Below are 57,671 nucleotides of genomic sequence, written 5' to 3' on the forward strand. Positions count from 1 at the left end.
TAAACTAAGCAGCGATGCCGGATGCGCTTTAATAAATTTAACCACTATTGCTTTTACGGCCTCATCATGCGCCTGATCAGATAAACCGGTTACCTTATCTTTTTCGAGGGCTAATGCATTGCTTTCATCATTAAGCGGAGTGCCCGAAAATACGCCATTCCCTTTTTGTAAGGAATCTAAGCTGTTAAGTTTAATCTGCCCCGGCTCCAACCATAAATGTACAATTGTTGCCATAGCCTCTTTTTCTGAAGGCGTAACCAGCAAGCTGGCCTGCAGGGGGGTATCAATTGTTCCGGTTAGCATTATTTCGCCATTTTGCACTTCGGCTTTATTCTGCACTGTTTTACCGTTTTGCGTATATTGCAGGGTAACGGTTGCCGGTTTGCCGGCCTTGCCCTGCAATGTGTAGGTGTTATTAACCTGCGCCAGGGATATGAGAGGGGCCAAGGCTAAAATAAAGCCCTTTAAAAATTTAAATGTGTTCATCTTTTATCTTTTGCTATCCGGTTACAGCGGGTGTAACCGGTGATCATGTTAATAAGTGTTTTGAGTGATGGCCCCGTTACTGTTGGTGATATCGCTTTGCGGCAACGGCGAAGCATATCGCCTGGAATTTGCCGGCAGGGTGTACGTTTTTACCGGTTCGGTATCAGATACGCCGTTTGCCGTGTAAGGATAAAATGTGCGGGTAAGCAAAGGCACATCATCACCGGTGTAGGTATTGCTGTTGTACCTGCGGATATCAAACCATCGTTCGCTAAAGGGCATTTCCCTGCGGCGCTCCTGCAATATTGCTGCTATAGCCTCATCCTGCGAGGCGGCGGCAAGCCCCGGTGTACCGGTAATCGTGCGCTTACTGTATAACTGGTTAACTGTAGCCATGGCACTGCCAACATCGCCTGTGCGGGCCTGGCACTCGGCCTTTATCAAAACCATTTCGGCAACTGTTGGCCCTTCGGGCATGTTATCCTCATAAAAAAACACATAACCGGGGTAGCTTACCGCAGGGTTATTCAGGCCTTTTTTGTATGAATAATTTTGCACAAAATGATACTTATAGCGCAAGTCGTTATTCTTATCATACAGGTTAATTAACGCCTGGCTGGGTATATACCACCTGTCGCTGTTGTTTAACACACGGTAATACAAAAACTCTTTCCAGCCCAGTTCGTCGGTCGGGTCAAATGAGGAGTTGCGATCATGTGTATAAGGGAAATTAAGTACTACATCTGTGCCTCCGTTTATGGTAACGGTGGCAGGTATGCCATAACGCATCTGGCTATTATAATCAACCAGTACATTGTATAATGCCAGCGCAGCGCCGGCGTATTTAAGGGCATTTACATAATCGTTGCGGTTAAGGTAGTACCGGGCTGCAAAACCATTTACAGCTGCGGTATTAGCACGCCAATGCCTGGCTATGCCATTTTGCACCAACGGAACCGTAGTTTTTAATGCCTCGGTTAAGTCTGCCTCAATTTGCTGATAGGTGGCGGCAAGCGTTTGGCGCGATACAGCGTTATAATCCGGTAATGTTTTTATGGGTAAGCCGGGCTCGTTCTTATTGGCATCAGTATAAGGCAGGCAATATGTATTGGCCAGCTCCCAATAGCTATATGCACGGATAAAGTGCGCATCGGCCCTTAATGCGGCCTTATCTGCTGCCGTACCGCTTACCTTATCCAAATTGGCTAATACAACATTGGCGTTAAAGATCTTTACGTATTCGTTGCTCCAGAAGTTGGGCCCCGCAAAGTTAGACTGATCTGTCTGCGACAGGAAATTGGTATCCCACACCGAAAACTGAACAGCCGACTGCGAAAAGATAAATGGCTGTGCATCATATAAGGTGGTTGACAGGCCGTTATCATCTGTGCCGTAAATCACTACGTTATCACTCTCCTTGCTATAGGTTTGGTAGTTATTGAGCAGGGCGTTCAGATCATCAGTTGTGCTGGCTACAATTGTGGTGCCTTTGGATGGTTTGGCGTCAAGAAATTTATTGCATGACGTAGCTGAAACAAGCAGCATGGTTAAAACAAGCCATACAGCCGTTAACCTTGTATTTTTTATTTTCATCAGGATTATGATTTATAATTCTACTTTAATACCAAAAGTGTATTGCGCGCGCGGCTTAATGGTGCCGATGGGGTACTCCGGGTCCTCGCCCGTTTTGTTGGCCACAACCGTATATAAATTATTACCCTGCAAAGTAAGCTGCGCACCGTGCACCCCTAATTTTGATAGTAATTGCCTGGATATATTGTAGCTTAAGTTCACCTCCTGCAGCCTGGCCAGGTTAGCATTCACATAATTATAACTGAGGTAAGGGTAGTAGCCTATCCAGTTACCGTAACTGTAGGTGTTGGGGTCTGTGGGCAGTGTCAGCATTTTTGACGGGTCGGCATTAAGCACTGCGGATATTTTGCTGTTGGGTAAATTAACCGACCCTGATTGCGGGTAGTTAAAATACTGCGCCTTAAACACGCCGCCAAATTTGGCTATCAGGATGAACGACAGGTTAAAATCATAGATCTTGAAGGAGTTGGTCATCCCCAGGATATACGGCGGATTAAGCGTGCCTGCATTTTTAAGAAAACCCAGCCCATCCATCGACGGGAAGTTTGAAAGCTGGAGCCTGGTGCCATTGGGGCCAACTACCGTAGGGTTGCCCGCATTGTCGAGCCCGGCATATTCAAAAGCAAAAACAGTGTTGGGGTCATAACCCTCCCTGTATGATCCCTGCCCGGTATTTACCAGCGCGTATGCCGGGCTGCTTGGGTTAAACAGTTTAGTGATACGGGTTTTATTGTAAGAAGCATTAAAGCTGCCGTTCCAAACAATATCATTTCCTTTCAATGGGATAACGGTCCCTAATGTGATTTCAATGCCCTTATTATCCAGGCCGGCATTATTAAAACGTTGTACCGATACGCCATTTACGGATGGAATGGCAATCTGGGCAAGCAAGTCCTTACCTTTTTTATTGTACACATCAATTTTACCATACAATTTATTGCCGAACATTGCAAAATCAAGCCCCAAATTAAATGTGCCTGTTTTTTCCCAGGTAAGGGTAGGGTTGCCATTATCTGCAATGGTGGCAGTATAATCTTTGGTGTAATTATCGGCCCGGGTGTTGTAGCTTAGTAAAGTATATGGACTGGTAAGGTTATCTACATTGCCTGTGTAGCCATAGGTTGCGCGCAGGTTTAAACGGCTTAACCAGCTTACATTTTTCAGGAATTCCTCTTTGGTGATATCATAGCCCAACCCCATAGAATAAAAGGGCGAGTAGCGATACTTAGGCTCTTTGGCGATCAGGTTAGAGGCATCGGTACGGTAACTGCCGGATAGCGTATATTTATTTAAATAAGTGTACGATGCATTGGCAAACATGGAGAAAAAGCGGCGGGTAGCATACCCAAAACTGTTGGTGTAGTTAAAGTAATTGCCATAGCCATACCAGCCGGTTGTGCCCGTTGGGCCGTTTGGAAAACTACCTACGTTAAGCGTGTTTTCGTTATAACCATACGTAGTGGGGTTGGTGTAGCTCTGCGTTACAGCGTTGTTAACCTCGGCACCTGCTACTATGTTAATTTCGTGCTTATCGGCAAACATGCGCGTAAAGTTTGCCTGGTTACGAATGTTATAGGTTTCTACAGTGGTGCGGCTTTGATCTAACATACCGCCCAATGGCAGGTTTGGCGTTACATTGCCGGTAAGCGTTTGATCCCAGGAAGAAGTAGTATTAACGGCATTACGCACATAAAAGGTTTGGTCGTTACGATAATTCTTATTAACCATGCTTAAATTTTCGTACTGTACTTTAGTGTCGAAAGTTAAACCGGGCAATATTTTAAAGGTAAGGCCGGCCTGCAACCGCGCCGTAATATTGTTTTCGGTAATGCTTTGGTTCTCTCTTTCCTGTATGGGGTTGTAAGAAAACGAATACGGGAACATGGAAAGCGGTACGGTTCGGTCAAGTATCGGCTGATAATACTGATGGATATCTGTTAAAGAACCGTCGGGGTTTTTCAGCATTTCATACGGCGAGAGGGATTGCAGGTAATATAAACCTACCCCGTTATTATTATTTTTTTGGTAATTTAAGGTAGTTGAGGCATAAACATCCAGCCATTTATATACGTTGGCGGTTGTGCGGTAGTTAACAGCATATTTACGGCTGTCGCTCCCCGTAAAATTCGTTTGGCTTTGCTCGGCAAGTACAGAAACCAGATTATTCATCCGGTTAGTACCGCCTGATAAGGTAAGGTTGTATTGCGTGGTAACAGGTGCCGACAGCAGGTAGTCGGCAATCTGGCTGCGGTTATCCTGCGTTTTAAGCTGTGCAAGGCGGGCGCTTAACTGGTTGTTAGTTAAAAATCCCAGCCTGTTCTCGTTCAAGGCAACGGTTGCTTCGGATGTTCTGTAATTTTCATAAAAAGAACCCGAATTTGGGAACGCGCCCCATTTGTTAAAAGACAGCTGCTCATAATCTACCGTTTGGGCAGACGACGCCAGGCCGGTGGCATAACCTACATTAAACTTGGGCGAAAACCTGGTAAAAGCAGAAAATTCTACCTTAAGCGGTGCATTACGGCCGCCTTTTTTAGTGGTAACCACAATAACGCCATTGGCTGCACGGGCCCCCCAGATAGATGCGGCAGCGGCATCTTTTAAAACAGTTACGGTTTCAATATCATTGGGGTTAACTGAATTAAAATAGTTTAAGCTGGTATTCCTTATAGCAAATCCGTCAACCACAAGCAGCGGTTCGTTATTTTGATTATTAGCATACAGGGTTGTTTGGCCGCGTATCTGTATCTTAGGGATGCCATCCACATCATACCTAACCTGCATACCGGCAACTGTACCCACTAAGCGTTCGGCCAGGCTTTGGTTTGGCTTTTCTATCTGGCTTTTCTTTAGCAGATCGAACGAGCCGGTTGCCCTTTCTGCAGATATTTGCTGGTAGCCGTTATTTACCACGTTTACCGTACTCAGCTGCATTTGCCCGGTTGACAGGGTGATCCGTTGCCTTACATCTTTGCCTGTTAAGGTAACATAGCTTTGCTGCGCTAAATAGCCTATATAGGTTACGGTAAGCTTATATTCGGCCGGCGGCAGGTTACCGAACCCAAATTCACCAAACTCGTTTGTTTGGGTAACATAGCTATTCGGCACATTTGCCAGCGGCTGCCTGGTTTCCAGTGCAACCGTAGCGCCTACCAGCGGTGCTCCCGCCGTATCCACCACGCTTCCGGAAATACTTGCCTTGTCAAAAAAAGATCCTATCCTGTTAAAGATCGTCTTCTCCTTTATCACCACCATTTTATCCTCTATCGAATACTCCAGCGATTGGCCTTCCAGGCATTTTTGAAGAACCAATTCCAGGGCCTCATCTTTTACAGCAATGCTAATGGGTTTCTTTTTGCTTAAAAGTTCGCGGTTGTACAAAAAATCATAACCTGTTTGGTTATGGATCTGCCGGAAAAGCTTTTCGAGCGACACTTTATTTTGGTTAAGCGTTACCCGTTGGGCCAAACCTGCCGCACTTACCTGCATCAACGTAACGATGAGTATAATGGTAGTTAAACGCATTATCAGCCATATTTTATGGATATAGCCTTTCGGCATACCCGGTTTCCTGGTATAAAATTTATACATTTGTTAAGTTTGGTTTAGCAGTAAGCCTTATGGTTCGAAGCTTGGGGCCACTGCGATTATTGTTGATATTTTTTATTAACTGATGCCAAACAACTGCCAGGGGTGTTTGCGCACTTCTGGCTTGTTTGTTTAATGCCTTAGCTTTGCTGCTGTAAAAATTTGCCCATTTGCTTTGGTTAAAAGGTTAATCAATCTGGTTAATTAGGATGTATGTTATAGTTATTTGCTTACGTAAACCTTTCGCCCCTCCACTCTGAAATGCACCTCGCCCGTTTTCGCCATCATTTTAAGTATCGTTGAAATGTTTCTCTCTCTGGATGAAAAACCACCCAGCTGTAAATTAACCGGTGCCGACGGCTCATAGATCACTTCAATATTATACCAGCGGGCAACCTTGCGCATCGTGGTGCGGAAATCATCCCTGCCAAACATAAATTCGTTATTCTTCCAGGCCACCGCCTCTTCGGTATCGGCATCATTAACTGCTATGTTATTACCCATTAACACGGCTTGCTCGCCCGGTTTTAACATCTTGTCTTCGTGGCGCAGGCCGGTCACCCTAACGCTCCCCTCAAGCAGCGTGGTTTTGGTTGCAGACTCATCGGGGTAAGCGTTGATGTTAAAGTGTGTACCCAAAACCTGCACCTCCTGTTGGGCGGTTTTTACAATAAACGGATGTAACTTATCTTTGGCAACCTGAAAATACGCCTCGCCCGTTAACGTTACCCGGCGCTGTGATGCCGCGGCGAAAGATGCCGGATATTTAAGTGCTGATGCCGAATTCAGCCAAACCTCGGTACCATCAGGCAAGCGCACCTGGTAGGTTTCACCTTTTGCCGTGGTCAGCGTATTAAACTTGTTATAATCTTTCTTATAATCTTTTACCTCGTAAATAAGCTGCCCGTTAGCGGCTTTAGTAATCTTTACGCCAACCTCCTCGGCTACTGTGCCTTTAGTGGTATCCGTTAGTACAATCTTGCGGCCGTTCGCCAATGTCAGCGTTGCCGTGTTCCTGCCGGGGGCTAAATCATTTTGGGCTGTTTGATCTTTTGCAGCCGGTTTAACACTATACTGATAAAAGTATAAGCCGATACCCAGGCAGGCTGCAATTGACGCAGCTATACCAATTCTTTTAATAAAATTACTTTTATGGGGCTCATCCTTAATTTCCCAAATGGCATTTTCTGTTTTAACCTGATTTAAAACCCTGTCCCAGCGTTTAGTGTCATAATCATCTTTCAGCTCTGTAGCCTGCAATTCATCAAGCAAAACATCTTTTATCTCTTTATCGTGCTGCCCCGTTGCAATTAATTTAAATAATTGCGTTACCTCTTCGGGCGAAGCGGTACCGGCCGTATATTTTTCAAATAATGTTTTAACCAGGGCAGTATCGTTACTCATAACTTTGTGGGTTATTTTCTTGTATAATTTGCATTTATACAGATAAGACGATCACCAGGCCATAGTGGACTATCCGAAAAAAAGATTTTTTATAAAAAATTGAATGAAGCTTTTATTTGCCTGTTAACAGCACAAACACGGCTACAGAAAAAACACTGGCGCGTTTTTCTGCAAACATGCGGATAGATTTTAATGCCGTTACCAATTGGTTTTTTACCGTGTTGCGAGAGATATTCAATCTTTCGGCAATTTGTTCGTGCGTAAGGCCTTCGTTCCTGCTCAGATGATAGATGAGCCTGCGTTGTTCTGGTAAAGCAGAAACTGCCAGATCTATAATGGCTGCGCTTTCCCTAAAAATAACCCGCTCCTCCGTATCATTGGTTATTTCTGTAGAACGATAGGCGATCTTGTCCATCAGCTTTACGTTATTCGCTATCTTTTTTAGATAATCCAAAGTTTTGTTGGTAGCGATATTGAACAGATACGAGGTAGGGTGTTTAATGTCATTTAACAAGTGCCTGTTGATCCAGAGCTGAACAAAAATATCCTGTATAATTTCCTCGGCTAATTCCGGCGTGCGCACCATTTTTTCTACAAAGGGAGAGAGCCTTTTGTTATAATGATGATAAATTGTTTCAAAGGCGGTTTCATTACCCTTTGCAAGTTCTGCAAAGAGTGCCGTTTCATTAATCAGTTTGTGAATGGTGTTTGCCATTAATAACTTTTGCCTTGTTGCTATTACTATCCTAAATTTAATAATAAATAGCTACCAATATTACTTAATTATTTGGTAATTATTAAATTAAGGCAAGTAAAAGGCTTGGCTGCCGGCTAAAATGCTAAACATGGCGCTAAAAAGTAGTCGCCACTTTATCTGCCTTGTCAATAATCTACATGGTAAAAAAGAGAACGGGAAAACTCTTCCTATCGAAAGTGCTTTCCCGTGAAAGTGGTCCTGACGAGAATCGAACTCATATCTAAAGTTTAGGAAACTTCTATTCTATCCGTTGAACTACAGGACCAGTTCTTTTTAAGAGTTGCAAAAATGCAAATTTTACCTGACCCGAGCAATTAACGTTACAATTTTATTCTGTATCGTTATTTGTAGTGTTGGTTAAAGCAGCAGCAGCCCCTATGGCACCTACTACAACAGCGCCGGTAACCACTTTTTAATAACCGGTTGCCTTTGATAAGATAAAGTAGTCGCCCCTGGTATGGTCAAATCCATCCAACTGCTGTAGGTCTGTTAAAGATGTTAATGACCTGGATACGAAAAACTCATGCTGATAAGCAAATGGTTTCGGCTGATTATCTTGTATGGTGTAAAGTGTAAGATACGTTTTAAATAAAAGAGGGGAATTTGCTTTTTCGAAATTGGCATTCTTTACCTTAGTTAGGCTTTGTGTGTATTTATCCGGTATCTGCTGGTTTTTGAAAGCGCTGTCTGGTATCGGCAAAAATTCATTAGTAAGAAAAAGTGTAGTATTGTTACTTTGCGAGCGTGGTGGTAAAAATGTGGTAGTTTTAGGCAGGCCTGCAACTGCATTTATATTGCCTGTTGTAAAACTTGTGCTATTAACGGCAGGGATAAGGTTACGGTAGGTGCTTGTTGTAGCATCGATTGAACCATTAATATGCATGTTTTCGGGCACAAAACTAATCGCCTTATCGCCAATGATTAAAGCTGATCTTTGCCAGTCGATATATAACGGCTGTTCTAATTTATTATAAACGTTGATGGAAACGGGTGCATTGGTACCGTAAAAAGAGTAGGAGATCCGAACGGAGTCGTTCTGAAATTCAAAATTGCCCGATTGTTCGTTTTTAGATGTGTTAGTACTGCTAAGAACATTTAGCTGATACCTGCTACATGATGTTAAAGCGAAAAAGCAAATTATTAATATAGTAAAAGTTAGGGTTTTCATAAAATGATCCGGTTATAAGGGTTGTTATAAAACCATGACTTAGAAACTAAGCCATGGTTTAATCTGCAACAAACTTATTACCGTATCACCGATCCGTTGGGCATTTCATCCGCCGGGGCCACAAAGCTTAGTTTGCCTTCGGCATTTTCGGCCATCAGGATCATCCCCTGCGACATGATGCCCTTTATCTCCCTTGGCTGCAGGTTTACCAGTATGCTTACCTGCTTACCAACAATGGTATCCGGCTCGTAATGCTCGGCAATGCCCGATACTACCGTACGCTGATCGATCCCGGTATCAATAGTTAATTTTAACAGCTTTTTGGTTTTAGCAACCTTTTCGGCAGTTAAGATGGTACCCGTACGGATATCCATCCCCACAAAATCATCAAAGGTGATATTTGCTTTAGCCGGGGCAACAACCGGTTTTGCGGCAACCGCCGATGCTGCTTTTTTATCCGCTAATTTTTGGATCTGCTTTTCAATGGCTTCGTCCTCTACCTTTTCAAAAAGCAGGGCGGCCGGGTTAAGCTGATGCCCGTTGGCAAACTCCAGTTCCTGGTCAAATTTAACGGCATCCAAATTTAGCATGCCGAATATTTTAGTGGCCGTGGCAGGCAAAAACGGTTGTAAACAGGTGGCCAAATGGCCTATTAATATCAGGCTGTTGTGCAGGGCGTTCCTGGCCGTTTCAGGGTCGTTTTTTATGCGTTTCCAGGGCTCTTGTTCCGTTAAATAACGGTTGCCCAGGCGGGCTATATCCATCACATTTTGCAAGGCCGCACGGAAACGGTAGCTCTCCAGATTTTTGCCCAACTCGTCATAATGGCTGCCCAATTCGGCATCTACTTTGGCATCTGTTAATTTTATGGCAGCGCCAGCGCCCTCTACTTTGCCATCGTAATATTTGTGCATCAGTATCATTACCCGGTTAACGTAGTTGCCTAAAATGGCTACCAATTCGTTATTTACGCGTGCCTGGTAATCTTTCCAGGTAAATTCGCTGTCGCTGGTTTCGGGCAGAATGGATGTTAGCACATAGCGCAGCTCATCCTGCTTGCCGGAGAATTCTTCCAGGTACTCGTGCAGCCAAACTGCATGATTGCGCGATGTGGATAGCTTATCCCCTTCCAGGTTCAAAAACTCATTGGCAGGTACGTTTTGCGGCAGTATATAATCGCCGTGCGCCTTTAGTATGGCCGGGAATATAATGCAGTGAAACACAATATTATCCTTACCAATAAAGTGCATCAGGCAGGCATCATCTTCCTTGTTGGCTTGCTTTTTCCAGTACTGCTGCCAATCCTTGCCGTTATCTATGGCCCACTGCTTAGTGGCCGATATATAGCCTATCGGCGCATCCATCCACACATATAGTTTTTTGCCTTTGGCCTCTTCTAATGGTACGTCAATACCCCAATCCAGGTCGCGGGTCATCGAGCGCGGCTGCAGGCCTGATTTTAACCACGAGCGGCATTGCCCAAATACGTTCACCTTCCATTCACCTTCTTTTTCGTCTATCCATTTCTCTAACCAGGGCTGGTACTTATCCAAAGGCAAATACCAATGCTTGGTGGGTTTTAAAACCGGCTTTTTACTGCTCAGGGTTGAGATCGGGTCAATCAGGTCTGTTGGGTTTAATGATGTACCGCAGTTTTCGCACTGGTCGCCGTAGGCTTTATCGTAGCTGCAAACCGGGCAGGTGCCGGTAATATAACGGTCGGCCAAAAACTGGTCGAAATCTTCGTCGTAATATTGCTCAGAATATTTTTCAATAAACTCACCTTTCTCATACAGGTTCAGGAAAAATTCCTGCGACAGATCATGATGTATAGCAGATGAGGTGCGATGATAGATATCAAACGAGATCCCAAACTCTTCAAAACTATCCTTGATCTGGTTATGATACTTATCGATAATAGCCTGCGGGGTGGTACCCTCTTTTTTGGCTTTTATAGTGATAGCTGCGCCATGCTCGTCAGATCCGCAGATGTACACTACATCCTTTTTCATCAGCCGCAGGTAACGTACAAAAATATCTGCCGGCAGGTATGCGCCTGCCAGGTGGCCAATGTGCAGCGGCCCGTTAGCGTATGGCAACGCCGATGTTATGGTGTATCTTTTATATTTATTAAGTTGCGACATTAAACAGGGATGTTTATTAATTTGCAAAGATAACTTTTTAGTCGGTAAGACGGAAAGTCCGGATGACCGTAAGACGGAAAGTTGATCAGCATAAAATATAATTTAAACTTTTCGGACCTATGCCGACAATCGAACTCGCGGACACACCCATCCCCTACCTTAAAAAAGGTGATAAAGTAGCCATAACCTGCCCTGCAAAAAAGCTCCCGATCGCTATGACGGATGCGGTGGATCTTTTAACTAACTGGGGCCTTGAAGTTGTATTGGGCGATACTGTAAATGCCAGCTATCATCAGTTTGCGGGCGATGATGCCTTTAGGGCTAAGGATATGCAGCGTTTTATTGATGACGATAGCATTAAAGCTATTTTTGCTGCACGCGGCGGCTATGGCACTATCCGGATGGTTGATCTGGTTGATTTTGCCAAACTTGCCACGCATCCTAAATGGCTGGTTGGCTTTAGCGATATTACGCTGCTGCATGCACATATTATTAACAATTATAGTTTGCCCTGCATTCACGGGCAAATGCCTTTAAACATCCCGGATGCTACTTCATACTCTTTAGAAACTTTACGCAAAGCCCTGTTTGGCGAAGAACTTAAATACCTGATTGAACCCAACCCCGTAAACCGTATCGGTAACAGCGGCGGTGTACTGATTGGAGGCAACCTTTCTTTACTGCTGGCAATTATAAATTCTGTTAGCGATATGGACTATAGCGGAAAGATCTTGTTTATAGAAGATGTAGGCGAATACCTTTATGCTGTTGACCGGATGCTGAGAGCCCTTAAACGTGCCGGAAAGCTTAAAAACTTGGCAGGTTTAATTGTGGGTGGTTTTACCGATCTGAAAGATAACGACATCCCCTTTGGCCAAACGCTGCCACAAATTGTAATGGATGTTGTGGCAGGGTATGATTATCCCGTTTGTTTTGATTTCCCGGCAGGGCATGTAGCCAACAACTGCAGCCTGGTGCTGGGCAAACCGCTAAACCTGATGGTAAAAACAGAAGGGGTTGAACTAAATTACTTATAAACCAAATACAATATACTATGGCATACTTTAGTAAATTAAACCAGTACAAAGATGCTGGCTTGCTTATTATCCGCGTTGGCTTAGGTGCAATGTTTATTTACCACGGCTACCCAAAGCTAATGGCCGGCACCGAAGGATGGGCAGGCTTAGGCGCATCAACCAAATATGTAGGGATAAATTTCGCCCCTGTATTTTGGGGCTTTTTAGCCGCACTGGTAGAAACACTTGGCGGTTTCCTGCTTGTTATAGGCCTGGCATTTCGCCCGGTTTGCTTACTGCTTGTAATTAACCTGGTTGTTGCTGCAGCGATGCATTTAGGCAAAGGAGACGGGCTGCAAGGCGCCGCCCATGCGATAGAAGATGCTGTGATGTTTGCCGGTTTACTATTTATCGGCCCTGGCAAGTATAGTGTTGATAAACGCTGATCAAAAAAATTTAAAACACAAAAAAGCCGCTCATCAAGTGATGAGCGGCTTTTTTGTGTTTAATACTGTTTACTATTTACGTACTAATACTTCTTCGGTGGTTCTTGCACCGCCCCTGTATTGGTAATGTAAGGTAAATGTTTTGGTTGCCGGATCATATTTATTTACACCTTCTTGTGTAAAAGGACCCGGTAACGCTGCTTGTGTTGCAGCAGGCCATATAACTGTAACCGAATTATCTGCATTTATCTTAAGATACAATGGCGTAGCATCACCTAAATCGGCAACAGTTGAAGATACTGTGTTAGCATCTACTGTACCAAGCACCTTAGTTTGATTAATCGCCCTTTCGTCCAATCCAACACGAACAAACTTACCAGTTGCGGTATAGCTTGCATCATATTGATTTTTGATACCTACAGTAGCAACAATTGTATCCTGAGCTTTGCTTGTTAAACCACTTGCGTCGGTAATAGCTAATGCAATAGCATATTTTGGAGCAATTACCTTAGCGCCATTGATCTTAACTGTAAAGTTCTGAACATCAGAACCAGCAGGAAAATTAATTGTAAAGCCGGTTGATGTTTTTTTAATATTATCGTTACCAAGAGTGTAAAGATCATTAAGAGGCATATTAACATACGCTCCCTCTCCAAACTCTGCATCCAAATATGCCTGGCCTAAATCTTTAAATGTAATTGTTTGCGCTTTCTGTAATTCTGCAGATGATGCAGCATCCTTTCTTAACGTAAACAACGAAACAGTTTTGATATCTGTAAAGGCATCAAAAAACAAGTTTCTTTGCGGCGCTTCCACAACTCTAATGTAGGATTTTCCTTTCCCTGTTGCTTGTTCACCCGAGTAGCTATCCTTACGGCATGCATTGAACAGCAATACTGCAACGCAACCTATAGCCAGGTATTTAAATAAATTCGTTTTCATATTTTTTTTTCTAAAAAATGTAACAATAGTTAGTTTTGATCCCACCATACACGCGCATCCTGAGAATCGGTTCCTGCTGCAACAGCAGGTCTTGTGTTAGCAGGAATCCTTTTAACAGCCTCAGCGTTATTTACACCGTTATTAGTAGCCTCTGATACTGCATAAGTAAACCTTCTAACAATTTGCTTTGAAGTATTGGTAGCATTTGGAGCCGGCAATAAAGCTGGTACACCATAGGCTACTGTTGGCGTGGCAGGAACAAGAGCTACCGGGGTAGATTTTCTCCAGATATTCCAACCCATGTGGCCGTCCGGATAAGATGCGATCCAGCGTTGTAAAGTAATTCTATCCAATGCATCCTGGCCAGTTAAACCTGTTAAGCTACCGGCACCTGCTGTTAAATAATTAGCTGGTACAGTAACATTAAATTGTGCATGTGATAAAGTAATACCAGCATTATAAAAATCCTGTGCACTACCTGCTACCCATCCGATATTAACGGCTTCCGCTATTGCTAAATTCACCTCAGCAGCTGTAATTATATTAACTACGCCGTTTTCCAAACGGAAACTACCTCTTAAAACACGAGCCCATTTAGGATTAGCATCTGTAAAAGTAGTGGTTACTGCACGAGTATAACCATAAGGTACGCCAATATCCGAAGTTTCAGTATTTCCTGCGGCTTCTGATGCACCACCATAAGATACGATACGTGCATCATTAAGATCCTTTAACGTTTCGGTCATTATTTCGCTTTCACCATAATCCTTACGACCATCGTATAATGACCACCATCTGCTTTTGTAGATGCCGCCAGGATAAGTAACCGCAAAATTATCAGCATTTGAATTAATGTAACCGGCAGACATAGCAGCCTTAAAGTCTGTTGCAGCATAACCGCTTGAAGCAGGTACTTTTTTAGATAGCTGTATTGATACCAGCATCCTCAAAGAGTTTGCAGCCAACTTCCATTTAGCAATAGAACCGCTATATATAATATCGCCGGTAATACCACTGTTATCAAGCTCTGCAGAAGCAGATGCTAAAGTTGCTAAAATACCTTTATAGATATCTTCTTGCTTATCATACTTAGGCGTAATTACCTCTACACCTTTCAAAGCGTCTGAGTAAGGTATGTCACCCCAAGAATCTGTTAAAACCCAAAACACGTACTGCTGCAAAATTTTTGCTACAGCTTTTTGGCTTTTTGTTGCTGTAGGTGTGTTAATTATAGTTTGCAGATCAAATAATACCCCGCTGTACGCGCCTGTAAAATCATTCTGCGGGATGGCATAAAGCGATGCAGTTGTGTACTGAGTTTCACTAAAATACTGAGAATACTGCGCGCCGCTAATTGCTGTTGTACCGGTTGAAGCATAGCTGGTAACTGCATTTTCTGCATTTGTTAACAACGCATTTACAAGTGGTACGTTAACAGCAGATGGATCAAGATTGGTACCACCAAAGTCTTTGGGTTTGTTACAGCCTACTGCGCCCCATAAAAGGACTGCAGATAAAGCATATATATATTTTCTTTTCATTTCGTTGAATGTTAAATTATTTTTTTGATTCTTAGAAACTCATACGTAAGTTAAAACCAATAGCTCTTGTGCCTGGCAACTGACCGGTTTCTCCTACAACTGCATCAACCTGAGACGGATCAAAGTCCTTAGTTTTTGCATACAATAAGAATAGATCACGACCTACAAGCTGGAATGACGCACTCTTGATATATTTGTTTATACCCAATTTAGCAACTGGTATTTTATAAGCAACTCCAAGTTCGCGTAATTTAATAAAGGTAAGATCGTAAATGTATGAATCAAAAGTTTTGTTATTGTATAAACTGTGGAAGTAATCCTGGGCATCTACATAAAAGCTAACAGCATTACCATTGGCATCAACACCGGTAGTTTTAACACCACCACCGTCAGCAACAGCATCACGAATTGGGTTACCTTTATCATTCAGGCCTGCAGTACGTGCAGTTAAGCCGCTATATGAACCCCACATGTTTGATAATGAAACGAATTTACCGCCAAACTGGTAGTCGATGTTTGCATTGATCGTGAAATCTTTAAAAACGGTGAAGCTATTTTGTAAACCACCTGTGTGTTTAGGCAATACGCTGCCAAAATAAACTTTTGGATCATTTTGATAAAAGCCATTTGCATCTAAGATTGGTACGCCTGATGAGTTACGCAATATACCATTACCGAATATTTGACCCCATTGTTTGCCCTGCTCATGTACTAAGCCAGGCATTGCATTTGCACCACCCCAAACTTGCGCAACAGAAATTTGTTGAACATTGTATTTATTACTGATCTCAACAACTTTGTTATCAAGCAAGTTAGAGTAAGTTGCACTAATTGTCCATGAGAAATTAGGGATTCTTACCGGTGTGCCTTCAAGACGCAAGTCAATACCTTTTCTGGTAATTAAACCTACGTTAGTATAAATAGATGTTACACCTGCTGCACCGTTAACACTAACAGCTTGTGGGAAGTTTTTCTCATCACCATTCCAATAAGTAGCTGAAATGCCTAATCTGTCATTTAAGAACCTTAAATCCAAACCTAACTCTTTTTGAGTTACCACAGAACCTGTTAAAGCTGGGTCAGTGATCTGATCTGCTCTACCTTGCAGAAGGTTACCGTTAAATTTATTGGCACTAACATTATATTGTGTGCCCGGATAAGTGTAAGCACCAAATGTTGTACCATTACCAAACGCTTTAGGTATTTCACCCCAAGATGCCCTTAATTTACCATAGCTTAACCAATTTGATTGGCTTTTCAACAAATCGCTGAATACGAATGAACCACCGACAGATTTAGATAAGATTGAAGGCTTAGAGGCTGGTAATACAGAAATCCAATCGTTACGTAAGGTACCTTCTAAAAACAAGAAGTTTTTGTAACCAAAGTTAGCACGGCCAATTAATGCCCTGTACTGCTCTCTGATTCTTGAATTACTTATTACCGGCGGATCAACTGAGTTACCAACGGTAAATAGATCATCAATAGCCAGGCCATTAGAAGTACTATTATAAAGGTCTTTATAAGTCCAGTTGTAAATATCTGTACCAACATTGGCATTTACAGTAAAGTCACTTATTTTCTTGTCATAAGTAGCTAAAAACTCCCAGTTTTCACGATTAGAATATGTTTGGCCTGTGTAATAGTAGCCTTTATTCCTTGCCTCATTACCAGTAGTTTGCGTACCGCTTACAGCTAATTGCGTACTATACTTTTGTTCCTCCCAGGTATTAGTCTGAGATTTACGGTATGTTCCTCTTATCGAGAAATCTTTTGTTATTTTATAGGTTAAACCGATGTTACCTAATAAACGGTCGCGGTTTAAAATATTGTTATGCAGATCTTGCGCCGTAAATGGATTGTACCAGTAGTTACCAGCGTAAAATTGTCTTCTGGTTGCAGCGGTAGAGCCATCGTAAGAACTTGGGTTATTATGGTTCCAGCTTGCGTAAACACCATCAGCTGTTCTTAAGCCTCTTAATTCCTGCATGATACCCATATCCAGATCACGGTGGAACCATTGGTTAAAGTTACCGGATGAGTTATTTGAATAATCATCGTTGATCTCACCGTTAAGCTTGCTGTTGATATAGTTGATATTTGCAGTTAAAGTTAATTGCTTGCTCAAGTCTACCGAAGTATTTAACTGGAATGTATTCTTCAATAAATATGAAGTTGGGATCAAACCGCGGCTGTATTGGTTACCGTAAGATAATTTAACTGAATAATCATCACCTGCTTTGTTAAAAGCAACTGAGTTATTCAAGGTAATACCGGTTTGGTAATAATCACGTGCATTATCCGGGTTAGGAGTCCAGCTTGCGGTTTTATTTGAGTATTTAGTACCGGCATACCAGGCATACCATGGAATGTACTCCTGGCCAACCATTTTAGGGCCCCAGCTTGCATCATCCGTATAGTCAGGATAATATTTGCCGCTTAAAGCCTGCCATTCTGTTGGGTCGCCGGCTTTCCAGTTGTATTGAATAAAGTCAGCAGAACCACCACCACCATAAGTATTTTGGTAGTTTGGCAAGATGTATGCTTTATCAAACTGAGAGCCTAAGTTAAGATCGATGCCTATTCCACCGTTCTTTTTAGCCTTTTTAGTGGTAATAACGATAGCACCGTTAGCACCCTGAGGACCAAACTGAGCAGAAGATGCCGGGCCTTGCAATACAGTAACGTCTTCAACATCATCGTTGTTAAAGTCATCTGCATTTGTAAGGATGGTACCATCAACAACGTAAATTGCGCCGTTACCAGATCCAAAACCGGATGCACCACGAAGCCTAACTTCAGTGTTTCTGCCTAAAGCAGCAGCAGACTGGCTACGAACTTGTAAACCGGCTACCTTACCCGCTAATGCATTGTTAATGTTTGTTTGACGAACAGTGTTTAACTGCGTAGCACCAACAACCTGTGCAGAACCTGAGGTAGTACGAGAGTTTTGTTTGATACCAAACACACCCGTTACCACCACCTCTGAAAGCTGACTGGCGCTTGAAGCTAAAGAAGCGTTTACCACAGCACCGTTAATAGCAACATCCTGTCTGGCAAATCCAATAAAAGAGAAAGACAGTTTTGTTGCCGACGCTGGCACACTAAGACTAAATTTTCCGGAAACGTTGGTTTGAACACCAATTGTGGTTCCTGATACTGTAACACTTACTCCCGGCAATGGCAAACCATCGTCTTTGGAAGTAACTGTACCAGTAATCGTACGATTTTGTGCATGTACCTGGGTTATGCATAACACCAGAAAACACAAACTTACTAGTAGAAGTTTTTTCATGTTTGTTAATAATAAGATCAGTTAATAGTTAATTAATCATAAAAGTAGTGTTCCATTATCAATAAATCAAATTAAAAAGTGAAAAAAGATGCTTTTTAATAAAAATATTTTAAAAAAATATAAGTAATTAAAAAATACAGTACTATGTATTGCATAATACAATCCAAAACATATATCTTTGTATTATGATTGTAGAAAACACACAAACCCAAATGAGGAAAGGCATACTGGAGTATTGCATCCTTTCCATTATAGCAAAGGGCGAGATCTATGCATCGGATATTATTGCCGAGCTGAAGAAGGCCCGACTGCTTGTAGTTGAGGGTACGCTATACCCCCTGCTTACCCGCTTAAAAAATAACGGCCTGCTTGCCTACAACTGGGTGGAATCAACATCCGGCCCGCCGCGCAAATATTATGTGTTGAGCGATGATGGCCGCAAGGTACTCGAACAGCTCGACGGCACCTGGCAGGAACTTGCCTTTGCCGTACAAACCGCCATTGGCGACAGAAACAATAACTAACCACTAATTATCATCACCATCATCATGAATAAAACTATTATCATCAATATAAACGGCATCGTTTTCCATATCGAAGAGGATGCTTATGAGATCCTCAAAAACTATATGACCGATGTACAGCGTCATTTTATGAACTCGGCCGATAGCCTGGAGATCACCACCGATATCGAGAACCGTATTGCAGAGATGTTTAACGAGATCCTGCTGCGCGAAGGCAAACAGGTGATCATTATACAGGATGTTAAAACCGTTGTGGAACAAATGGGATCTGTTGAAGACTTTGAAACCATTGAAGAAGGCGATAAACCGCATGCCCAGCAGGCCTTTATCTACGGCAGCGGGCCACGCCGCCTGTTTCGGGACCCTGATGACCACCTGGTAGCCGGCGTTTGTTCGGGCATTGCCAACTATTTTGATTTTAATGCCGTTTGGGTACGCTTGCTATTTGCATTCTCGGTACTGTTTGCAGGCACGGGGTTCATTTTATATGTAATACTATGGATTGTTGTGCCTAAGGCCGTTACCCGCGCCGACCGTATGGCCATGAAAGGCCAGAAGCTGGATTTGCAGGGCTTTAAAAATAATTTTGAGGAAGAGCTAAACACCGTAAAAGGCAACTTAAACACCTTTAGGGACGAAGCCCGCCCGCTTATCTATAAAACCCGCGATTTTGCCGGCGATATTTTTAGCCACTTCGGCAACTTTTTGGGCGGCGCCGGCCGTACCATTGGTAAACTGATAGCCATAGCACTTATTGCAAGCTGCTTTGCAGGCATTATAGGCCTCATCATACTGGTAATATCTGCCTTTGTATATGGTAATCACCATATTGGTATCTACCACATGTTCCCCTTTAACATTGCCGATGAGCGTGTTAACAACATATTTATAGTATGCTCGGTACTGATGGCCATTATACCGCTATTAGCTATTATTTTAACCCTGATCCATTATGTATTTAAAGGCAATGTAATTAACCGCACGGCAGGTTCTGTCTTATTGATGACATGGGTAATTGCCCTATGTATCGTTATTTATTACACGGCTAAAACATCTGCCGATTTTAGGGACTACGCCAGCTTTAGCCAAACCATAAACATCAAGCCATCTGCCGATAGCACCTATTACCTGAAGCTGAACGATATTAAATTTTTAACAAAGGAAGACAGCATCAGGCTTAAAGTGAAAGAGGATTTTAACGGCCGCATTATTTTAGATGACGATGACGATAATAATATGGACCTGCCCGATAAGAACATAGATATATACATCGAAAAAAGCGATGTGGCACAACCCGTGCTGGTAGAATCATTCAGCGCACGCGGCAGCGATTATGAGGATGCGCTATATAATGCCCGTGGCACCAATTACCAGTTTAAGCAGGAAGGCAATGTACTGCGCTTTAACCGCCGCCTGGAAAAACAGGCCGACAGGCGCTGGAGAGCACAAAGGCTGCATCTTACGCTTAAGATCCCCCTGAACTCGAAAGTTATCATTGACCAGCAGATAGACCGCTTTGTAAGAGATATCAGCGCTTACGATTGCAACCAGGTAAACAAAAAAGAAGATGCATCTGCAGCAACATTCATCATGACGGATAATGGCCTGCAATGCAAGGTAGATACTTTGGTTATCCCGCAAACGCTAAAACAAAAAGCCGTTGCAGATAGCGCCGCAAGGGCAAATGCCGAATAACAAATGAAAGCTATTATTATAAAATATATAAGCCTGCTGCTTTTCAGCGGGCTTATATTACCCCTTTATCTGGCTGTTCCTAAAAACGACACGAAACCGGCCGGTCATAAATTTATTTCTGCCGCAAAAACCATCTGCCGGCCAACCCCGGGCCAAACCTATTATATTACTATACAGGATATTGCAGCGCTTTTAATACCGCAGTTAAAAAAGTAACACTTTTTCTGTAACCTTTCTGCCCTAAATTACATCTTAGTATAAAAAGATAATTACATGCCCCCCTGGTGGCGGCATTCATAATAACCCTGTAGCTTTATATGAAAAAAACAGTACGATCTTATACCCTTTTCGGCGCGTAACCACGCAATAACACACGCAAACTTAATGCTTATAAAAAAACAAAGGATCACCCTTTGCAGGGAATTCTGTTGCTTAAATTTTTTGAACCATGAAAACACACTTCACTAAACTACTATATATTATACTGTTTGTATTTACAGCCGGCGCCGTAAACGCGCAAAATGCCAAAACAACAACTGCTATACACGGCATACTGCAGAATGACCAGGCCAAACCGATGGATTACGCCACGGTAACGCTGCTAAGGGCTAAAGATTCGTCGGTAGTAAAAGGCACCCTAACTAATGATGCGGGCAAGTATCAGTTTGAAGGTATAACCGCTGGCCGCTACATGGTTAAAGCCACAACCGTTGGTTATCAGCCGGCCTTTACAGCTGCTTTTGAGGTTGATGCAACAACAACTGCGTTTACAGCTCCCGTTATTAAAATACTGCAGAACAGCCAAAGCCTGCAGGGTGTTACCATTATTGCCGCTAAACCGCTAATTGAGCGTAAGCTGGACCGCACCGTGATGAATGTGGAGAACAGTGTGTTAGCTGCAGGCAACAATGCCCTGGAAATACTGGAACGCGCACCGGGTGTAACCGTAGATAAAGATGATAACATCAGCGTTAAAGGCAAGCAGGGTGTTACCGTAATGATAAACGATAAGCTTACCTACATGTCGGCAGCGCAGCTGGCCACCTACCTGCGCTCTACAGACGGTTCTAACATCCAGTCGATAGAGATCATCACCAACCCTTCTGCCAAGTATGATGCGTCGGGCAATTCAGGCATCATCAACATTAAACTAAAAAAGAATAAGTTAAGCGGTACAAACGGCAGCTTAACAGTAAATGCGGCCTACGGCAAAAACTTCAGGGATAATACCAGTCTTACCCTAAACCATAAAACCGGTAATTTAAACCTGTTTGGTACCTTATCCCGCGGAGATATTAACCGCGAAAACCTGATAGATATTGACCGTTATATAGATAGCGCCTCAAAAACCACTTACTTTAAGCAAAAAACAACCATGCTTAATCATATCCATTACAACAATTATCGTTTTGGGGCCGATTACAGCACATCTGATAAAAATACGATAGGCTTTGTTGTGAACGGCGATTACACCAACGAGTATAACGACAATAAAAGCACTACTTACCTGGGCTTAACCCCCGCCGCCAATGATTCTTACCAGAATACGTTAACAGATATGAAACAAACTTACCGCAGCATATCTGCCAATATTAACGACAGGCTGCAGCTGGATACCAACGGCCAGGCATTAAGCTTTGACCTGGATTACTCGCGCTACCACAATAACTCGGATGCTAAATACGACACCTATTTTTTTAAACCGGATGGAAGCAGTATGTCTGCGCCGCTTTTTTTAACCAACCAAACCCCTTCGTTTATTACGATATGGACGCAAAAAGCCGATTATACCAAGCAATTAACCAAAACACTAAAGTTTGAAGCAGGTGCAAAGTTCAGTTCTGTAAAAACAGATAACGACCTGCAGGCACAAATAAACAATAACGGAACTTTTGTAAATGATACTACGCGCACCAACCGTTTTGTTTACGACGAAAAGATAGCGGCAGGATACCTTAATTTGGGTAAAACTTTTGCCAAAACAAGCGTACAGGCCGGGTTACGCGCCGAACGCACATCATCTACCGGCAACCTGGTAACCGGCAACCAGGTAGTTAAACGCCAATATCTGGATTTCTTCCCGAGTGTGTTTATTAACCATACACTGTCTGACAAGCATGAAATAGGCATCAGCTACAGCCGACGCATAGACCGGCCCAATTATGACAATCTAAACCCCTTTAGATATTATCTGGACCAATATACTTATGAGCAGGGCAACCCTTTCCTGAAACCGCAATACACCAACTCATTCGAGTTGAGCTATACCTATAATAAAACCATTAATGTTACGCTGGGCTACAGCCGCACTTCAGACGTAAGTACGCAGGTATTGTTAACAGATTCGGTAACCAAAGCCACTTATCAAACCAACCTTAATTTACAATCGCAGGATTCTTATAACATCAACATCAATTCGCCTTATACCATTGCCAAATGGTGGACCGGTAATATCAATGCCACCGGCTTTTACCAAAAGTTTAAGGCCGACTCTTTACTGGGCGGGCAGCTGAATGCAGGTAAAGCCGCTTACCAGATCAGGGCCACACAAAACTTCCTGTTCAGCGGGTTTAAGGCAGAAGTATCGGGCAATTACCAATCGTCATTACGTTACGGTATCTTTGATATCAGGCCGCAATATTCTGTAGATGCGGGTGTAAGCCGGTCATTTGCCAATAAAAAGCTGAATGTTAAACTATCTGTAAGCGATATTTTTGATACCCGCCGTAACAATGTAAGCAGCCATTTTCAAAGCGTTAATTTAGATATCAGGCAGAAGAACGAAACCCGCTTAGGCCGCCTTACACTTACCTACAACTTTGGTAACAGCAAAATAAAGGCAAGCCAGCGCCAAACCGGCGCCGATGATGAAAAAGGCAGGGTAAAAAGCGGAGGGTAGCCCCCGGCCCCCTGAAGGGGGAGCAGAATAAGCCAAAAAGCCTGTCTATGATTTATGGACAGGCTTTTTGCTTTTCAAGAACTCCCTCTTCAGGGGGTCGGGGGGCTACTGCACCATAAACACTGCGTTACTAAACAACAGTTTGCCATTCTCCCAGAAACTACGGAACAGGGGATCATCCACCAGATAAACTACCGAACCACGGCCGATAGATTGCACGCCCAGCAGCATGCCGTTATTTATTTTTTGTTTGGATTGCACACCGGCAAAACCGGCCACATAACTGTTTTTTTCTACCGTACCTACATTCCAATCGTCATCGCCAAGCATTTCATAAATATCGTCGCTCAGTTTTAACGAGTAATAATATTTAGGGAAACCGAAAGCCAGCGGATGGGTGTTGTCCATATTCAGCTTAAAAATGGCCCCCGGTATGCTGGAGCGGATCGCATCCCGGTTACGGTCGGCATAAACTTTAATGATCGGTTTGGTTTTCGCATCTGCCTTATCATCCTTTTTAATCTCTTTCTTTTTAATGTCGAACCCTTTTTTGTCTACCAATGCGGCTACTGCATTTTCTAACGCAATCAGTTTACCGCCATCTCGCACCCAGTTTTGCAGGTTATCTGCCGACAGATCGTTATACCTGCCATCAGGCATGATCAGCACATCAAAATCTGCCAGCTTGATCCGGTTGAGATCCTGGTACCTGATCAGGTTGATGGGGTAACCGATCTGCTGCTCAAAAAAGTGCCATACCTCGCCCATCGCTTCCGAATTGATCCCATCACCACTCATTACCGCTACCCGCGGCTGCTTAATATATTTTACATCGTACGAGCCGATATCCGATCCCTTATCCACAAAACCGGTAGATAGCGGCGTAAGCTCGTGCTCCATATCGGCCGCTGTTTGGGTAACTACGCGGTCAAAATCTGCCCGGTCGTTCCCGGCTTTGGTAACCAGTAAAGATCCCGCGGTAAACTTCTTCCCACCGGCTTCAAAAGGTGTTTCCGAATAGCGTACTTTAATCCCTTTTTTTAGCAGGGCCGATAAAAATTTAACATCGGCGATAGATTGCCATGCCGATACATAAGCATAGGCCTTTGTATTGGTTGGCAGCTGCGGCTTAACGATGTTGCGGCTGGTATTGGCCGGCTTGTATGATTCCTTAACGCCGTAAGCTTTTAACCCGTAAGCATAAGGCAAGGCCCAGGCAGTAATATCATACGTTGCCGAGTCGGGGATAAAGGTGCTCGGCTCCAGCAGCACATGCAGCAACACCGATTTTGGCTGATAAGCGTTCACCACCAAATCATTGGCATCTACGTTATACTGTTCTGTTGCATGCGTAAAGTAGTTATAGCCCGTTACGGCTTTTTGGGCAAGCCCATAGCCAAACCTAATGCCGTTACGGGTAAGCATTTTGGCCAGTTCGTTCACCTTTTCGTTATTATCGTTTTTAATTACATAGGTTTTATACACGCCCGGAGGGTTTTGGCGGCTGTTATCATAAAATTTTTTAAACTCATCAACCACCTTCTTTGCATTTGCCGATACGATCTCGACGGTGCTTAAGCTGGTGGTATGGTGGTGCGCAATACGCTGCGCCAGCGTAAGCGTATCGCCGCTGCGGGTAACCACCGCCAGGCCCGCGCTGATGCCGCCCTGCTCATAGGTCATCCCTATTGCGCCATTGTAAAGCGGGTAAGTATCCCCGTATGATGGGTACAGCAGGTCAAACTCCTGCTTGGTAAAATACATCCACCCGTTCTGATCGAAATATCTGGCGTTGTTTTTACCGATCACGATCTGAAAATCGCGCTGCCATTGGGTTATGTCCTTATGGTAAGGCTCGGCAGCAGGGGCAAAATAATAAGGATTGTTATAACCCTGCTCGTGGTAATCTACATGCACTTCGGGCAGCCACTGGTTAAACAGGGCAACACGCGCCTGGGTTTCTTTTTGTGCCTGCCATGCCCAGTCGCGGTTCAGGTCAAAATAATAATGGTTTACCCGCCCGCCCGGCCATGGCTCCATGTGCTCGCGCGAGGTTGGGCTGGCATCGGGCACCATGCCGCGTACCGAATTGTAAAAATTGGTGTACCTGTCGCGCCCGTCGGGGTTAAGGCAGGGGTCTATAACCACCACGCTGTTTGCTAACCATTCCTTTGCTTTGGCATTTGCCGGGTCAACCAGGTCAAACAAGGTCCACATGGCTGCTTCGGTTGATGACGGTTCGTTACCGTGCACGTTATAACTCAGCCAGGTAATCACCGGGGCATTTGCGGCAATGGCGCCGCTCTCTATCCCCGCCATGCGCAGGTTATTATGGCGTATCTCTTCCAGCCGTTTTATATTATCTTCTGATGCGATGAACATGGCCAGCAGCGGGCGGCCTTCGTTAGTGGTGCCAAACTGCTGCAGTTCTACATTTTTAGCAGTTTTGGCAATGTATCTAAAGTACTCGGCCACCCGGTAGTGCGGGGTAAATTTATCGCCAAGTTTATATCCTAAAAATTCTGCCGGCGATTGTATTTGCTGCGCAAAACCTGCGGCGCCGCAAAAAGCAGCTATTAACGTAAGTAGTAGTTTTTTTAACATGTATTTATGCTTATGTACCTAAAGGCTAAATCTAAAGATATTTTTTTGAGGTTTCATCATCAGGCTATTAATCAAATCTGCACTTTTGCACATAACGCCATGACACCCATACAAGCCCTTCAACAATATTTCGGATACAACCAGTTCAGGCATTCGCAGGAAGCTATTATTGACCATGTTTTAAATAAGCAGGATACCATGGTGCTGATGCCTACCGGCGGTGGTAAATCGCTTTGCTACCAGTTGCCTGCGGTTTTAATGCAGGGGCTAACTATTGTAATATCGCCGTTGATAGCTTTAATGAAAGACCAGGTGGATAGCCTTAACCTTACCGGCATCCCGGCGGCATTCTTAAACTCCAGCCAAAGCCCTGATGAGCAGAAAAATATTGCTATCCGGTTAAAAAACAATGAATTAAGGCTGCTTTATGTAGCGCCCGAGCGCTTGTTTGGCGCCGATAACCGCATGATGGTTTTTTTGAAAACATTAAACGTAGTGCAGATAGCCATTGATGAAGCGCATTGCATCTCGCAATGGGGGCATGATTTCAGGCCGGAGTACCTGATGCTGGCCGGCTTAAAAAGTGAATTCCCGGGGGTGCCGGTGATCGCCCTTACCGCCACTGCCGACAAGCTTACCCAAAAGGATATCCTGGAGAAGCTTAACCTGCATAAACCGGCCGTTTTTATATCGTCTTTTAACCGCGAAAATATCACCTATCGCGTTCATCCTAAAAAGAACAGTTTTAGCCAGCTTTTATCCTTTTTAGAGGCGAAAAAAGGTGATTCGGGGATCATTTATTGTCTTTCGCGTAAGTCGACAGAGGCTTTAGCCGACGATCTGAAGGATGCGGGTTATGCAGCGGCGGCCTATCATGCCGGTTTAACAAACGACGTAAAAGCCCGCAACCAGGAGGCATTTTTAAAAGACGAGATTAAGATCATTGTGGCAACTATTGCCTTTGGGATGGGCATCAACAAAAGCAATGTGCGTTATGTAGTGCATATGGACCTGCCCAAGAACATCGAAGGTTATTACCAGGAAACCGGCCGCGCAGGCCGGGACGGCCTGGCTTCGAATGCACTTTTGCTTTATTCGCCTGGTGATGCCATTAAGCTGCGCAGCTTTGCCACGGTAGAAAACAATAAAGAGCAAAGCGCCATTATGCTTAAAAAGCTGGATGATATGGTAAATTATTGCCAGCTGCATGCCTGCCGCCGCCAGTTTTTAATGCATTATTTTGACGAGCAGTTTCCGGACAATTGCGGTTCCTGCGACTTTTGCCTGAGCGAGTTCACTAAATTCGACGGAACTTTGATCGCCCAAAAGGCATTGTCGGCTGTTACCCGGTTAAAAGAGCGGTTTGGTGCTAATTACCTGATCGATTTTCTGCGTGGCTCCAGAAGTGAAAAGATCTGGGCAGAACACAAAAGCCTTAAAACCTATGGTGCCGGTGCCGATATCAGCAAGGCCGATTGGCAGCGCTACCTGCGCGAATTGATCTCGCAGGGGTTTTTACGTGTAAGCGAAGATGGTTATTCTGCCATGCAACTCACCCCAAAAAGTGAGGCCGTTTTAAAGGGCGATCTAAAGGTTGAACTGATAGCCTCGCAGGTTACCGACGAGCAGGAACACGAGGAATTGAACTATGAAGCTGAATTGCTGGCCGATCTGCGCCATAAACGCCAGGAAATCGCCATCGGCGAAAACCTGCCGCCCTACATCATCTTATCTGATACTACCCTGCTGGAATTGGCCACCTACTTGCCACAAAAGATGGATGAGATACGTTTGATCTCTGGTTTTGGAGATGTGAAGCTGGCCAAATACGGGCGCGATTTTTTAGCCATCATCAATAATTACAGCGCAGCTAAAGGCCTCTCATCCCGCATTAAACAAAATGCTATAAAGCGCGAGCGCAAGGCCAAGCCACGAAGCGGTAAATTATCAGACACTTTCCAGGCTACCTATTTATTGTATAAAGAAGGCAAAAACGTTACCGAGATAGCGCAGGAGCGCGGATTATCGCCAACCACAATTGAGGGGCATTTAAGCCGTTATATACAAACCGGCGAACTGGATGTGTACAACTTTGTTAATGAAAGCAAGATCCCAGCCATACAGGATGCGGTTGAAAAATATGGCAGCGCCATGCTTTCGCCCATTAAAGAGGTTTTGGGCGATGGCTACAGTTACGGCGAGATTAAGGCCGTTATTGCCTGGATGAACAAAGAAGCGTAATTTAGATTGCAGATTAACCATGAAAACAACTACCGAAGAGTTATACCAATTATTTACCCAGCATCCAATTATCAGTACCGATACGCGCAAAATTGCACCGGGCAGCCTGTTTTTTGCACTAAAAGGCGATAAATTTGATGCTAACACTTTTGCACAGCAAGCTATTAAAGCAGGTGCCGCCTACGCCGTTATCGATAACAAGGATTACGCCTTGAGCGAACAATTTTTACTGGTTGATGATGTGTTAACCGCCCTGCAAAACCTGGCCAGGTACCACCGCGGCCAATTAACCATCCCGGTTATAGGGCTTACAGGCACAAACGGTAAAACCACCACCAAAGAGCTGATCAATGCCGTGCTGTCGCAAAAGTTTAAAACGCTGGCCACGCAGGGTAATTTAAATAACCATATTGGCGTACCGTTAACTATCCTTACGATTGATCGTACGCATGAGATGGCAGTGATAGAAATGGGGGCTAATCATCAAAAAGAAATTGCACTGCTTTGCACAATTGCCCGGCCAACACACGGCCTGATAACCAATGTAGGTAAGGCACATTTAGAAGGTTTTGGCGGTGTGGAGGGCGTAAAAAAGGGCAAGGGAGAATTATATGATTATCTGGCACAGGCCGATGATGCCGTTGCCTTTGTAAACAGCGATGATAAGGTGCTGGTAGAAATGCAACAGGCACGTACCTTAAAAAATGTAATTTATTATGGCAAAAACAGCAGCCCGGATAACCTGGTTAGCGGCAAACTGCTGGATAACTCGCCGCTCCTCACCCTAAAGTGGCATGACAAAACAAGCTCGTCACACAATGTACAATCGCAGTTAACGGGTTCTTACAACCTGGATAATATTTTGGCGGCGATCTGTATCGGCCGCCTCTTCGGGCTGGATTCTGACGAGATCAATCAAGGGATAGAGGGCTATCAGCCTAAAAACAACCGTTCGCAGATCATGAAAACGGCTACTAACATCCTCATCTGTGATTTTTATAACGCCAACCCCAGCAGCATGTTTGTGGCGATAGAAAATATGGATAAACTGCAGGCGGCCCGTAAAGTGATGATATTGGGCGATATGTTTGAGATGGGGGCCGAGTCTGCCGTGGAGCATACCCTGGTTATTCAAAAAGCCCTGGGCGCCCAGGTAGATGAGCGCATTTTTATCGGTAAAGATTTTTCGAGCCAGCAAACAGAGGTGGATAACACTAATTTGATCCATACCACTTTTTACTTAACTGCCGAGGATGCCATGATCGGTTTGAAACAAAACCCTATCAGCAATGCCACCGTTTTAATAAAAGGATCAAGAGGTATGGCTTTGGAGCGATTGGTGGAGTTGTTTTAAAATTAAAAAAAATGTAAATTTGAATATGAGCACAATTGTAGTACATACAGAAACCGAAGAACAGGAAAAAGCCGTTAAAGCTGCTCTAAAATCACTTCACGTATCTTTTGAAGATGAAGTAGATGAAACAGAATACATCAACTCGTCTCCCGCAATGATTGCAAGAATTGAACAGGCAGAAAAAGATATTGCGGCAGGTAAAATTGTAAAGGTTGATATCGATAGCCTGTGGAAATAGCATTTACGCCCCAAGCTATTGAAGATTTGGAGTTTTGGAATAAATCTGGTAATAAAATTATTCAAAAAAGAATACAGGCGTTAATGGTTTCTATACAAGCAACACCATATGAAGGGATAGGTAAACCAGAAGCTTTAAAACATAATCTTTCGGGAAAGTGGAGCAGGCGAATCAATCATGAACATCGTTTGCTTTATGTTGTAAATGATACCGAAATAACTATATTGGCATTACGCTTTCATTATTAAGTGCTAACATCGCCACCTCTTCACCCACCAAAGTACCCATAGCTACCCCCATGCCGTTACAGCGCACGGCGCAAAAAATATTTGGCTCCAGCTGCTTTACTATCGGGCTTATCTCGTCACCAAAACCCATGATACCGCTCCACCAGTAATCAATTTCGGCATTCCGACCGGGCAGGATAACTTCATTCAGGTAATCAGTCAGCTTTTGTTGTATAGTATTGGTATGCCCAAATTCCGGTGTTTCTTCCGCAGCAAAATCAAGGTTACGGCCGCCCCCAAAAAGCACCCGCCCATTGATGTTCCTGAAATAATAATAGCCTTCCTGAAAATGATAGGTTCCTTTAAGTTTTAAACCCGGTATTGGTTTGGTAACCAGCACTTGCCCCCGGCCGGGTGTAACCTGCAGTTGCGGGTAAAGCTGTTTGGCAAAGGCATTGGTAGCCATAATTACTTTTTTTGCCTTAAAGTTTCCCTGCGGAGAAAGGATCCGGATCTGCTCGACTTCATTACAGATAGCAGAAACCGCGCACCCGTTTAACACCATTACATCCTGCTGATAACATTTATGCAGCAAGGCCCGCATCATTTTGCCGGTATGTATCTGCCCTTCAAACGGGTTATAAATCATTCGGCTTACACCCGCAAAGCCAAAACCTGCAATTTTAGCATCAGCAACTGCATAAATGTCAGGCCCATCAATAACCGGGTTTAATAATTTATTTAACCGGGCTATATTATCAACCGCTTCCGCAGCCTTTAATTCTTCACCCTGCATAAAAAGCTCATAGCCGCCATGCTGGCAATAGTCGATATTTTCATCGCCCAGCTTTTGGCGAAGGCGTTGCAAACCGCGCCATTTATAATTGGCCAACCGGGCAACGTCATCCTCTGCCGTATGTTTTAAGGCCTCCAACAATTCCGAAACCGTACCAAAACAGGCAAAACCGGCATTTTTAGTGCTTGCACCACTTGGTAAAAAGCCGCGTTCTAAAACCAGCACCTTCAAAGCCGGCTCGCAGGTTTTTAAATGCAAGGCAGCACTTAGGCCAACAATACCGCTGCCAATGATGATTATATCGGCGTTATCAATAAATGTGGTACGCTCCCAGTAAGAGAAATTATCGTTGTCCATCTATTCAAAAGTAAAAATTCCAAATTCAAAAGCATGCCTGGCGCAATGTATTTGCAACTGCTTTTTAATTAACTGGAATACTTTTTGAAATATGCTGTTACAAAAACTATTGAAGATGATGAACCTACTATTTATATCCTATAATTCGGCCCTGCTGCTCATGATCGTTATTGCTTTGGTGAGTTTTATTGTGCAGGCCCGTTTCAGAAGTAAATTTAAGCAGTATTCAGAAATGCCCCTGCTCTCGGGCTTATCGGGCAAGGATGTAGCCGAGCGGATGCTGAAGGATAACGGCATCTATGATGTTAAAGTTATATCTGTAGATGGCCAGTTAACAGACCATTACAACCCCGGAGATAAGACTGTAAACCTGAGCCCCGATGTTTACCATAGCCGCAGTATTGCCGCAGCCGCTGTTGCCGCGCACGAGTGCGGGCATGCCGTACAGCATGCCAGGGCCTACAGCTGGTTAAGTTTTCGCTCATCTATGGTACCTGTAGTTAACGTGGCATCAACCCTAACCCAATGGACGCTGATGATTGGTATTATGCTGTTATTTTTTACACACAGCCCCTTTGTTTTGGCTATTGGTGTTGGCGCGCTGGCACTGGTAACACTTTTTAGCTTTATTACTTTACCTGTAGAATTTGACGCCAGCAATCGCGCGCTGGCCTGGCTGAATAATAACTACACTATTATGCAAACACGCGAGGAGCACGACCAAGCCAAGGACGCACTTTGGTGGGCAGCTATGACCTACGTTGTGGCGGCTTTAAGTTCGTTGGCAACATTGGTTTATTACGCCTCGTTTTTGTTTAACAGAAGGGATTAAGCAGGGCGATAATTATAATTTCAAATAATTTATTTTTAAGTGTAGCATTAACACTAAAGCCTGCGTAATGGCATTAATCGTTCTATTGATTTTTGCATTACAACGTATTGCATGCCATTTGAGATAGCTGGCCAGCTTCTTCAGGGCACCATAATCTTTAGTTTGATTGTTGTTTAGAAAGGCTGCCCGCCTCCGGGCAGCCTTTTAATATTTAAAAACCGGCGTTTTTTACAAGTAGCTTTTAATGCCATATATTAAATTTAAATACCTGTTAAACCTTACTGCCTCATGCTAATCCTAAGGATGGTGCAGCAAGCGGCATCAGATCAATCCTTATCTTAATTTTAGCATAATGCCCGTTAAAAATGTTTTTTTATCTGTACTGTTAGTAGCATTCTGTTTTTTTTGCCAGGCGCAGGATGCTTATAAACTCAACCTAAGGGTTACCGGCCGCAATGCCTATTTATCATCTATACATTTTAACTCTCCTGATTTAACCGTTTATATCGACCCAGTGGGCCGGCTTATACAAGATTATGATGTCCGCGTTAACGATTACTACGACGGCATTGATGACGATGGCCACAATACCCGCTTTACAACCATTAATAGCCTTGGAATTGAACACTATACAAATTTTGATTGGAACGAATTGCGCGGAAAAATAAAAACAATAGGCGGCCTAACCGTTATGTATTACGACAGATTTGACCGCGACGAATTAATTGGTAAAATAAAATCTATCGGCGATATAAAGTTTATTTATTATGACCGATTTGACCGGGATGAACTATTGGGTAAAATAAAATCAATTGGCGATACACACATAACTTATTATGACCGATTTGATGATGATGAACTGATAGGTAAGTTAAAAACTGTAGGCAATACCCAAATTACCTATTATGACAGGTTTGATGGCGGTTACAATACCGGAAAGGTTAAGGCCATTAACGGCACAACAGCAAACGTGATCTGGCATCGTCACCTTTAGTTGTGTTATACACAAAAAAGCCCCGGCATTTCTGCCGGGGCGGTGATATCTTGATTTTGCATCTGTTTAATTTAACCTGTACGGTGCAATTAAATAAAACTCGGGGATCTGTACATTAAAAACAGCATTATCCAGCAGGCGCTCCATTTGGTATTCGCCTTTCATGCTGCCCATATCGGTTTTCAGGTTGCAGCCGCTCACATACTCATGCGAATTGCCCGGCTCGATAATGGGCTGCTGGCCAACTACACCTTCGCCTTCCACTTCGCGCTTGGCGCCGTTCGAGTCGAAAATATACCAGTGCCGGCTTACCAGCCGCACGGCGTAATTGCCCATATTCTCTATACTTACCCGGTAGGCAAACATAAAATGGTCGTTCACCGGGTTAGAGTATTCGGGCTGGTAAATTGTTTCAACTGAAACCTTAACACCTTCAGTTATCGTAGTGGCCATTGTTTTATTATTAAAATCTTATATTCAAATATATAGCAAGCGAACAAATATTAAGCCATTTCAAAGGCATATTTTTTTGCTACTTCGCCTAATATATCCATAATCTCTTCTACGGTAGCTGCGGTAACAAGTTTCATCCTAAACTCTTTAAAATCAGGCACACCCTTAAAGTAATTGCTATAGTGTCGGCGCATTTCAAAAATACCGGTGCGCGGCCCTTTCCACTCCATAGACTTTTGCAGGTGCGTTTTGCAAACCTCAATACGCTCGGCAATGGTAGGCTTATCTAAATGCTGGCCGGTTTTAAAATAATGCTTAATCTCGCGGAAGATCCACGGATAACCTATGGCGGCACGGCCTATCATCATCCCATCTACCTCGTACTGCATGCGCCATTCGGCAGCCTTCTCGGGCGAATCGATGTCACCATTGCCAAATATCGGGATCCTGATGCGCGGGTTCTTTTTAATATCACGGATCATGCTCCAGTCGGCAACACCTTTATACATTTGCGCACGGGTGCGGCCGTGTATGGTTAGCGCTTTGATACCTACATCCTGCAGGCGCTCGGCAACCTCATATACGTTTTTGGTATTATCATCCCAGCCCAGCCGGGTTTTTACCGTAACCGGTAAATGGGTAGCCCCTACAACCGCTTTGGTCATGGCAACCATTTTATCAATATCCTGCAGCAGGCTGGCACCGGCACCACGGCATGCCACCTGTTTAACCGGGCAGCCATAGTTAATATCCATCAGGTCGGGCCCGGCAAGGGATGCTATTTCGGTAGCTTCGCGCATATGGTCGATATCGCTGCCAAAGATCTGGATGCCTATCGGGCGCTCATACTCAAAAATATCCAGTTTTTGGCGGCTTTTGGCGGCATCGCGTATCAATCCTTCAGACGATATGAACTCCGTGTACATCATATCCGCGCCGTTTTGCTTGCATACATAACGAAACGGCGGATCGCTCACATCCTCCATCGGCGCCAGCAACAGCGGGAATTCTCCTAATTCAATATTTCCTATTTGTACAGACATGCTTATATTTAACCCTGCAAATTTACGAAATTTAAGCTATATGATGAAAAGCACTGTAAATCAAACATCTCCGGCCAGACAATTCCTTTACTTTGTAGTGCTGTTTGCCGGGATATTTGTGTTGTTTAACGTTATTGGCCTCGCCCTTATTGGTTTATTTTACGGGTTTGACCTGTTGATGAACATTGGCCGCCTGAATTTTAGCGACCCGCAAACTGTACCTGCGCTATACCTGCTTCAGATAGTAACCACCACTATTCCGCTTTTTGCAGCACCTGTTGTGTTTGCTTACTGGCTTACCCCAACACCGCGTGCATACTTAAAACCTACACTCAAGTTCCCGCTATGGCTTTGGATAATTGCCTTCTTTGTTATGCTGATATCATCGCCACTTATTGAGCTTTTAAGCAATTTAAACCAGCAAATGGTATTGCCCGGCTGGCTTAACGGCATAGAGCGCTGGATGAAAGAAAGCGAGGAGAACGCCAAACGCATAACCAACGCCATTTTGCAGATGAAAACACCGTTTGATTGTATTAAAAACGTTTTCCTGATAGGCTTTTTAACTGCCATTGCCGAAGAGTTTTTGTTTAGGGGCGGTATGCAAACCATTTTATTGAACTGGATAAAAAAACCACACACCGCCATTTGGGTAACTGCTGCTATTTTCAGCGCGTTCCACCTGGAGTTTTACGGCTTTTTACCACGCATGCTGCTTGGCGCGTTGTTTGGCTACTTTGTTTACTACAGCGGCAGCATCTGGCCCGCTGTATGGGGCCATTTTTTAAATAACGCTACTGCTGTAATTGCAACTTATTTATATCAGCAAAAACAAATAAAGCTAAACCCCGATGCGCAGAACATTTTTAGTTGGTGGCAATATGTATTTAGCGCGGTAATTATTTTAGTTTTGCTATTAGTTTATAAAAAGGTAGCACAGGGCAAGCAAAACCCTGCATTAAATGGAGAAGAATTGGGTTAAGATCTTTACATCTTCAAATTATTATCAGTCGGAAATTGTGAAACAGGTGCTTACCGGGTACCAGATAGACGCGGTATTGCTAAACCGGCAGGCATCATCACACCAGGCTTTTGGCGATATTGAAGTGTATGTGCACCAGGAAAACTTTAGCAATGCTATCGAAATAATGATTTTGAACCAGATCAGTTTATGAAAACACGCGCCATAACCGGCTTTTTTTTTATCATCGTAATGGTTGGCTCGGTACTGCTGGGCCACAACGCTTTCGGTGCATTTTATTTGATCCTGAGCCTGCTTTGCCTGCACGAGTTTTACGGCCTTAATATTAAAAGCGGCTTGCAGCCCAACCGGGCATCGGGCTTTGTGAACGCCATTTTTATCTATTCTATTTTTGCCGTAATGGTATATCACGACAGGCCCATATACCACAGCCTGTTGTTTTTACTTACGCTTACCTTTAGCGCCATATTTATACAGGAATTGTTTAAAATAACCGTAGCGCCGCTTACCAATATTGCCTACACGATATTAGGGCTGATATTTGTGACCGTACCCTTTACATTTTTCCATGCACTGGCCTTTATTAACGGGCCGTTTAATTTTCATTATCCGCTGGCATTTTTGCTGATGCTTTGGGCTAATGATACCGGGGCCTATTTGGTGGGGATGAATTTTGGCCGTACCAAGTTATTTGAACGCCACTCGCCTAAAAAAACCTGGGAAGGGTTTATCGGCGGCGTGGTTATCAGCGGCGGTGTGGGTTATCTTATCAGCCTGTATTTCCCGGAGCTCGACTGGAAGCACTGGGTATCTGTAGGCATCCTGATCTCGTTCTTCGGCACCCTGGGCGACCTGATCGAATCGATGTTTAAACGCAGCATCAATGTAAAAGACTCGGGCGGTATATTGCCGGGGCACGGGGGCCTGCTGGATAGGTTTGACGGTTTCCTGCTGGCTGCACCCATTGTTTATACATACTTGTACTTTGTAGTAAATGTTTAATTTTGTAGAAACTTATATATCAATATAATGACTTTTCATAAAGAAGGATATACATCACTTGCCGTAACCGTACTATTTATATTTGTGCTGAATGCACTGATACAATTTTATTTTCCGGATGCGTATGTAGTTAAATGGATCATATACATCCTGTCGTTTTTACTGTTTGTAACTATTGTACAGTTTTTTCGCAGCCCTACCCTACACATCAGCCCCAACGAATTGGAGGTGCTTTGCCCGGCAGACGGCAAAGTTGTTGTAATTGAAGAAACAGATGAGCCTGAATTTTTAAAAGACAGGCGCATACAGCTTTCGGTGTTTATGTCGCCCATAAATGTGCATGTAAACCGCAACCCCATCAGCGGCGTAGTTAAATATTTTAAATACCATCCGGGTAAATACCTGGTGGCATGGCACCCAAAATCATCCACAGAAAACGAGCGTACAACCGTTGTAACCGAGAATAGCAATGGCACACAGATATTGTTCCGCCAGATAGCGGGCGCATTGGCTCGCCGCATTGTATGGTATGTAAAAGAAGGTGATGTGGTGGAGCAAGGCCAGCAATTCGGCTTTATCAAATTTGGATCAAGGGTGGACATTTTTCTGCCTCTGGGCACCAAAATAAATGTAGAACTTAACCAGGTAGTTAAAGGTGGCCGCACAGTTTTAGCCGAACTGACTAACACGCAACCGGCAGCAGAGCTTACATCTGATGTGATAGCGGAAACACATATACCTGACCACACCGAGCCATTATCTGACGCGCACGGTGAAGAAACATTGGTTATTGAGCATGAGGCAGAAAAGGCCAAACCCGCAGCGCCAAAAAAACCGATAGCTAAGGCTAAAGCAGCTGTTACCCCCGCAAAAAAGCCGGCAGCAGCCAAAACCCCCAATAAAAAAGACGATAAATAAATTTCACCTACAGTTATAACAAAGGGCCCTGGTGTAATATACCGGGGCCCTTTGTTTTTAGGCTGATTATTTAACTGCTAATAGTTGAACAGGCTCAATCATCGAGTCGATCAGTCTTAAACTTAGCGCAGCGACTGAAGGCGGCCAATGGTTCGGCAGGCTCACCAGGACATATTCCACCATTACAATCCCACCATGTCCGTCTGAGCTTGTCGAAGACTTGGCAAAGCGGCTAATGGTTCGACAGGCTCACCATGACATTCCTCCACCATGAGAATCCTCACCATGTTAGTCTGAGCATGTCGAAGACTTGGCAAAGCGGCTAATGGTTCGACAGGCTCACCAGGACAGGATACAACATTACAACTCCCTCCATGTTAGTCTGAGCTTGTCGAAGGATTAATAAAGCGGCTAATGGTTCGACAGGCTCACCATGACACATTCCATCATTACAACCCCCACCATGTCAGTCTGAGCTTGTCGAAGACTTGGCAAAGCGGCTAATGGTTCGACAGGCTCATCATGACAGGATAAACAAATATGTCAGTCTGAGCTTGTCGAAGACTTGACAAAGCGGCTAATGGTTCGACAGGCTCACCATAACATATTCTACCATTACAACCCAACACCCTAATGTTATCAGTAACCACCAAAAATATCCGCACAAAAAAAGCCGAACGTTATGGGTTCGGCTTGTCTGTTTTTTTTTAAATTGACTATGCTGCCAGTTGCAGCTCTACTTTATCTATCAGGGCATTAATATCAAAGGGTTTGTGCAATACATCGTTTGGGGCACCATCTTGTACAAGTGCGGCATCCAGGTTATCCTCAGCCGAACAGATAATTACAGGGGTATCTTTAGTAAGCGTGTTCAGTTTTAAAAACTTGCAGATCTCGCGGCCGTCCATTCCGGGCATTTTGGCGTCCATAATCAACAGATCGGGGTGGTTGGCCAACACTTCTTCAATCACATGCTCGCCGTTAGATAGCGAAGATACATCATAGCCGCTGTTCATCAGGATGTAACTCATCACCTCCACTATCAATTCATTATCGTCTACTATTAATATCTTCTTGGTCATGGCTATGTTTTTCAGGAAGTTATACAAAGCACGTGCCGTAATTGCGGGTTGCTGTTAAGCTAAAGGCAATTAGGTTAACCATAGATATAAAACCGCCCGAAATAAAAAAAGAGCACCATGTATTTACATCGTGCTCTTTTTAGCAATTGTGCGGTATTTACCGCATTGGCGGTTTATATGTGGATAAAAAACTCACCGGCAGGGCGGCGTACCTTGGCTGCATGGCTTAAATCATCATCCTGTGCGCGGTAGCCTACTGTGGCAATAACGGTTGCGGTAAGTCCTTTTTCTTTTAAGCCCAGTATCTCGTTAAAACCTGCCGCATCAAAACCTTCCATAGGGCATGCATCAACGCCATGCTCGGCAGCGGCAGCAAGTAAAAAGCCCAGGCCGATATATGCTTGTTTTTGCGCCCAGATCAAAGCCTGTTCTGGTGTGCGAGAGCTTACTGCGCCTACTAACATATTCTCAAAACCTGTTAAGGTTTCGCGCGGAACGTTACGTGTTTGCGCAACATTATCAATGTAATGCTTAACAAAATCAGCGTCAATGTTCGTTTCGGCAGCAAATACGATCAGTTGCGAAGCATCAGTGATCTGCGGCTGGCCATAGCCTGCGGCCTTCAATTTTTCGCGTGTTTCGGCATCTTTTATCACTAACACCCGGTAGTGTTGTAAGCCATATGATGATGGGGCCAGTTGTATGGCATCCAGTAACGTTTGTAAGGTATCGGCCGGGATATTTTTTGCCGTGTCGAATTTTTTAGTGGCATAGCGCCATTTCAATTTATCTAATAAAGCCATGTTTGTTTTGTTTTAATGTGCGGCAAACATAGATGTTTAAACATGCAACACGGTCATATTTAAGTAAATACTACAAAACTGGTAGAGCATTAACTGTACTTAAAATTCATCGGCGGTGGATCGCAGATCGCCGTATGCTTCGCCTGTAAAATGTGCGGTGTTGGTAAACGCATTTATGGTAAAATCCCAGTAAGCGTGCTGGTTGTTCAGATTGTTTACAATGGCCGAGCAACTAAAGGTAAGCCGCAGCTGGTAGGTTATCCGCAGCCTACCCGTTAAAACTTGCGGATCAAACCGTTTGATCTCGAATTGCAGCCCCTCAAACTCTGATGAGCCGAACTTATCCTTATTCTCTTCGGTAAGCGCATTAATTAATAAAGTATATGGCTGGCTGCCGGGCATAAAAACCGTTTGAATAACTGCCAGTAACTGCCTATCATTTTGCGGCAATAAGCAGCCGTCAGGCAGCGCTACATCAAACTTTTCCTGCATTGGGTTAAGGCATACGGTCTTTAAGTTCCTTCACTTTTTCTTTGCCCTCATCTTTCAGCCGGTTCTTTTCGGCTTTGATCTCTTTTTTGGTGCGGCCTGCGGTATCCACATTATCCACACGGTTTTTATAATCGGCCTTTACCTTTTCAATTTCGGCCTTCAGTCGGGCTTTGATGGCATCGTTGGTCTCTTCTATCTTTTTTTCCATCCGTGCTTCGGCCGTATCTTTTTTGCCAAACAGGCGCTGAAAGAAGTTTGGTTTTTTAGGCTCTTCAAAAACGGGCGCTATCCCGGCTACCCCGGTGCCGTCGTCATCATCGGTTTGCTTCATCAGGCTATCGGCAACGGCGGTATCAATCGGGGCAATAATACGGCGCAGGCCTTCGCGCAGGCGCACGCTGTAAAAGCCATAGGCATTGCTATCAGGCTGGGTAAGGCCCTTTTTAGCCATCAGGCGGCCTATCAGGTTAAAGTAGCCATGCAGGCCCTGGCGTAAAGATCCATCCGGCTGAAAGGCGTATAAGCCCGCTTTGGGGTTAGGTACAATGCTGGCCAGGTAAATACTTTCGCCAATGGTTAATTCAGACGGCGATTTGCCGAAATAATACCGGGATGCTTCGCCAATGCCATAAATGCCGCGACCCCATTCAATAATATTAAAATAAACCTCCAGCATGCGGTTTTTGCTCATGATGCGGTTATTTTCTATCAGCCATACGATCAGGATCTCTTCTATCTTGCGCGACAGGGTTTTGTTACGGCTTAAAAACGCATTCTTGATCAGCTGCATAGAGATGGTGCTGCCGCCACGTTTAAACTTCTTTTCCTTAATATCTGTAATGAACGATTTACGGATAGATTCATCCACAAAGCCGCGGTTAGTGTAAAAAGAGGGATCCTCGGCAGTCATCACTGCATTCCGCACGTTTGGCGAGATCTGCTCCAGCGGTGTAAAGTTTACTGCGCCGGGGCCAATGGTATGCGGCGGCATAGGCTTGCCCCTTTCATAAGGCACATAAACAAAAGTATTGTTCAGTTTGCCCAGGTCGGCCTTGCCGTATTTGATGATGCGGAAATCCTTGTCTTTTTGCAGGCTGGAATTAAACACCATATCATCCAGGTGCGCCATGTTCAGCAACATGTTAAGGCTATAGTTGAGCTTTCCTGTTGCCTGTAAACCCTCTAATGATTCAAACATTCCGGTAGGGAAAGATTCGAACAGATCCTGCGCCTTTATCCACCCCGTATTTATCTTAACCTCGTAGATCTTGACCGGGTTAAGCGTATATTTTACATATGGTTTGGCGGTTAGTTTTTTAAGATGAATAACGGACGAACTATCCAGCGATACAAAATTAGGGCCTACAAAAACGTTGGCATCCACAGATCCGCTGGGCACCACCACATCGCTTACGGATAGGCTGGGGTGGTTAAGCAGCAAATTGCGCACACTCCACGAACTGTATATTTTTGTTTCGCCATCGCTATGCTTAACATTACTCAGCTTGGTGCTGATGGTATCAAAGTTCAGCTTCAGTTTAAACTTTTTTTCGATCAGCGGCAACTCCACCTTTTTCCCCTCGGCATACAGATGTACATCAATGTTCTTGTCAGACGGTTGCATCTTACCATCAATATGCCAGGTTGCGGCGCCATCATCCACCTTAATGGTAGATGCCATTTTGCCATCCTTAATAATAGCGGTTGATGCCAGCAGTTTTACTTTTGTGCTATCATCTACAATGCTAACTAAAAAATTATGCAGCGACAGGTTATCGGGGATCTTGTAAAGCACCTCGTTGATCAGGTTGTTGGATAGTTCCGACAGATCAACCTTATTACCCGTGCTGGTGGTATCCTTTTTCTTTTTAAACAAAAAATCGAAGTTTTTAACCCCTTTAATGCTGGTGAGGTTCAGGTGGCCGTCCTGCAACACCACGTCGGCCAGTTTAATATTGCCAAAAACCAGCGGTAAAACCTTAACGCTTACATTGAATTTTTTAACCGAGAACAGGCTGTCGCGCTGAAAAGGCACCACGCTGATATCGGTAAATGCCACCGTACTTAGCCCTATAAATTTGGCCGAGCCTATTTTTACATCTAAATTATAATCTCTTTTTGCTTTTGCCTTAGCTTTGCTGATAGCTTTTTGAAGCAATACCTCGCGTTTAGAATAAGCAACGTACCCACCAATAAGCATAATAACTACTAATATAAGGGCAGTTATACCTGCAATACGGATATATTTGGGGTTAATACGGCGCATAAAAGAATTTTGCTTCAAAACTAAACTAATTATGATGTGGTGCAAACGGATGCAAACTGCAAATTGTTTTTTATAACAACGCATGCTGCAGGCTGTTTTCGTATTTTTGCGATGAAATAAATATGGATTTTACTAAAGAACAAGTTTTACAAGCCCTTGGAAATGTTGAAGAACCGGATCTGAAAAAAGACCTGGTAACCCTCAACATGATCCAGGATATACATATCGACGGGAATAAGTTAAGCTTCTCGGTAGTGCTAACCACACCGGCGTGCCCGCTTAAGGCTTTAATTGAAAACGCCTGCCGTAATGCTATTGCGCATTTTATAAGCAGGGATATTGAGGTTACCGTGAACATGACGTCGCAGGTTACTTCTCAAAAAAACACAGGTGTGCCGGGGGTTAAAAATATTATTGCGGTAGCATCCGGTAAGGGTGGTGTGGGCAAATCAACGGTATCTGTTAACCTGGCGCTGGCACTTTCAAAAACGGGTGCTAAGGTGGGTTTGATAGATGCGGATATTTACGGCCCGTCTATCCCCATTATGTTCGGGCTGGAAGGGCAGCGCCCAAAGGCCACACAAGAAAATGGCAAAACCCGGATAGAGCCGATGGAGAAGTATGGCATCAAATTGCTTTCGATAGGTTTTTTTACCGATCCTAACCAGCCGGTGCCCTGGCGCGGGCCAATGGTATCTACTGCCATAAAACAGCTGTTTAACGATGCCGACTGGGGCGAACTGGATTATTTGGTGATAGACCTGCCGCCGGGTACCGGCGATATCCATATCACGGTTACACAAAGCTTCCCGGTTACGGGGGCGGTTGTGGTAACAACCCCGCAAAAGGTAGCGCTTGCCGATGCTAAAAAGGGCATAGGTATGTTTATGATGCCGGCTATAAATGTGCCTATTATGGGTATTGTAGAAAATATGGCCTACTTTACACCCGAGGAACTGCCCGATAACAAATATTATATATTTGGGCAGGGCGGCGGCCGTAAGCTGGCACAAACCCTTGACGTACCGTTTTTAGGCGAAATACCGTTAATTAAAGGCATCAGCGATTCCGGCGATGCGGGCAAACCTATCGTGCTGGAAGAAAACGGTGTGATGACGGCCGCATTTATGGAAATGGCCCGGCGTGTAGCGCAGCAGGTTTCTATCTGCAACGCACAAAAAGCGGATAACTTAAATGTGGTAAATAATTAATAACTTTACTTTATAATTTAAATATAATGAGTTTAACAGATCAGGTGGAAGCAGCGTTGGATACCATAAGGCCTTACTTAGAGGCAGATGGCGGTAACGTTTCTGTTGAAGAGATCACTCCTGAAAAGGTGGTAAAGCTTAAGTTGCTGGGTTCGTGCGGCTCGTGCCCCATGAGCATCATGACGCTTAAGGCTGGGATTGAACAGGCCATTTTAAAGGCCGTGCCAGAAATTACCGGTATCGAAGCCATCAATTTAACCGCCATTGACGACCCCAATGCCGTGCTTCCCGAAAATTTAAGATAGTGTTAAGAAGTGTTAAATACGGTTATGGATACTTTCAATAACGTATTTTTACCCGCTGTTTAAAACAATTGTGAAACAGCCGGGTAGTAATAATGCGTACGCATACATGAAAAAATTAATTGGCATATTATTTTTACTAAGCTCTTTATCAGCGTTCTCTCAAACCAAAGAGGCGCCGCTGGTACAGTTTACGGGCGTGGTATATAATGCCGATAGCGCCGGCGTAGTGGTGCCTTATGTAAGTGTTACCAATAAAAGCAACCACAACTCGGTTATCATCACCAATTTTAAGGGCTACTTTTCTTTTGTAGTGCATGAGCAGGACTCGCTGCAGTTTACCGCTATAGGCTATGCCCCGGTAACGGTGGTGATACCGGCCAATGTAAAAAGCAAAAGCTATACCGCGCAGATCTTGATCAAGCCGCAGATAACCAACCTGCCGATGGTAAGGGTATTCCCCTGGGCCACAACAGACGAGTTTCGTAAGGACTTTGTAAACGCCAAAATAGCTGATGACGACCTGGAAATAGCTCGCAAGAATATCAGCCGCACATCCATCGTAGCTATGACCAACAGCCTGCCGCGCGATGGGCAGGAGATCCAGTCGGCCAATGCCCAATACATGCACCAGGATATCGTAAACCAGCACTCGCGTACCAACCCGCTGCTTAACCCACTGGCCTGGGGCAGCTTAATTAAATCGATAACCGACGGGGACAGTAAGTAAGGGTTAGTAATTAGAGGCTTGTGATTAGAGATTAGTTTTAAAGCATAAAAAAAGCAGGATATTGATATCCTGCTTTTTTGTTATATAAATTTAGCGATGCTTATCTCTAATTATCTAACCCCAAATCTCTACCTTCCTTTTTTAGCCGCGGGGAATTTCATGCGGTAATCTACATCAACGGCACCTTTAGAAATATCGTTTAGTTTTTTCTCGATAAGGCGTTTGCGCAGGGGGCTTAGTTTATCGGTAAATAGTTTACCTTCTATATGATCGTACTCGTGCTGAATAACGCGGGCTGCCATGCCGGTAAATGTTTCTTCGTGATGTTTCCAGTTCTCGTCGTAGTAAGACATCCGCACGGTTGATTTACGGGTAACATCCTCGCGGATATCCGGGATGCTGAGGCAGCCCTCGTTAAAGGCCCACTCTTCGCCGGTTTCTTCTAAAATGCTGGCATTAATAAATGCTTTCTTAAAATCCTTCAGCTCCGGCTCATCATCATCAAACGGGGTAGCATCAATTACAAACAAACGCATAGACATGCCCACCTGCGGTGCAGCCAGGCCAACGCCGCGCGCGCCATACATGGTATCAAACATGTTGCCTACCAGCTCTTTAATATGCGGGTACTCATCCGGCTCGATAGATGTGGCTTTTTTCCTTAAAACCGGGTCGCCGTATGCTACTATAGGATATTTCATGCTGCAAAAATAGGAGTTTTCTTACTTAGGCTCAAATAATAAGGTTATCATACGGTCATTATCAAATATTTCGTTGCTAATTTCCAGCAGCTGTTCGGCCGTTACAGCATTAATTTTGGCAAAAATATCCTCCAGCGAATCGATACGGTTAAAATCCATCAGGCTTTTGGCCATAGAGATGATCAGGCTCATGCGGCTCTCTTCGGCCAGGGCAATCTGGCCAATAAACTTTTCTTTAGCTTGTTTAAGCTGTATGGTGCCTATCTTATTATCGCGCAGTTTTTTTAATTCTTTATGCACCAGTTTAAGGGCTTTGTCTGCCTTTTCGGCATCGGTACCAAAGTAGATGGAGAAAAGGCCGGTATCGGTTAACGAGGTGTAGTTAGATTCGATGGTGTAGGCAATGCCGTGTTTCTCCCTTATTTCCAGGTTAAGGCGGTTACTCATGCCCATGCCGCCCAAAATATTGTTCAGCAGCAGCAGGCCATACTTGTTTGCATGCGCAGATGGGTACGCCCTGCCGCCCAAAATACAATGTGTTTGCGATATGGGTTTTTGCAGCGCATAAATACCCTGCTGAATGGGCCCGGGCGCTATGCGGTTTTTTTCACTGCTGTTTTCGGGTACGCTGCCAAAATACTTTTCGCACAGCTTTACCAGTTTCTTAAAATCGTAATCGCCGTAAACAGCGAAGATCATTTGGTGGGTATTGTTGTTGGCTGTGATGAATTGTTTAATATCATCGCCATTCAGTATGGCAACACTTTCCGGCGTGCCTAAAATATTGTTGCCAATGGGGTGGCCCTTAAACAGGTACTCCTCAAAATCATCCTGAATGGCCTCTTCGGGCTGGTCCAGGTATGACGAGATCTCGTCCAATATTACGCCGCGCTCCTTCTCCATTTCATCTGCCGGGAAGGTGGAATGGAACAGGATATCCTCAAAAAGGTCAACTGTGCGTTCTAAATGTTGTTTTAACAGCGAAGCATGGATGCAGGTGTATTCTTTAGTGGTATAAGCGTTTAAATCGGCGCCTACCAGTTCCAGCCGGTTCAGTATCTGGGGGGTATTGCGCCTTGCGGTTTCTTTAAACAGCAGATGCTCAATAAAATGGGCCAGACCTTCTTTTTGCGGGAGTTCATCGCGCGAGCCTGCATTGAGCACAAAGCAGCAGTGCGTAATAGGCGAGGGCGAATGTTTAAATAATATGCGGATGCCGTTTGGCAATGTATGTACCTGGTGATCTGTCATAAAAGCTTTAAAGATAGCGTATAAACATGCAATTTGTTTGGCTTTGCGTATGTTTACGGTATGAAATTACAAATAGCCGACCTTGAATTTGAGCCCTTGTATTCGCATGAGGCCATACAGCAGCGTGTTGCCGAAATTGCACAGGATATCAATAACGATTTTGAAGGCCGCCAGCCCATATTTGTAGGCATATTGAATGGCAGCTTTATGTTCGCGTCTGATCTGGTTAAAGAGATTGTGGTACCCTGCGAGGTAACTTTTACTAAGTTGGCTTCATATTTCGGCGGCCTATCCAGCACCCGCACCATTCGCGATGATTTTGATTTGCACGTAAATATCACCGGCAAGGATGTTATCCTGCTGGAAGATATCATTGATAGTGGTAACACCATCAAATACCTGATAGAGAAATTACAGGTGCGTAACCCGGCATCTATAACCGTTTGCACGCTTTTGTTTAAGCCAGATGCTGTGGAGCACAGCATTGAGGAATTAAAATATGTAGCCTTCCAGATCCCCAACAAATTTGTAGTGGGCTATGGTTTGGATTACAAAGAACTGGGCCGGAATTTGCGCGGGATATATAGTAAAATTGGGTAGCGGCTGGGTGGTTGATCCGGGCGGTACGCTATCATAGTTATACAAAGAAGCAGGGAGGGGGTTAGGCAGCTGTGGTTATTAATCCCTTCCTGCTATTATAAACGCCTCTCCTCCGTAAGGCGTAATGTAAGCAGCCAACATTTTTTGTGGTATGATAAAGGGTAATTTAAGGTATTATTTAGGGTGATATTAGGGCGCGGATAAGTAAAAGTATGGTTAGCTTTAGCTCATATAACCTTACTTAAACCCACAATGGAAAATTACCTGCACGGCCTTTTGGATGAAGATAACGACCCCGTTATTCAACAGTATTTAAAGTATATTGATAATGGCATCCCCAAGGCTAAAAAAACCAAAAACGTTTTAATCATCGGCGCCGGTATGGCCGGTATGGTTGCCGCCCAGATGCTAAAAAAAGCCGGGCATAAGGTAACCATTGTAGAAGCCAACACCCGCGTGGGCGGCCGCATCAAAACCTTCCGCAACACAAAGGACAAGCAGTACTTTGAAGACGACAGCGTGTATGGAGAGGCCGGCGCCATGCGCATCCCCACTATTCATCAGATGGTGTTTAAATACATCGAGCAGTTAAAGCTTAAAACAGAGCCTTTTTATTATGTATCGGTAGATAAAGCACAGGCCATAGCCTACCGCACAGATCCTAAAGTTGTGGTATCCAAAACACGCAATTCGCTTTTTTATGTGAATTACAACCGCGTGGTACAAAAAGACTATTTTAAAGATGGAGCCAATATTAACGAACTGCTTGATTATAACCTGGAAACCAGCAAGCAAAACTTGTATGAAAACCAGCGTGCCGATATATTGCTGGCAAACGTTTTAAACCCGCTTAAGGCTTTTATAGCGCAAAACCCCACCAAAAACTGGCCTTTGCTGATACAACGTTACGGCGAATACTCGATGAGGCGGTTTTTGGTAGAGCAAACTTTGTATTCTGATAATGCCATTGAGATGATAGGGGTGCTGCAAAACCTGGAATCGCGCATGGCGTATGATTTTCTGCAGAGCTTTATCGAATCTAACATCATTAAGGATACTACCGAATTTAAGCAAATAGTAGGCGGAACCGACCTGCTGACCACCGAGTTTTTTAAAGCACACAAGTTAAAAGAGAACACTTATTTTGACTGCCGCGTAACCGACCTGTTTATTGATAAAACCACCAATAAGATCAAAGTAAATACACACGTAGAGGTGGAGCGCGACCCTGAATTTTACAAAAAAGCGGGCTTCGAAAAAATGCCGACGCCTATTGAAGACCTGGGGTTTGATGAAGTGATCGTAACTATCCCTTTCTCGGCATTGCGGCACGTGTATGTTACCCCGGGCTTTAGCCAGTTAAAACGTAAGGCCATCCGCGAATTGCATTATGATTCGGCCACCAAGATCCTGATCGAATTCAGGCAGAAATGGTGGGAAGAGGCACCATACAACATTGTAGGCGGCGGCTCGATAACCGACCTGTCTAACCGTTTTGTGTATTACCCGAGTATGGATATTGGCGGCAAAGGCCATGGTGTGATATTGGCATCATACTGCTGGAGCGACGAGGCAAGCCGATGGGATTCTATGGATGATGACGAGCGTTATTTTTATGCCTTAAAAAACCTGGCCATTTTACATGCACCCAATGACCCTAAAGAACAGGAGCGCATCAAGGACCTGGCCGTAATGACGGTTGACAAAGCAAAACAAGAGGTGAAGCTTACCGGCAAAAAAAGCGTTATTGGCGCGGCAACCCAAAGCTGGATGCGCGACCCTTACGCCTTTGGCGAGGCTGCCATATTTAACCCCGGCCAACTGCATTTGCTGCAAAAGCATATTATAGCAACCGAATGGCATGGCCGCGCACATTTTGCAGGGGAGCACACCTCGCTTAAGCACGCATGGATAGAAGGTGCCATCGAATCGGGCATCCGCACGGCGCTGGAAGTGACCGAAACTATTGGCAGCCTTAATAACCCCAAATAACATGGCCGCAAAAGAAGTAACCGTAGCAAAATATTTGCAGATGCGCTTGGAGCAGATGGGCCTTAACCACCTGTTTGGCATAGCCGGTAATTACACCGCGCCATTCCTGAACACCATTCTGGAGGATAAAAAATCAAAAATACAGGTAATTAACGATACCAATGAGATTAACGCCGGCCATTGCGCCGATGCTTATGCGCGTTTAAGGGGCTTTTCGGCAGTGGCGGTAACGTATGGGGTGGGTGCATTTACCTTGCTTAATTCGGTAGCGGGCTCTTATGTAGAGCATTGCCCCGTGCTGGTAATTAACGGCGCGCCAACCAGCAGCGACCAGATGAAAAATATCGCCCAAGGCATGCTGGCATCACACATGACGGGCGATATGTACAGCAACATTAACGTGTACCGCAATGTAACCGTAGCGGCAGAGCAGGTTACCAGTTGTGTAGATGCCCCCTATAAAATTGATGCGATACTGGATGCCTGCATTTTATATGGCAAACCCGTTTACCTGGAGGTTTTTGAAGATGTATGGCGCATGACTTGTAAACCGCCAAGCACTCCGCTAACTGTTAAGGCGTTAAAGGGCTGTAAAGAGAACGCCCTGAAGGCCGCCCAGCATGTTGCGGCCATGTCGCTCAATAAAAAGATAATTTTTTGGGGCGGCGAAGAAATTCAGCGCTATGGTTTGCAGCAAGAGTTTTTAAACCTGGTAGAAAGCACCGATACCGAGTTTGTTACCTCTATACTGGGTAAATCCATTGTGTCCGAAGATCATCCTAAATTTAAGGGGGTGTTTAACGGCAATGCATCGCCCAAAGATGTAAAGGAGCGTTTTGAAAAAGCAGATGTTAAAATTGGCCTGGGTGTATGGACAACCGGCAAAAACCTGGGCGGTTTTGACGTTTGGAAAGACGATACCGTACTGGCCAACCACAGCGGTGTTAGAATGGGTGCGGCCTATGAACCGAATGTATCGCTAAAAGATTTCATAATCCTGTTAAAGCAGGAACTATTGAAAGTGAAGTTTAAAGCCTACCAGATGTACGGGCCGGGCAGGCTTAAAGCCTCATTTTTTGTAGCCGAAAGCATGACCAAAGCCAAGCCCGTTATACCCGTAACGTACGACCTGTTCTTTGGGCGCATGAGCAAATTTATTGATGCCCGCCACGTGGTGGTAGCTGATGCCGGTTTCCCGCTACTGGGTGCGCAGGGCATCCATATTGCCGAGGCTAACGGTTTTGTGGCGCAGGCATCGTGGCTGTCTATCGGGTATTCGGTGCCGGCGGCAACGGGGGTTAAATGCGCCCGGCCGGATAAGCGCGCAGTTGTTTTTGTGGGCGACGGCGCTTTCCAGGAAACCTGCCAGGCCGTATCTACCCAAAATAAGCTTAAGCATAATACCATTGTTTTTGTGCTGGATAACGGTATCTACGGTATCGAGCAGATGCTGGTAAACCCCAACCCCTTCCGCGGTAAGGATAAGGTGGAATACCCGCTGCCCGATCTGAACACGGTTTACGCCTACAACGATATGCACCGCTGGAAGTACGCCAAACTGGTGGATGTATTTGGCGGTAAAGGCTTTGAAGTAACCAATATGGATGAACTGGAAACCGTTTTAAACCAATTGGATAGCATAACCGAGAATACCATTATTCACGTGTACCTGCCCAAAACGGATATCCCCGAGGCCATTGCCTACAAAAATGCCAAACCCGGCGAGGATGAATTTTTAAATAAGAACTGGAGTTTATGTTAATAGATTAATTGTGAGGGTTGCCGGATAATTTGATAATTATCCGGCTTTTTTTATACCGCAACTACGGTCATCTCGCTTAGAATTTCCAGCGCTTCGTCAATATTGGCAATGCGGTCTATACTCAGGCGGAGGGTGTTTTTTACTTCCTTAAGATTGGTGCGGCGTGGGTTACGCTGTACAAATTCCAGCACTTCTTTAAAGGCCTCAGTTTCAAAATAAGCAGATTGCTGGTTGGTGATAAAATAACCGCGCAGTACATTTTTTTTAAGCGATACCTTTTCAAAGCCGATGGCTTTGCCCAGCCATTGCAGCCGCATAGAGTTTAACAGATCATGCACCTGTGGGGGGAGCGGGCCAAACCTGTCATGCAGTTGCTGCTTAAAATCCTGCAGCTGGTTTTCGTTTTCCAGTTTGCTCAGTTCGGTGTACAGGTTATAGCGCTCGCCAATGTTGGTTACATATTCATCCGGGATCAGGATCTCCTGGTCGGTATCTATCTGCGTAAAGCTGATGAATGGTTTTGGCTTTTCATCCGGGAAAACGCCTTTAAATTCGTCCTCTTTTAGCTCCTGTATGGCCTCGTCCAGTATCTTGTGGTACATGTCAAAACCAATTTCGGCAATAAAGCCGCTTTGCTCGGCACCCAGCAGGTTACCGCTTCCGCGAATGTCTAAATCGCGCATGGCTACGTTGAAACCGCTGCCCAGGTCGCTAAATTCTTCAATGGCGCTCAGGCGCTTGCGTGCCTCGTTGGTGAGGGTGCTTAAAGGCGGACTCAGTAAATAGCAGTAGGCCTTTTTATTGCTTCGCCCCACACGGCCGCGCATCTGGTGCAGGTCGCTCAGGCCAAACATGTGGGCATGGTTAATAATAATGGTATTGGCATTGGGGATATCCAAGCCGGCCTCAATGATGGTGGTGGCCACCAGTACATCATACTCGTGGTTCACAAATTTCAGCATAACGTCTTCCAGCGCATCGCCCTCTAACTGGCCGTGGGCAATACCTATGCGGGCTTTTGGCACCAGTTTATGGATCATGGCGCCCAGCTGCGGCAGGTCGGCCACGCGGTTATGGATAAAGAACACCTGCCCGTCGCGCTCTATCTCGTGCTGCACGGCCTCTTTTATCAGCGTGTCATTAAACACGTGTAATTCGGTAACTACCGGCTGCCTGTTAGGTGGCGGGGTAGAAATAATAGAAAGGTCCCTTGCACCCATCAGCGAGAAATGCAGTGTACGCGGGATAGGCGTTGCCGTAAGCGTAAGCGTATCCACATTGGCGCGCATCTGTTTCAGCTTTTCTTTTACCGTTACCCCAAACTTTTGCTCTTCGTCGATGATCATCAGGCCCAGATCTTTAAACTTCACATCCTTACTCACCAAACGGTGTGTGCCTATAATGATATCTACCTTGCCCTCTTTTAGCCCTGCAAGGGTGTCTTTTATTTGCTTGGTGGTTTTAAAACGGTTCACATAATCAATGTTCACCGGGAAACCTTTGAGCCTGTCGCTAAATGTTTTGTAATGTTGGGCCGCCAGAATGGTAGTAGGCACCAAAATGGCCACCTGCTTGCTATCGGCCACCGCCTTAAATGCGGCCCGTACCGCTATCTCTGTTTTACCAAAGCCTACGTCACCGCAGATCAGCCTGTCCATCGGGTGCGGCGATTCCATATCTTTTTTAAAATCTACTGTAGCCTTCTCCTGGTCCGGAGTGTCCTCATAAAGGAAAGATGCTTCCAACTCGGTCTGCAGATAACTATCCGGCGAAAAGGCGTTCCCCTCCTGCGCCTTACGCACGGCGTAAAGCTTGATCAGATCGCGGGCGATGTCCTTAACTTTTTTTTTTGTGGTTTTTTTGAGGCGTTCCCAGGTATCGGTACCCAGCTTGTTCATGCGGGGTTCGGTGCCTTCTTTACCGCTGTATTTACTGATGCGGTTAAGCGAGTTGATGTTCACATACAGCAGGTCGTTATCTGCATAGATCAAACGGATCATCTCCTGCACTTTGCCGTTCACTTCCACTTTTTCCAGGCCGGCGTATTTGCCAATGCCGTGGTCAATATGGGTGATAAAATCGCCGGGCTTTAAGTCGCGCAGTTCTTTTAAAGTAATGGCCTGCGACCGCTGATAACCTTTCTTAAGCTTGTATTTATAATAACGATCGAAGATCTGGTGATCTGTATAGCAGGCCAGCTTTTGTTCTCTGTCTATAAAACCTTCGCGGATAGATACGCTGATCGGGGTAAACTTTACGTTCTTATCCAGGTCTTCCAGTATGGCGTAAAGCCGTTCTACCTGTCGTGCCGAATCGGTAAGAATGTAGTTCTCTATCTTTTCGGCGTCGTTATTTTTAAAATTATGGATCAGCAGGTTAAAATCTTTATTAAACGATGGCTGCGGGCGCATCTCAAAATTGATCTGTGCGGCATCGTTGTAAAAGAATTGCTTGCCAAATTCTACCAGGGCAAAATCATGCAGCTGGTCGGCTATCAGTTTTTCGTCGGTAAAGCTAAATTTAGGGTCTATCCAATCCGGGTTCTGGTTCTTTTCATCGGCAGATAAGGCCTTCCATAGCTGGGTAGCTTTTTTATGGCCGGTTTGGATGATATCCAGCGTAAACTGTACGTCCTTTATCCATACCTGCGTATCCGGCTCCACATATTCCAGCAGCGAAATGTTATTCTCCGTCAGGAATTTAGACTGCACATTGGGTACAATAGTAATATGCTTCACCTGCTCTACCGATAGCTGGCTCTCTATCTCAAACGTACGGATCGACTCAATGATATCACCAAAAAATTCAACCCGGTAAGGCAGATCATGCGAGAAGGAGAAAATATCTACAATACCACCACGTACAGAGAATTGCCCTGGCTCGTAAACAAATTCAACCCGGTCAAAATCATACTCCACCAAAAACTCCGTAATAAAATCAATACTGAGTTTGTTATTAACCGAGATCTCCAGCGTGTTTTTCTCCAGCGATGAACGGTCTATCACCTTTTCGGCCAGGGCTTCGGGATAGGTTACGATCAGCTGGCCGTATTCGGTAGCATGATTAAGCTCGTTCAATACCTCGGCACGGGCCAAAACGTTGGCGCTGTCGGGCTGGGTAAATTCAAAGGGTTTGCGGTAGGATGAGGGAAAAAGCAGGATGTCTTTACCGGTCAGGTTCTCCAGATCGGCCAAAAAGTAAGCGGCCTCTTCGCGCTCGGGCAGCACAAATATCATGTGCTTATGCTGTAAAAAATACAATGCGGCGGCCATGGCCGCATCTCCCGACCCGACTAACCCACGCAGCTGTACCCTTGGATTTTTACCGGCATTTAAGGCTTGCGCCAATGCCTTTATCCGCTCGTCTGCCTTATATCGCTCTAATATATCACGGATGTTCAAAACGGTGTAAATATAGGTAAAAATGCTTTTTTGCAGCAGGCAGATAATATATCATAAAATTAAAGCAAACAATTTGCGCTTATGTTTACTTTTAAATGATATTTCCCAATTACAACAAAGTATAACTTTTATAACATGAAAAACTCGGTAATATTTGGATTGATAATAGGTGTTTTAAGTTTAATATGGCTGTTTGTGATGCGGTCTACAGGTTACAACCTGTCTGACAGTAAAACCAACCCGATAGAGTATGTTTCGGTACTGATACCGCTGATAGGCTTATTTTTTGGCGTTAAAAACTTTAGGGACGGTGAGCTGAAAGGTAACATGGGCTTTTTAGAGGCTTTGATACAAAGCTTTAAAATATTACTGGTAGGCGGTGTACTTGCCGTGTTTGCCGGTATCATATTTATTAACTGGGGTAACGTGGATAGCACGGATACCACCTTCCAGAGTTTTAGCGGCCGCATTTTTGGCGCCCTGCTTGTTGGCGTGATAGAGGCTTTTGCCGTATCTTTATTGCTGACCACTAAAAGCAACCGTGTCGATTAGGCAAATATTTAACCGTTATTTTGAATTAACATTCTGGATTATGGCTTTGGCCTGCCTGGCGTTTACTAACCCGGCCGGCCAAAGCCATTTTAGCTTATGCCCCTTAAAGCTGCTTGGCTTTACCTGGTGCCCGGGCTGTGGCTTAGGCCATGCTATTTCTCATCTTTTTAGGGGCGATATTAAAGCGTCCTTCCATGCGCATTGGCTGGGCATCCCCGTGCTGGCCGTTTTGCTGTACCGGATATACACGCTTGCTGTAAAAAAGCCATATCGCTTTCAATAAGTATCGGTAAAAAAAGTTCCCCTATTTCGCCGGATAAATATCCATACTTACCGATTGTTTGAGCGCGATTGCCTATTAACTTTAGGCAGATTTGTCATTCGATAGTAGTTTTACATCATCAATCACAACATAACAATTAACAAAATGGAAACTTACAATCCTTATATGTCACTGCCAGGCATCACAACAGAGGAAATGGCAGTTTTACACCAGGCAACAAGCAGCCTTACCGATAGCCAGAAGCAGAGCTTCTTTATGATCTACTCCAGCAAAAGAAGAAGCGCGCAGGATATTTTAATATTTACACTGCTTGGGTTTATTGGCATAGCCGGTGTGCAACGGTTTATGGTAGGCCAGGTTTTAATGGGTTTATTTTACTTTTTCACCGCCGGTTTTTGCTTTATCGGTACCATTGTAGATTTGATAAACCACCAATCCATCGCAAACGAATACAATCAAAAAATGGCCTACGAAAGCTTTAACATAGCTAAAATGGGCTTGTAATTAAACAATTGATCATCTAAACCATATCATAATCATGAAAACTTTTAAAACAGCAACTGCCAATAAATTAGCCTCACGCTTCGATCAGGAATTAATGAATATCTTAATGAACGACCTGAGGCTTATCAAATTAAAAACAGCAACAGCTACCAAAAGATAAGCGACGGCTACAAATTATAAAAGAATCAAAACGGGGTAAGAATTGGAAGGCTGATGCAAATTAGCCTGCACCAAAGAAAATATTACCTGTACGTTTTGATTTTTTTTGTGGCCTCTCCCGAGTAATAGAAAGGAAGATTAATCCGGTTACCCTTTATCGCCTAAGATTCTCTCCCCGGAGAGGGGTTGCGTAGGAATATGAAATGGCAGGGAGGGGTTTATCTGTTATGCCTTACACAGAAACCCCTCCCTGCACCCTCCGTTGGGAGGGAATCGCGCAAAGCCCAAACGTTATGGCGGGACGAGCCTATAAAATTATTCCTTCCAAACCTCGCCCCGCCTTATTATCTTAGTGCAATTATGAAATTAGCACAGCTAACCGCTTACCTGGAAAGCCTGGCCCCGCTGGCCTATCAGGAATATTATGACAATTCGGGATTAATTGTAGGCCAACCGGATATGGAAGTGAACCAGGCCCTGATATCTCTGGATTGTACCGAGGCCGTGGTAGATGAGGCCATTGCCACCGGCTGCCAGGTTATCATATCGCACCACCCCATTGTTTTTAAAGGCCTAAAACGTTTTAACGGCAAAACATATGTAGAGCGCGTGGTTGAAAAAGCCATCCGCAATAACATTGCGCTGTACGCCATCCATACCAACCTGGATAATGTGATGACGGGTGTTAACGCCCGCATTTGCGAAACTTTGGGACTCACCAATACCCGGATACTGGCACCTAAACAAGGGTTGCTTAAAAAGTTGGTAACCTACGTGCCGATAGCGCAGGCAGAGCAGGTGCGTAAGGCATTGTTCCATGCAGGGGCGGGCCATATTGGCGAGTATAGCGAATGCAGCTTTAATGCCGAAGGTACCGGAACTTTTAAAGGCGGCGAAAACAGCGACCCTTATGTGGGCGAGCCCGGCATCCGCCACCATGAGGAGGAAATGCGGATAGAAACCGTTTACCCTGCAAACCTGGAAAGTAAGATCATTATGGCGCTGGTATTGGCGCATCCGTATGAGGAGGTAGCGTATGATCTGTATAACTTAACCAACCAACACCAACAGATAGGCAGCGGGATGATAGGCGAACTGGAGGTGCCGGTGGACGAAGCTGAATTTTTAGGCGAAGTAAAAGCTGCGATGGATTGCGCGGTGATACGGCACACCGCCTTTACCGGGAAACAGGTAAAAAAAGTAGCGGTTTGCGGCGGCTCGGGCGGCTTTTTGTTGAAACAGGCCATTGCTGCTGGCGCTGAGGTTTTTATCACGGCTGATTACAAATACCACGAGTTTTTTGACGCCGAATGGAAAATAGTAATTGCAGACATCGGACATTTTGAAAGTGAGCAATTTACGCAACAATTATTGTGCGAAATTATTCAAGAAAAATTTGTTAACTTTGCCATCCGTTTAACAAAAGTGAATACAAACCCCGTCAAATATTTTATTTAATGGAACAAACCATAGAACAAAAGCTTAAAGCTTTATACGACCTGCAAACCATCCACACCAAAATTGACAAGATACGCCAGGTAAGAGGTGAATTGCCTATGGAAGTTGCAGACTTGGAAGATGATGTTGCCGGCCTTGAAACCCGCATCCAAAAGATCAAGAATGAGCTGGATGACCTGGAGGACGAAATTGTAACCCGCAAAAATCTGATCAAAGACGCACAGTCTAACATAAAAAAATACGAAGCCCAGCTAAACGAGGTTAAAAATAACCGCGAGTATGATGCCATCTCTAAAGAGATTGAAATACAGGGCTTAGATATACAGGTGAGCGAGAAAAAAATTCGCGAGTACGGTTTCGAGATCGCCTCAAAAACCAGCATTTACGAAAAAGCACAGGCCGACCTTGATGCCCGCCGTGCAGATCTTGACGCCAAAAAAGATGAGTTAGGCACCATTACCGCCGAAACTGAGAAAGAAGAAACTGAACTAACTGCACAGGCAGAAAAAGCCACAGGTACAATTGATGAGCGTTTATTGATCGCTTACAGCCGCTTGCGCAAAAATGCTAAAAACGGTTTGGC

Annotated in this window: 48 protein-coding genes, 1 tRNA gene and 1 pseudogene (2 of these 50 cut by a window edge); 28 read left to right on the plus strand and 22 right to left on the minus strand. The window is 44.4% G+C overall.

Annotated features, from left to right (window positions below; translation table 11 throughout):
- The 8 genes from E2R65_RS08435 to metG form a co-directional block, all read right to left on the minus strand.
- Nucleotides 1-486, minus strand: the 5' portion of a protein-coding gene (locus E2R65_RS08435; protein ID WP_134336058.1) for a TlpA disulfide reductase family protein. Its footprint begins 558 nt before the window's first position; the window shows 486 of its 1,044 coding nt (coding positions 1-486); the start codon lies at nucleotides 484-486; its stop codon lies off the left edge, out of view.
- Nucleotides 487-534: 48 nt separating this feature from the next.
- Nucleotides 535-2,079, minus strand: a complete 1,545-nt coding sequence (locus E2R65_RS08440) for a RagB/SusD family nutrient uptake outer membrane protein (RefSeq protein WP_134336059.1) — start codon at nucleotides 2,077-2,079, stop codon at nucleotides 535-537.
- A 12-nt stretch (nucleotides 2,080-2,091) separates the two neighbouring features.
- Entirely contained in the window at nucleotides 2,092-5,670 is a 3,579-nt protein-coding gene (locus tag E2R65_RS08445; protein WP_134336060.1) for a SusC/RagA family TonB-linked outer membrane protein, read from the minus strand.
- Nucleotides 5,671-5,889: 219 nt separating this feature from the next.
- Entirely contained in the window at nucleotides 5,890-7,071 is a 1,182-nt protein-coding gene (locus E2R65_RS08450) for a FecR family protein (protein ID WP_134336061.1), read from the minus strand.
- Between the two features lie 112 nt (nucleotides 7,072-7,183).
- Nucleotides 7,184-7,786, minus strand: a complete 603-nt coding sequence (locus tag E2R65_RS08455) for an RNA polymerase sigma-70 factor (protein WP_134336062.1) — start codon at nucleotides 7,784-7,786, stop codon at nucleotides 7,184-7,186.
- A 235-nt stretch (nucleotides 7,787-8,021) separates the two neighbouring features.
- Nucleotides 8,022-8,093 (minus strand) — tRNA-Arg (locus E2R65_RS08460).
- A gap of 147 nt (nucleotides 8,094-8,240) precedes the next feature.
- Nucleotides 8,241-8,996, minus strand: coding sequence for a hypothetical protein (locus E2R65_RS08465; RefSeq protein WP_134336063.1), 756 nt, complete (start codon nucleotides 8,994-8,996; stop codon nucleotides 8,241-8,243).
- A 77-nt stretch (nucleotides 8,997-9,073) separates the two neighbouring features.
- Nucleotides 9,074-11,140 (minus strand): methionine--tRNA ligase, encoded by a 2,067-nt coding sequence (gene metG, locus E2R65_RS08470; protein ID WP_134336064.1) that lies wholly within the window; start codon nucleotides 11,138-11,140, stop codon nucleotides 9,074-9,076.
- A gap of 119 nt (nucleotides 11,141-11,259) precedes the next feature.
- Between metG and E2R65_RS08475 the strand changes: the two genes are divergently transcribed.
- The gene (locus E2R65_RS08475; protein ID WP_134336065.1) at nucleotides 11,260-12,177 is read left to right on the plus strand and encodes a S66 peptidase family protein; all 918 of its coding nucleotides are present in this window, start codon (nucleotides 11,260-11,262) and stop codon (nucleotides 12,175-12,177) included.
- Nucleotides 12,178-12,194: 17 nt separating this feature from the next.
- Entirely contained in the window at nucleotides 12,195-12,602 is a 408-nt protein-coding gene (locus tag E2R65_RS08480) for a DoxX family protein (protein WP_134336066.1), read from the plus strand.
- A gap of 72 nt (nucleotides 12,603-12,674) precedes the next feature.
- Here the strand turns inward: E2R65_RS08480 and E2R65_RS08485 are convergent, their stop codons facing one another.
- From E2R65_RS08485 to E2R65_RS08495, 3 genes are read right to left on the minus strand one after another with little or no spacing between them, the layout of a single operon-like run.
- Nucleotides 12,675-13,544 (minus strand): BT_3044 domain-containing protein, encoded by an 870-nt coding sequence (locus E2R65_RS08485; protein ID WP_158285241.1) that lies wholly within the window; start codon nucleotides 13,542-13,544, stop codon nucleotides 12,675-12,677.
- 29 nt (nucleotides 13,545-13,573) lie between these two features.
- Entirely contained in the window at nucleotides 13,574-15,085 is a 1,512-nt protein-coding gene (locus E2R65_RS08490; RefSeq protein WP_134336068.1) for a SusD/RagB family nutrient-binding outer membrane lipoprotein, read from the minus strand.
- 31 nt (nucleotides 15,086-15,116) lie between these two features.
- Complete coding sequence (locus E2R65_RS08495; RefSeq protein WP_134336069.1) at nucleotides 15,117-18,380, minus strand: SusC/RagA family TonB-linked outer membrane protein; 3,264 nt, start codon at nucleotides 18,378-18,380, stop codon at nucleotides 15,117-15,119.
- A gap of 185 nt (nucleotides 18,381-18,565) precedes the next feature.
- Between E2R65_RS08495 and E2R65_RS08500 the strand changes: the two genes are divergently transcribed.
- The 4 genes from E2R65_RS08500 (at nucleotide 18,566) to E2R65_RS08515 (ending at nucleotide 23,498) form a co-directional block, all read left to right on the plus strand.
- Nucleotides 18,566-18,904: a PadR family transcriptional regulator gene (locus tag E2R65_RS08500; RefSeq protein ID WP_134336070.1), complete on the plus strand. Its 339-nt coding sequence runs from the start codon at nucleotides 18,566-18,568 to the stop codon at nucleotides 18,902-18,904.
- A 24-nt stretch (nucleotides 18,905-18,928) separates the two neighbouring features.
- The gene (locus tag E2R65_RS08505) at nucleotides 18,929-20,599 is read left to right on the plus strand and encodes a PspC domain-containing protein (protein ID WP_134336071.1); all 1,671 of its coding nucleotides are present in this window, start codon (nucleotides 18,929-18,931) and stop codon (nucleotides 20,597-20,599) included.
- 3 nt (nucleotides 20,600-20,602) lie between these two features.
- Nucleotides 20,603-20,815, plus strand: coding sequence for a hypothetical protein (locus tag E2R65_RS08510; RefSeq protein WP_134336072.1), 213 nt, complete (start codon nucleotides 20,603-20,605; stop codon nucleotides 20,813-20,815).
- A gap of 232 nt (nucleotides 20,816-21,047) precedes the next feature.
- Entirely contained in the window at nucleotides 21,048-23,498 is a 2,451-nt protein-coding gene (locus E2R65_RS08515) for a TonB-dependent receptor domain-containing protein (RefSeq protein WP_134336073.1), read from the plus strand.
- A gap of 105 nt (nucleotides 23,499-23,603) precedes the next feature.
- Here E2R65_RS08515 and E2R65_RS08520 read toward each other — a convergent pair whose 3' ends face one another.
- On the minus strand, nucleotides 23,604-26,102 hold the full coding sequence (locus E2R65_RS08520; RefSeq protein ID WP_134336074.1) for a M14 metallopeptidase family protein: 2,499 nt from the start codon (nucleotides 26,100-26,102) through the stop codon (nucleotides 23,604-23,606).
- Between the two features lie 99 nt (nucleotides 26,103-26,201).
- On the opposite strand from E2R65_RS08520, the gene recQ reads away from it, so the two are divergent.
- The 4 genes from recQ to E2R65_RS08540 are packed head-to-tail and all read left to right on the plus strand — an operon-like array spanning nucleotide 26,202 to nucleotide 30,183.
- Nucleotides 26,202-28,343, plus strand: coding sequence for a DNA helicase RecQ (gene recQ, locus E2R65_RS08525; protein WP_134336075.1), 2,142 nt, complete (start codon nucleotides 26,202-26,204; stop codon nucleotides 28,341-28,343).
- A gap of 19 nt (nucleotides 28,344-28,362) precedes the next feature.
- Nucleotides 28,363-29,697, plus strand: coding sequence for a UDP-N-acetylmuramoyl-tripeptide--D-alanyl-D-alanine ligase (locus tag E2R65_RS08530; RefSeq protein ID WP_134336076.1), 1,335 nt, complete (start codon nucleotides 28,363-28,365; stop codon nucleotides 29,695-29,697).
- A 25-nt stretch (nucleotides 29,698-29,722) separates the two neighbouring features.
- Nucleotides 29,723-29,935, plus strand: a complete 213-nt coding sequence (locus tag E2R65_RS08535; RefSeq protein ID WP_134336077.1) for a DUF2683 family protein — start codon at nucleotides 29,723-29,725, stop codon at nucleotides 29,933-29,935.
- Entirely contained in the window at nucleotides 29,926-30,183 is a 258-nt protein-coding gene (locus E2R65_RS08540; RefSeq protein WP_134336078.1) for a Txe/YoeB family addiction module toxin, read from the plus strand. The genes E2R65_RS08535 and E2R65_RS08540 overlap by 10 nt, the downstream gene beginning before the upstream one ends.
- Here E2R65_RS08540 and E2R65_RS08545 read toward each other — a convergent pair.
- Entirely contained in the window at nucleotides 30,155-31,315 is a 1,161-nt protein-coding gene (locus E2R65_RS08545; protein ID WP_134336079.1) for an NAD(P)/FAD-dependent oxidoreductase, read from the minus strand. The two genes, E2R65_RS08540 and E2R65_RS08545, sit on opposite strands and share 29 nt — an antisense overlap.
- Nucleotides 31,316-31,430: 115 nt before the next feature.
- Here E2R65_RS08545 and E2R65_RS08550 point away from each other — a divergent pair, with 115 nt between their 5' ends.
- Together E2R65_RS08550 and E2R65_RS08555 are read left to right on the plus strand one after the other, a co-directional pair.
- Complete coding sequence (locus E2R65_RS08550) at nucleotides 31,431-32,147, plus strand: zinc metallopeptidase (RefSeq protein WP_134336080.1); 717 nt, start codon at nucleotides 31,431-31,433, stop codon at nucleotides 32,145-32,147.
- Nucleotides 32,148-32,499: 352 nt separating this feature from the next.
- Nucleotides 32,500-33,141, plus strand: a complete 642-nt coding sequence (locus E2R65_RS08555) for a hypothetical protein (RefSeq protein WP_134336081.1) — start codon at nucleotides 32,500-32,502, stop codon at nucleotides 33,139-33,141.
- Nucleotides 33,142-33,207: 66 nt separating this feature from the next.
- Here the strand turns inward: E2R65_RS08555 and apaG are convergent, their stop codons facing one another.
- A complete protein-coding gene (apaG, locus tag E2R65_RS08560) occupies nucleotides 33,208-33,594 on the minus strand; it encodes a Co2+/Mg2+ efflux protein ApaG (protein ID WP_134336082.1) in 387 nt (128 codons plus the stop codon).
- 50 nt (nucleotides 33,595-33,644) lie between these two features.
- Complete coding sequence (gene dusB / locus E2R65_RS08565; RefSeq protein WP_134336083.1) at nucleotides 33,645-34,637, minus strand: tRNA dihydrouridine synthase DusB; 993 nt, start codon at nucleotides 34,635-34,637, stop codon at nucleotides 33,645-33,647.
- Between the two features lie 40 nt (nucleotides 34,638-34,677).
- Between dusB and E2R65_RS08570 the strand changes: the two genes are divergently transcribed.
- The 4 genes and pseudogenes from E2R65_RS08570 to E2R65_RS08585 form a co-directional block, all read left to right on the plus strand.
- Entirely contained in the window at nucleotides 34,678-35,619 is a 942-nt protein-coding gene (locus E2R65_RS08570) for a CPBP family intramembrane glutamic endopeptidase (RefSeq protein ID WP_158285242.1), read from the plus strand.
- Nucleotides 35,600-35,812 carry a hypothetical protein gene (locus tag E2R65_RS08575; RefSeq protein WP_134336085.1) on the plus strand — a complete coding sequence of 71 codons (213 nt, stop codon included), beginning with the start codon at nucleotides 35,600-35,602 and terminating at the stop codon, nucleotides 35,810-35,812. The genes E2R65_RS08570 and E2R65_RS08575 overlap by 20 nt, the downstream gene beginning before the upstream one ends.
- A complete protein-coding gene (locus E2R65_RS08580; protein WP_134336086.1) occupies nucleotides 35,809-36,621 on the plus strand; it encodes a phosphatidate cytidylyltransferase in 813 nt (270 codons plus the stop codon). The genes E2R65_RS08575 and E2R65_RS08580 overlap by 4 nt, the downstream gene beginning before the upstream one ends.
- A 27-nt stretch (nucleotides 36,622-36,648) precedes the next feature.
- A pseudogene (locus E2R65_RS08585) lies at nucleotides 36,649-37,302 on the plus strand (phosphatidylserine decarboxylase family protein); the annotation flags it as partial.
- A 953-nt stretch (nucleotides 37,303-38,255) separates the two neighbouring features.
- On the opposite strand, the gene E2R65_RS08590 reads toward E2R65_RS08585, so the two are convergent.
- The 4 genes from E2R65_RS08590 to E2R65_RS08605 form a co-directional block, all read right to left on the minus strand.
- The gene (locus tag E2R65_RS08590) at nucleotides 38,256-38,621 is read right to left on the minus strand and encodes a response regulator (protein WP_134336087.1); all 366 of its coding nucleotides are present in this window, start codon (nucleotides 38,619-38,621) and stop codon (nucleotides 38,256-38,258) included.
- Nucleotides 38,622-38,794: 173 nt separating this feature from the next.
- Nucleotides 38,795-39,424 (minus strand): NAD(P)H-dependent oxidoreductase, encoded by a 630-nt coding sequence (locus E2R65_RS08595; protein WP_134336088.1) that lies wholly within the window; start codon nucleotides 39,422-39,424, stop codon nucleotides 38,795-38,797.
- Between the two features lie 99 nt (nucleotides 39,425-39,523).
- Nucleotides 39,524-39,916 (minus strand): hypothetical protein, encoded by a 393-nt coding sequence (locus tag E2R65_RS08600; protein ID WP_134336089.1) that lies wholly within the window; start codon nucleotides 39,914-39,916, stop codon nucleotides 39,524-39,526.
- A gap of 4 nt (nucleotides 39,917-39,920) precedes the next feature.
- Nucleotides 39,921-42,200, minus strand: a complete 2,280-nt coding sequence (locus E2R65_RS08605; protein WP_229704625.1) for a transglycosylase domain-containing protein — start codon at nucleotides 42,198-42,200, stop codon at nucleotides 39,921-39,923.
- A 104-nt stretch (nucleotides 42,201-42,304) separates the two neighbouring features.
- Here E2R65_RS08605 and E2R65_RS08610 point away from each other — a divergent pair, with 104 nt between their 5' ends.
- The 3 genes from E2R65_RS08610 to E2R65_RS08620 all read left to right on the plus strand — a co-directional run bounded on the left by E2R65_RS08610 (nucleotide 42,305) and on the right by E2R65_RS08620 (nucleotide 44,425).
- Nucleotides 42,305-43,393, plus strand: a complete 1,089-nt coding sequence (locus E2R65_RS08610; protein ID WP_134336090.1) for an Mrp/NBP35 family ATP-binding protein — start codon at nucleotides 42,305-42,307, stop codon at nucleotides 43,391-43,393.
- Between the two features lie 26 nt (nucleotides 43,394-43,419).
- Nucleotides 43,420-43,698, plus strand: coding sequence for a NifU family protein (locus E2R65_RS08615; protein WP_134336091.1), 279 nt, complete (start codon nucleotides 43,420-43,422; stop codon nucleotides 43,696-43,698).
- A gap of 106 nt (nucleotides 43,699-43,804) precedes the next feature.
- Nucleotides 43,805-44,425, plus strand: a complete 621-nt coding sequence (locus tag E2R65_RS08620) for a carboxypeptidase-like regulatory domain-containing protein (protein WP_134336092.1) — start codon at nucleotides 43,805-43,807, stop codon at nucleotides 44,423-44,425.
- Nucleotides 44,426-44,553: 128 nt separating this feature from the next.
- Here E2R65_RS08620 and def read toward each other — a convergent pair whose 3' ends face one another.
- Both def and E2R65_RS08630 read right to left on the minus strand, forming a co-directional pair.
- Nucleotides 44,554-45,126, minus strand: coding sequence for a peptide deformylase (gene def / locus E2R65_RS08625; protein WP_134336093.1), 573 nt, complete (start codon nucleotides 45,124-45,126; stop codon nucleotides 44,554-44,556).
- Between the two features lie 21 nt (nucleotides 45,127-45,147).
- Complete coding sequence (locus tag E2R65_RS08630) at nucleotides 45,148-46,377, minus strand: M16 family metallopeptidase (RefSeq protein ID WP_134336094.1); 1,230 nt, start codon at nucleotides 46,375-46,377, stop codon at nucleotides 45,148-45,150.
- A gap of 60 nt (nucleotides 46,378-46,437) precedes the next feature.
- Between E2R65_RS08630 and hpt the strand changes: the two genes are divergently transcribed.
- The 3 genes from hpt to E2R65_RS08645 all read left to right on the plus strand — a co-directional run bounded on the left by hpt (nucleotide 46,438) and on the right by E2R65_RS08645 (nucleotide 50,731).
- Nucleotides 46,438-46,977 (plus strand): hypoxanthine phosphoribosyltransferase, encoded by a 540-nt coding sequence (gene hpt / locus E2R65_RS08635; RefSeq protein WP_134336095.1) that lies wholly within the window; start codon nucleotides 46,438-46,440, stop codon nucleotides 46,975-46,977.
- A gap of 252 nt (nucleotides 46,978-47,229) precedes the next feature.
- Complete coding sequence (locus tag E2R65_RS08640) at nucleotides 47,230-48,969, plus strand: flavin monoamine oxidase family protein (RefSeq protein WP_134336096.1); 1,740 nt, start codon at nucleotides 47,230-47,232, stop codon at nucleotides 48,967-48,969.
- 1 nt (nucleotide 48,970) lies between these two features.
- The gene (locus E2R65_RS08645) at nucleotides 48,971-50,731 is read left to right on the plus strand and encodes an alpha-keto acid decarboxylase family protein (protein ID WP_134336097.1); all 1,761 of its coding nucleotides are present in this window, start codon (nucleotides 48,971-48,973) and stop codon (nucleotides 50,729-50,731) included.
- Nucleotides 50,732-50,781: 50 nt separating this feature from the next.
- On the opposite strand, the gene mfd is transcribed toward E2R65_RS08645, so the two are convergent.
- Complete coding sequence (gene mfd / locus E2R65_RS08650) at nucleotides 50,782-54,132, minus strand: transcription-repair coupling factor (protein WP_134336098.1); 3,351 nt, start codon at nucleotides 54,130-54,132, stop codon at nucleotides 50,782-50,784.
- Nucleotides 54,133-54,267: 135 nt separating this feature from the next.
- On the opposite strand from mfd, the gene E2R65_RS08655 reads away from it, so the two are divergent.
- From E2R65_RS08655 to E2R65_RS08675, 6 genes are all read left to right on the plus strand, one after another.
- Entirely contained in the window at nucleotides 54,268-54,684 is a 417-nt protein-coding gene (locus tag E2R65_RS08655) for a DUF4199 domain-containing protein (RefSeq protein ID WP_134336099.1), read from the plus strand.
- A 40-nt stretch (nucleotides 54,685-54,724) separates the two neighbouring features.
- Nucleotides 54,725-54,967: a DUF2752 domain-containing protein gene (locus E2R65_RS08660; RefSeq protein WP_134336100.1), complete on the plus strand. Its 243-nt coding sequence runs from the start codon at nucleotides 54,725-54,727 to the stop codon at nucleotides 54,965-54,967.
- A 144-nt stretch (nucleotides 54,968-55,111) separates the two neighbouring features.
- The gene (locus tag E2R65_RS08665) at nucleotides 55,112-55,471 is read left to right on the plus strand and encodes a TM2 domain-containing protein (protein WP_134336101.1); all 360 of its coding nucleotides are present in this window, start codon (nucleotides 55,112-55,114) and stop codon (nucleotides 55,469-55,471) included.
- Between the two features lie 34 nt (nucleotides 55,472-55,505).
- The gene (locus tag E2R65_RS19895; RefSeq protein WP_260172301.1) at nucleotides 55,506-55,631 is read left to right on the plus strand and encodes a hypothetical protein; all 126 of its coding nucleotides are present in this window, start codon (nucleotides 55,506-55,508) and stop codon (nucleotides 55,629-55,631) included.
- Between the two features lie 359 nt (nucleotides 55,632-55,990).
- Nucleotides 55,991-57,088 carry a Nif3-like dinuclear metal center hexameric protein gene (locus tag E2R65_RS08670; protein ID WP_134336102.1) on the plus strand — a complete coding sequence of 366 codons (1,098 nt, stop codon included), beginning with the start codon at nucleotides 55,991-55,993 and terminating at the stop codon, nucleotides 57,086-57,088.
- Nucleotides 57,088-57,671, plus strand: partial view of a zinc ribbon domain-containing protein gene (locus tag E2R65_RS08675; RefSeq protein ID WP_134336103.1) — the 5' portion only. It continues 160 nt past the right edge of the window; the window shows 584 of its 744 coding nt (coding positions 1-584); it begins with the start codon at nucleotides 57,088-57,090; the stop codon falls past the right edge of the window. The genes E2R65_RS08670 and E2R65_RS08675 overlap by 1 nt, the downstream gene beginning before the upstream one ends.

The organism is Mucilaginibacter phyllosphaerae (genome assembly GCF_004378255.1).
Taxonomy (GTDB): Bacteria; Bacteroidota; Bacteroidia; order Sphingobacteriales; family Sphingobacteriaceae; genus Mucilaginibacter; species Mucilaginibacter phyllosphaerae.

Coding starts and splice junctions, on each gene's coding strand:
- E2R65_RS08445 (WP_134336060.1), bottom strand. CDS start 5,670: ATGTATAAATTTTATACCAGGAAACCGGGTATGCCGAAAGGCTATATC.
- E2R65_RS08595 (WP_134336088.1), bottom strand. CDS start 39,424: ATGGCTTTATTAGATAAATTGAAATGGCGCTATGCCACTAAAAAATTC.
- E2R65_RS08495 (WP_134336069.1), bottom strand. CDS start 18,380: ATGAAAAAACTTCTACTAGTAAGTTTGTGTTTTCTGGTGTTATGCATA.
- E2R65_RS08655 (WP_134336099.1), top strand. CDS start 54,268: ATGAAAAACTCGGTAATATTTGGATTGATAATAGGTGTTTTAAGTTTA.
- E2R65_RS08520 (WP_134336074.1), bottom strand. CDS start 26,102: ATGTTAAAAAAACTACTACTTACGTTAATAGCTGCTTTTTGCGGCGCC.
- E2R65_RS08640 (WP_134336096.1), top strand. CDS start 47,230: ATGGAAAATTACCTGCACGGCCTTTTGGATGAAGATAACGACCCCGTT.
- E2R65_RS08475 (WP_134336065.1), top strand. CDS start 11,260: ATGCCGACAATCGAACTCGCGGACACACCCATCCCCTACCTTAAAAAA.
- E2R65_RS08575 (WP_134336085.1), top strand. CDS start 35,600: ATGGAGAAGAATTGGGTTAAGATCTTTACATCTTCAAATTATTATCAG.
- E2R65_RS08490 (WP_134336068.1), bottom strand. CDS start 15,085: ATGAAAAGAAAATATATATATGCTTTATCTGCAGTCCTTTTATGGGGC.
- E2R65_RS08645 (WP_134336097.1), top strand. CDS start 48,971: ATGGCCGCAAAAGAAGTAACCGTAGCAAAATATTTGCAGATGCGCTTG.
- E2R65_RS08590 (WP_134336087.1), bottom strand. CDS start 38,621: ATGACCAAGAAGATATTAATAGTAGACGATAATGAATTGATAGTGGAG.
- E2R65_RS08505 (WP_134336071.1), top strand. CDS start 18,929: ATGAATAAAACTATTATCATCAATATAAACGGCATCGTTTTCCATATC.
- E2R65_RS08615 (WP_134336091.1), top strand. CDS start 43,420: ATGAGTTTAACAGATCAGGTGGAAGCAGCGTTGGATACCATAAGGCCT.
- E2R65_RS08515 (WP_134336073.1), top strand. CDS start 21,048: ATGAAAACACACTTCACTAAACTACTATATATTATACTGTTTGTATTT.
- E2R65_RS08555 (WP_134336081.1), top strand. CDS start 32,500: ATGCCCGTTAAAAATGTTTTTTTATCTGTACTGTTAGTAGCATTCTGT.
- E2R65_RS08570 (WP_158285242.1), top strand. CDS start 34,678: ATGATGAAAAGCACTGTAAATCAAACATCTCCGGCCAGACAATTCCTT.
- E2R65_RS08530 (WP_134336076.1), top strand. CDS start 28,363: ATGAAAACAACTACCGAAGAGTTATACCAATTATTTACCCAGCATCCA.
- dusB (WP_134336083.1), bottom strand. CDS start 34,637: ATGTCTGTACAAATAGGAAATATTGAATTAGGAGAATTCCCGCTGTTG.
- E2R65_RS08440 (WP_134336059.1), bottom strand. CDS start 2,079: ATGAAAATAAAAAATACAAGGTTAACGGCTGTATGGCTTGTTTTAACC.
- E2R65_RS08545 (WP_134336079.1), bottom strand. CDS start 31,315: ATGGACAACGATAATTTCTCTTACTGGGAGCGTACCACATTTATTGAT.
- def (WP_134336093.1), bottom strand. CDS start 45,126: ATGAAATATCCTATAGTAGCATACGGCGACCCGGTTTTAAGGAAAAAA.
- E2R65_RS08610 (WP_134336090.1), top strand. CDS start 42,305: ATGGATTTTACTAAAGAACAAGTTTTACAAGCCCTTGGAAATGTTGAA.
- E2R65_RS19895 (WP_260172301.1), top strand. CDS start 55,506: ATGAAAACTTTTAAAACAGCAACTGCCAATAAATTAGCCTCACGCTTC.
- E2R65_RS08450 (WP_134336061.1), bottom strand. CDS start 7,071: ATGAGTAACGATACTGCCCTGGTTAAAACATTATTTGAAAAATATACG.
- E2R65_RS08510 (WP_134336072.1), top strand. CDS start 20,603: ATGAAAGCTATTATTATAAAATATATAAGCCTGCTGCTTTTCAGCGGG.
- E2R65_RS08500 (WP_134336070.1), top strand. CDS start 18,566: ATGATTGTAGAAAACACACAAACCCAAATGAGGAAAGGCATACTGGAG.
- E2R65_RS08670 (WP_134336102.1), top strand. CDS start 55,991: ATGAAATTAGCACAGCTAACCGCTTACCTGGAAAGCCTGGCCCCGCTG.
- metG (WP_134336064.1), bottom strand. CDS start 11,140: ATGTCGCAACTTAATAAATATAAAAGATACACCATAACATCGGCGTTG.
- E2R65_RS08660 (WP_134336100.1), top strand. CDS start 54,725: ATGGCTTTGGCCTGCCTGGCGTTTACTAACCCGGCCGGCCAAAGCCAT.
- E2R65_RS08485 (WP_158285241.1), bottom strand. CDS start 13,544: ATGAAAACGAATTTATTTAAATACCTGGCTATAGGTTGCGTTGCAGTA.
- E2R65_RS08535 (WP_134336077.1), top strand. CDS start 29,723: ATGAGCACAATTGTAGTACATACAGAAACCGAAGAACAGGAAAAAGCC.
- E2R65_RS08465 (WP_134336063.1), bottom strand. CDS start 8,996: ATGAAAACCCTAACTTTTACTATATTAATAATTTGCTTTTTCGCTTTA.
- E2R65_RS08550 (WP_134336080.1), top strand. CDS start 31,431: ATGATGAACCTACTATTTATATCCTATAATTCGGCCCTGCTGCTCATG.
- E2R65_RS08580 (WP_134336086.1), top strand. CDS start 35,809: ATGAAAACACGCGCCATAACCGGCTTTTTTTTTATCATCGTAATGGTT.
- hpt (WP_134336095.1), top strand. CDS start 46,438: ATGAAATTACAAATAGCCGACCTTGAATTTGAGCCCTTGTATTCGCAT.
- E2R65_RS08600 (WP_134336089.1), bottom strand. CDS start 39,916: ATGCAGGAAAAGTTTGATGTAGCGCTGCCTGACGGCTGCTTATTGCCG.
- E2R65_RS08480 (WP_134336066.1), top strand. CDS start 12,195: ATGGCATACTTTAGTAAATTAAACCAGTACAAAGATGCTGGCTTGCTT.
- E2R65_RS08620 (WP_134336092.1), top strand. CDS start 43,805: ATGAAAAAATTAATTGGCATATTATTTTTACTAAGCTCTTTATCAGCG.
- E2R65_RS08455 (WP_134336062.1), bottom strand. CDS start 7,786: ATGGCAAACACCATTCACAAACTGATTAATGAAACGGCACTCTTTGCA.
- E2R65_RS08665 (WP_134336101.1), top strand. CDS start 55,112: ATGGAAACTTACAATCCTTATATGTCACTGCCAGGCATCACAACAGAG.
- apaG (WP_134336082.1), bottom strand. CDS start 33,594: ATGGCCACTACGATAACTGAAGGTGTTAAGGTTTCAGTTGAAACAATT.
- E2R65_RS08630 (WP_134336094.1), bottom strand. CDS start 46,377: ATGACAGATCACCAGGTACATACATTGCCAAACGGCATCCGCATATTA.
- recQ (WP_134336075.1), top strand. CDS start 26,202: ATGACACCCATACAAGCCCTTCAACAATATTTCGGATACAACCAGTTC.